The 55,754-nt window shown below is 68.8% G+C and carries 55 protein-coding genes (1 of these 55 running past the window's edge); 36 read left to right on the plus strand and 19 right to left on the minus strand.

Annotation, left to right across the window (positions count from 1 at the left end):
* The 4 genes from FE811_RS28685 to FE811_RS28175 form a co-directional block, all read right to left on the minus strand.
* Positions 1-147, minus strand: a 147-nt coding sequence (locus tag FE811_RS28685) for a DUF6634 family protein (protein WP_370362664.1), incomplete at its 3' end; no start/stop codon positions are given.
* A gap of 95 nt (positions 148-242) precedes the next feature.
* Positions 243-1,355 carry an AAA family ATPase gene (locus FE811_RS06035; protein WP_116221008.1) on the minus strand — a complete coding sequence of 371 codons (1,113 nt, stop codon included), beginning with the start codon at positions 1,353-1,355 and terminating at the stop codon, positions 243-245.
* 91 nt (positions 1,356-1,446) lie between these two features.
* A complete protein-coding gene (gene tnpB, locus FE811_RS06040) occupies positions 1,447-1,584 on the minus strand; it encodes an IS66 family insertion sequence element accessory protein TnpB (RefSeq protein WP_116221693.1) in 138 nt (45 codons plus the stop codon).
* A gap of 36 nt (positions 1,585-1,620) precedes the next feature.
* Positions 1,621-2,187, minus strand: a complete 567-nt coding sequence (locus FE811_RS28175; RefSeq protein ID WP_255469679.1) for a DUF6634 family protein — start codon at positions 2,185-2,187, stop codon at positions 1,621-1,623.
* A 567-nt stretch (positions 2,188-2,754) separates the two neighbouring features.
* Here FE811_RS28175 and FE811_RS06050 point away from each other — a divergent pair.
* From FE811_RS06050 to FE811_RS06070, 6 genes are all read left to right on the plus strand, one after another.
* Complete coding sequence (locus FE811_RS06050) at positions 2,755-3,306, plus strand: thioredoxin family protein (RefSeq protein ID WP_036754006.1); 552 nt, start codon at positions 2,755-2,757, stop codon at positions 3,304-3,306.
* Positions 3,307-3,990, plus strand: coding sequence for a phosphoglycolate phosphatase (gene gph, locus FE811_RS06055; RefSeq protein ID WP_116221009.1), 684 nt, complete (start codon positions 3,307-3,309; stop codon positions 3,988-3,990). It abuts the gene before it with no gap.
* A 112-nt stretch (positions 3,991-4,102) separates the two neighbouring features.
* Positions 4,103-4,531, plus strand: coding sequence for a TIGR01244 family sulfur transferase (locus FE811_RS06060; protein WP_036754001.1), 429 nt, complete (start codon positions 4,103-4,105; stop codon positions 4,529-4,531).
* Positions 4,532-4,573: 42 nt separating this feature from the next.
* Entirely contained in the window at positions 4,574-4,708 is a 135-nt protein-coding gene (locus FE811_RS28180; RefSeq protein WP_255469680.1) for a hypothetical protein, read from the plus strand.
* Positions 4,709-4,785: 77 nt separating this feature from the next.
* The gene (gene typA / locus FE811_RS06065) at positions 4,786-6,606 is read left to right on the plus strand and encodes a translational GTPase TypA (protein ID WP_116221010.1); all 1,821 of its coding nucleotides are present in this window, start codon (positions 4,786-4,788) and stop codon (positions 6,604-6,606) included.
* An 84-nt stretch (positions 6,607-6,690) separates the two neighbouring features.
* Positions 6,691-7,338: a TetR/AcrR family transcriptional regulator gene (locus FE811_RS06070; RefSeq protein ID WP_036754071.1), complete on the plus strand. Its 648-nt coding sequence runs from the start codon at positions 6,691-6,693 to the stop codon at positions 7,336-7,338.
* Between the two features lie 17 nt (positions 7,339-7,355).
* Here FE811_RS06070 and FE811_RS06075 read toward each other — a convergent pair whose 3' ends face one another.
* Complete coding sequence (locus FE811_RS06075; RefSeq protein WP_024844753.1) at positions 7,356-7,679, minus strand: 2Fe-2S iron-sulfur cluster-binding protein; 324 nt, start codon at positions 7,677-7,679, stop codon at positions 7,356-7,358.
* A gap of 113 nt (positions 7,680-7,792) precedes the next feature.
* Complete coding sequence (xseA, locus tag FE811_RS06080) at positions 7,793-9,352, minus strand: exodeoxyribonuclease VII large subunit (protein ID WP_072460890.1); 1,560 nt, start codon at positions 9,350-9,352, stop codon at positions 7,793-7,795.
* Positions 9,353-9,462: 110 nt separating this feature from the next.
* On the opposite strand from xseA, the gene purD reads away from it, so the two are divergent.
* On the plus strand, positions 9,463-10,725 hold the full coding sequence (gene purD, locus FE811_RS06085; RefSeq protein ID WP_072460689.1) for a phosphoribosylamine--glycine ligase: 1,263 nt from the start codon (positions 9,463-9,465) through the stop codon (positions 10,723-10,725).
* Between the two features lie 338 nt (positions 10,726-11,063).
* Positions 11,064-12,626, plus strand: coding sequence for a 2-isopropylmalate synthase (locus tag FE811_RS06090; protein WP_116221011.1), 1,563 nt, complete (start codon positions 11,064-11,066; stop codon positions 12,624-12,626).
* Positions 12,627-12,650: 24 nt separating this feature from the next.
* On the opposite strand, the gene FE811_RS06095 is transcribed toward FE811_RS06090, so the two are convergent.
* Positions 12,651-13,490 (minus strand): putative rhamnosyl transferase, encoded by an 840-nt coding sequence (locus FE811_RS06095; RefSeq protein ID WP_116221012.1) that lies wholly within the window; start codon positions 13,488-13,490, stop codon positions 12,651-12,653.
* A gap of 256 nt (positions 13,491-13,746) precedes the next feature.
* Here FE811_RS06095 and FE811_RS06100 point away from each other — a divergent pair, with 256 nt between their 5' ends.
* The 9 genes from FE811_RS06100 (at position 13,747) to FE811_RS06140 (ending at position 23,571) form a co-directional block, all read left to right on the plus strand.
* Positions 13,747-14,781, plus strand: a complete 1,035-nt coding sequence (locus FE811_RS06100) for a rod shape-determining protein (RefSeq protein ID WP_036753983.1) — start codon at positions 13,747-13,749, stop codon at positions 14,779-14,781.
* Between the two features lie 13 nt (positions 14,782-14,794).
* Complete coding sequence (gene mreC, locus FE811_RS06105) at positions 14,795-15,739, plus strand: rod shape-determining protein MreC (RefSeq protein ID WP_036753980.1); 945 nt, start codon at positions 14,795-14,797, stop codon at positions 15,737-15,739.
* Positions 15,732-16,262, plus strand: a complete 531-nt coding sequence (locus tag FE811_RS06110; RefSeq protein ID WP_114535424.1) for a rod shape-determining protein MreD — start codon at positions 15,732-15,734, stop codon at positions 16,260-16,262. Before mreC ends, FE811_RS06110 begins: the two co-directional genes overlap by 8 nt.
* A 3-nt stretch (positions 16,263-16,265) precedes the next feature.
* Entirely contained in the window at positions 16,266-18,209 is a 1,944-nt protein-coding gene (gene mrdA, locus FE811_RS06115; RefSeq protein ID WP_116221013.1) for a penicillin-binding protein 2, read from the plus strand.
* Between the two features lie 3 nt (positions 18,210-18,212).
* Positions 18,213-19,355: a rod shape-determining protein RodA gene (rodA, locus tag FE811_RS06120; RefSeq protein ID WP_036753972.1), complete on the plus strand. Its 1,143-nt coding sequence runs from the start codon at positions 18,213-18,215 to the stop codon at positions 19,353-19,355.
* On the plus strand, positions 19,333-20,277 hold the full coding sequence (locus FE811_RS06125; protein WP_255469681.1) for a glyoxylate/hydroxypyruvate reductase A: 945 nt from the start codon (positions 19,333-19,335) through the stop codon (positions 20,275-20,277). The genes rodA and FE811_RS06125 overlap by 23 nt, the downstream gene beginning before the upstream one ends.
* 119 nt (positions 20,278-20,396) lie before the next feature.
* Positions 20,397-21,818 carry a mannose-1-phosphate guanylyltransferase/mannose-6-phosphate isomerase gene (locus tag FE811_RS06130; RefSeq protein ID WP_114535426.1) on the plus strand — a complete coding sequence of 474 codons (1,422 nt, stop codon included), beginning with the start codon at positions 20,397-20,399 and terminating at the stop codon, positions 21,816-21,818.
* Between the two features lie 78 nt (positions 21,819-21,896).
* On the plus strand, positions 21,897-22,913 hold the full coding sequence (locus FE811_RS06135) for an ABC transporter substrate-binding protein (RefSeq protein ID WP_244294946.1): 1,017 nt from the start codon (positions 21,897-21,899) through the stop codon (positions 22,911-22,913).
* Positions 22,914-22,962: 49 nt separating this feature from the next.
* A complete protein-coding gene (locus tag FE811_RS06140; RefSeq protein WP_036753965.1) occupies positions 22,963-23,571 on the plus strand; it encodes a YitT family protein in 609 nt (202 codons plus the stop codon).
* A gap of 171 nt (positions 23,572-23,742) precedes the next feature.
* On the opposite strand, the gene FE811_RS06145 is transcribed toward FE811_RS06140, so the two are convergent.
* Positions 23,743-24,087 carry an arsenate reductase family protein gene (locus FE811_RS06145; protein ID WP_072460891.1) on the minus strand — a complete coding sequence of 115 codons (345 nt, stop codon included), beginning with the start codon at positions 24,085-24,087 and terminating at the stop codon, positions 23,743-23,745.
* Positions 24,088-24,170: 83 nt separating this feature from the next.
* Positions 24,171-25,466, minus strand: coding sequence for a DUF3422 family protein (locus FE811_RS06150; protein WP_072460698.1), 1,296 nt, complete (start codon positions 25,464-25,466; stop codon positions 24,171-24,173).
* A 181-nt stretch (positions 25,467-25,647) separates the two neighbouring features.
* Here FE811_RS06150 and FE811_RS06155 point away from each other — a divergent pair, with 181 nt between their 5' ends.
* Entirely contained in the window at positions 25,648-26,157 is a 510-nt protein-coding gene (locus FE811_RS06155; RefSeq protein WP_036754065.1) for a murein L,D-transpeptidase family protein, read from the plus strand.
* Positions 26,158-26,787: 630 nt separating this feature from the next.
* Positions 26,788-27,057, plus strand: a complete 270-nt coding sequence (locus tag FE811_RS06160; protein ID WP_036753958.1) for a hypothetical protein — start codon at positions 26,788-26,790, stop codon at positions 27,055-27,057.
* 39 nt (positions 27,058-27,096) lie between these two features.
* On the opposite strand, the gene FE811_RS06165 is transcribed toward FE811_RS06160, so the two are convergent.
* Genes FE811_RS06165 through gmk form a run of 3 tightly spaced genes read right to left on the minus strand, consistent with a single transcriptional unit; the run spans position 27,097 to position 29,302 of the window.
* A complete protein-coding gene (locus FE811_RS06165) occupies positions 27,097-28,149 on the minus strand; it encodes an ATP-binding protein (RefSeq protein ID WP_036753955.1) in 1,053 nt (350 codons plus the stop codon).
* Positions 28,146-28,673, minus strand: a complete 528-nt coding sequence (locus FE811_RS06170; protein WP_116221016.1) for a gamma carbonic anhydrase family protein — start codon at positions 28,671-28,673, stop codon at positions 28,146-28,148. The genes FE811_RS06165 and FE811_RS06170 overlap by 4 nt, the downstream gene beginning before the upstream one ends.
* Positions 28,670-29,302: a guanylate kinase gene (gmk, locus tag FE811_RS06175; protein WP_116221017.1), complete on the minus strand. Its 633-nt coding sequence runs from the start codon at positions 29,300-29,302 to the stop codon at positions 28,670-28,672. The genes FE811_RS06170 and gmk overlap by 4 nt, the downstream gene beginning before the upstream one ends.
* A gap of 185 nt (positions 29,303-29,487) precedes the next feature.
* On the opposite strand from gmk, the gene FE811_RS06180 reads away from it, so the two are divergent.
* Positions 29,488-30,264, plus strand: coding sequence for a PAS domain-containing protein (locus FE811_RS06180; protein WP_116221018.1), 777 nt, complete (start codon positions 29,488-29,490; stop codon positions 30,262-30,264).
* Positions 30,265-30,518: 254 nt separating this feature from the next.
* Here FE811_RS06180 and FE811_RS06185 read toward each other — a convergent pair whose 3' ends face one another.
* The gene (locus FE811_RS06185; RefSeq protein WP_036754062.1) at positions 30,519-31,928 is read right to left on the minus strand and encodes a class II 3-deoxy-7-phosphoheptulonate synthase; all 1,410 of its coding nucleotides are present in this window, start codon (positions 31,926-31,928) and stop codon (positions 30,519-30,521) included.
* A gap of 118 nt (positions 31,929-32,046) precedes the next feature.
* Between FE811_RS06185 and FE811_RS06190 the strand changes: the two genes are divergently transcribed.
* From FE811_RS06190 to FE811_RS06215, 6 genes are all read left to right on the plus strand, one after another.
* Positions 32,047-33,048 (plus strand): GlxA family transcriptional regulator, encoded by a 1,002-nt coding sequence (locus FE811_RS06190; protein ID WP_114535432.1) that lies wholly within the window; start codon positions 32,047-32,049, stop codon positions 33,046-33,048.
* A gap of 123 nt (positions 33,049-33,171) precedes the next feature.
* Entirely contained in the window at positions 33,172-34,356 is a 1,185-nt protein-coding gene (locus FE811_RS06195; RefSeq protein WP_036753941.1) for an ABC transporter substrate-binding protein, read from the plus strand.
* A 104-nt stretch (positions 34,357-34,460) separates the two neighbouring features.
* Entirely contained in the window at positions 34,461-35,339 is an 879-nt protein-coding gene (locus FE811_RS06200) for an ABC transporter ATP-binding protein (RefSeq protein WP_036753939.1), read from the plus strand.
* Complete coding sequence (locus FE811_RS06205) at positions 35,339-36,049, plus strand: ABC transporter ATP-binding protein (RefSeq protein WP_036753937.1); 711 nt, start codon at positions 35,339-35,341, stop codon at positions 36,047-36,049. Before FE811_RS06200 ends, FE811_RS06205 begins: the two co-directional genes overlap by 1 nt.
* Before the next feature lie 2 nt (positions 36,050-36,051).
* The gene (locus tag FE811_RS06210; protein ID WP_036753934.1) at positions 36,052-37,053 is read left to right on the plus strand and encodes a branched-chain amino acid ABC transporter permease; all 1,002 of its coding nucleotides are present in this window, start codon (positions 36,052-36,054) and stop codon (positions 37,051-37,053) included.
* A gap of 15 nt (positions 37,054-37,068) precedes the next feature.
* Entirely contained in the window at positions 37,069-38,409 is a 1,341-nt protein-coding gene (locus FE811_RS06215) for a branched-chain amino acid ABC transporter permease (protein WP_072460703.1), read from the plus strand.
* Positions 38,410-38,490: 81 nt separating this feature from the next.
* On the opposite strand, the gene purN is transcribed toward FE811_RS06215, so the two are convergent.
* Positions 38,491-39,087 carry a phosphoribosylglycinamide formyltransferase gene (purN, locus tag FE811_RS06220; protein ID WP_036753929.1) on the minus strand — a complete coding sequence of 199 codons (597 nt, stop codon included), beginning with the start codon at positions 39,085-39,087 and terminating at the stop codon, positions 38,491-38,493.
* A complete protein-coding gene (gene purM, locus FE811_RS06225; protein WP_116221019.1) occupies positions 39,084-40,133 on the minus strand; it encodes a phosphoribosylformylglycinamidine cyclo-ligase in 1,050 nt (349 codons plus the stop codon). The genes purN and purM overlap by 4 nt, the downstream gene beginning before the upstream one ends.
* Before the next feature lie 210 nt (positions 40,134-40,343).
* Between purM and FE811_RS06230 the strand changes: the two genes are divergently transcribed.
* Positions 40,344-41,915 (plus strand): SARP family transcriptional regulator, encoded by a 1,572-nt coding sequence (locus FE811_RS06230; RefSeq protein ID WP_240540446.1) that lies wholly within the window; start codon positions 40,344-40,346, stop codon positions 41,913-41,915.
* Between the two features lie 11 nt (positions 41,916-41,926).
* On the opposite strand, the gene FE811_RS06235 is transcribed toward FE811_RS06230, so the two are convergent.
* The 3 genes from FE811_RS06235 to bhcR all read right to left on the minus strand — a co-directional run bounded on the left by FE811_RS06235 (position 41,927) and on the right by bhcR (position 45,435).
* A complete protein-coding gene (locus tag FE811_RS06235) occupies positions 41,927-42,643 on the minus strand; it encodes a pentapeptide repeat-containing protein (RefSeq protein ID WP_036753920.1) in 717 nt (238 codons plus the stop codon).
* An 88-nt stretch (positions 42,644-42,731) separates the two neighbouring features.
* Complete coding sequence (locus FE811_RS06240; protein WP_181180830.1) at positions 42,732-44,297, minus strand: DUF6345 domain-containing protein; 1,566 nt, start codon at positions 44,295-44,297, stop codon at positions 42,732-42,734.
* 298 nt (positions 44,298-44,595) lie between these two features.
* Positions 44,596-45,435, minus strand: coding sequence for an HTH-type transcriptional regulator BhcR (bhcR, locus tag FE811_RS06245; protein ID WP_116221020.1), 840 nt, complete (start codon positions 45,433-45,435; stop codon positions 44,596-44,598).
* A 184-nt stretch (positions 45,436-45,619) separates the two neighbouring features.
* Here bhcR and bhcA point away from each other — a divergent pair, with 184 nt between their 5' ends.
* From bhcA to FE811_RS06290, 9 genes are all read left to right on the plus strand, one after another.
* Positions 45,620-46,810: an L-aspartate--glyoxylate aminotransferase BhcA gene (bhcA, locus tag FE811_RS06250; protein ID WP_036753911.1), complete on the plus strand. Its 1,191-nt coding sequence runs from the start codon at positions 45,620-45,622 to the stop codon at positions 46,808-46,810.
* Positions 46,810-47,772 (plus strand): beta-hydroxyaspartate dehydratase BhcB, encoded by a 963-nt coding sequence (gene bhcB, locus FE811_RS06255; RefSeq protein WP_116221695.1) that lies wholly within the window; start codon positions 46,810-46,812, stop codon positions 47,770-47,772. The genes bhcA and bhcB overlap by 1 nt, the downstream gene beginning before the upstream one ends.
* 21 nt (positions 47,773-47,793) lie before the next feature.
* Positions 47,794-48,957: a 3-hydroxy-D-aspartate aldolase BhcC gene (gene bhcC / locus FE811_RS06260; RefSeq protein WP_116221021.1), complete on the plus strand. Its 1,164-nt coding sequence runs from the start codon at positions 47,794-47,796 to the stop codon at positions 48,955-48,957.
* A complete protein-coding gene (bhcD, locus tag FE811_RS06265) occupies positions 48,957-49,919 on the plus strand; it encodes an iminosuccinate reductase BhcD (protein ID WP_116221022.1) in 963 nt (320 codons plus the stop codon). The genes bhcC and bhcD overlap by 1 nt, the downstream gene beginning before the upstream one ends.
* A 39-nt stretch (positions 49,920-49,958) precedes the next feature.
* Positions 49,959-51,440 (plus strand): nucleobase:cation symporter-2 family protein, encoded by a 1,482-nt coding sequence (locus FE811_RS06270; RefSeq protein ID WP_036753900.1) that lies wholly within the window; start codon positions 49,959-49,961, stop codon positions 51,438-51,440.
* Complete coding sequence (locus tag FE811_RS06275; protein ID WP_116221023.1) at positions 51,440-52,783, plus strand: 8-oxoguanine deaminase; 1,344 nt, start codon at positions 51,440-51,442, stop codon at positions 52,781-52,783. Before FE811_RS06270 ends, FE811_RS06275 begins: the two co-directional genes overlap by 1 nt.
* Before the next feature lie 17 nt (positions 52,784-52,800).
* Positions 52,801-53,151 carry a hydroxyisourate hydrolase gene (gene uraH, locus FE811_RS06280; protein WP_036753894.1) on the plus strand — a complete coding sequence of 117 codons (351 nt, stop codon included), beginning with the start codon at positions 52,801-52,803 and terminating at the stop codon, positions 53,149-53,151.
* 204 nt (positions 53,152-53,355) lie between these two features.
* The gene (locus FE811_RS06285) at positions 53,356-54,603 is read left to right on the plus strand and encodes a urate hydroxylase PuuD (protein WP_116221024.1); all 1,248 of its coding nucleotides are present in this window, start codon (positions 53,356-53,358) and stop codon (positions 54,601-54,603) included.
* 64 nt (positions 54,604-54,667) lie between these two features.
* A complete protein-coding gene (locus tag FE811_RS06290) occupies positions 54,668-55,366 on the plus strand; it encodes a class I SAM-dependent methyltransferase (RefSeq protein WP_116221025.1) in 699 nt (232 codons plus the stop codon).
* Positions 55,367-55,369: 3 nt separating this feature from the next.
* Here FE811_RS06290 and FE811_RS06295 read toward each other — a convergent pair whose 3' ends face one another.
* On the minus strand, positions 55,370-55,754 hold the end of the coding sequence (locus FE811_RS06295; RefSeq protein WP_116221026.1) for a LysR family transcriptional regulator. It continues 512 nt past the right edge of the window; 385 of the gene's 897 nt are visible here — the last part of the coding sequence; its start codon lies beyond the right edge, outside the window; the stop codon is at positions 55,370-55,372.

The following is a 55,754-nucleotide window of genomic DNA, read 5'->3' on the forward strand; positions in this document are numbered from 1 at the left end:
CACATGCCCGCCGGGCGAAATCGCCGCTTTCCAGTCGGACAGGACCGGGGCGGTTGCGATATCTTCTTCGGTCGGCCCGGCCTCGGCGGCGGTAATGGCGCGCAGCACCTTGTCGAACCATTCACGGTCGCTGGGTGAGAGCTTCATGATGATGTCTCCGTTTCGATGGCATGAGGAGGGCGGCTGGGGCGATGCCGCAGGCGCGTTGGATTCAGGGAGGTCAGAAAAAGGGAATGGCCGGCTCAGTGGAGCGTCGGTCCCTGCTCCAGATCGGCGGCGCGTTGCAGCATCCGGGTGGCGATCCGCAGGCTGGGGTGATGCTGTTGCAGGGAGGGATGGGAGAGGACCTCGCAGATCGCTTCAACAGCCGTCTCGGAAAGTGCGCGTTTCTTGCCCTCGCGGCGAACGAATGCGACCAGTTCCGCAAGGGTGAGATGACGCAGCCGGATCGGCGGGCAGCGGCTGAGAAGCGGCTCCGGCAGCAACCGGTAATCATTCGAGGTCAGCACCCAGATCACCCAGCTCATGTCGAACTTCACCTGGTAATAGGGGCAGCTCCAGCGCGTCGCGGTCAGCGGCTCCAGCAGCGGCAAAAGCGCCTCGGCCAGGCCGAAGGCCTGGCCCTTCATGGACACCGCCACGCCTGCCTTTTCCACCTCGTCCACAATCATGACCGGGTTGGCGATGCGGCTTTGCAGAATGGTTTCGATCAGGCGCCCCGGGCAGGACCCGCCCCAGCCACGCTGCGAACCGACGATGCCGAAGCTGGCATTCTCGCCGGTGGCCTCGATCACGGAAGTTGGCGCAGATAGCAACTCGCCAAGACGGCGCGCAAAAAAACTCTTGCTGATCCCGGGCGGGCCTTGAAGCAGAAGGGGCGGCACGCGGAGCCCGGGACAACCCTCGCGCACCGAGCGGCGCGCAGCGTGCCAGACCACCTCGGTGGCCGGGGCCATCCAGGGCATGTCCTTGTGCAAGGCTGCGGCCAATTCGTCGGCGTGATGCTCGTTCCGGATGGAGATCAGCCGGGCGCCGTCCTTCAACACCTCCAGCCGCTCGCGATCATCGGACTTCAGATGTTCGAGACCGGAGGCCGCCTTGCGGCATTCCAGGATCCGCTTGACCCGGCGCTGGATGCGCGCCGCATCATCGGCGCTGATCCCGATGATATCCATCGGATCGACGTCTGCCCTGTCGCAGGCGGCGTCGTCCTCGTCGGGTGGGGCCAGAAACTCTGGGGGAAGCCGCTTGCAGCGCAGCTTGCGTAGATGCTTCTTGAAGCGGGTGTCGAGCTCGATGCGGCCTTCGCTTGCGCTGAAGAAGCGGGCCTCGATGAAGGGGGTGGTTCTGGACATGGGAATACTCCGGGCATGAGGGGGCTGTCGGCCGGGGCAAGCCCGGCCGGGGAAGACGTGTTGGGGGGTGTAGGTCAGGCGCCGGTGAAGATCAGGCCGCGCAGATTCGCTTCGGCCAGGTGAACTGCCCGCCGTTCAGGCGCTTCATGGTCAGGACCAGGCCGGCGCCGTCCCAGACCAGCAGCGGCCACCAGCACGTCCATGACCTTGCGGAAACCGATCGGCTCAGATGCCAGGAAAATGCGAAAGCTGCCGGTGGGGGAGCTCATTGCGCGGCCCTCAAGCGGGTAGGGGGTGGCCGGCAGGCATGCATCAGGCGAACAGTCCGAGCAAATTCCGAAAGCAGGCTTTCCAGCATCCTCGGGTCGATGGGCATATGGCCTGCGGCCTCGATCATGCGTATCTGGCGCGCGATGCCGTTCAAATGCGAGGGTGCCAGTGCCTGTTGCTGGGCGAAGGAAAGACCCAGACGGATCAAGCCCTGCAAGCTGCGGGCCCAGCGGTCAGATCGGTCAATCACCAGCAGTCGCGGTGTCAACACAGGGCGGCGCCCGAGGCGGGGATCATCCATCAGCACTCCCCAAAGCGCAGGAAACCCTTGCATGGAAAGGCAGGGCTGCCAGGCCTCAAGGACGATCGCCTGTGCGAGATCGTTGGGGCAGGGCGGGTCTGCGCCAAGCAAGGCGAGAATGCGCCCGAAATGCGTCTCGACGGTCGATGCGCGGGCTGCTGTGAGCTTTGAGTGGCCGTGAGGGGATGGCGGCAACTGCTCGGCAGTCGGAGCGAGTGAGTTGATAGAAGGGGACAGCATCTTCAGCGGACCTTTCAGCATAACCTGCCGTTCAGGGAACAAAGATTCTCCGACGCAGCAGCGACAACATTGTAGCTGGCCAGCCAGTGCTCCGAGGCTATCGCTGGTCAGTGCCTGAGATGTTGCTGAAATGTTCCCACTGCGTCAATCGGGCCGAACGAGTATCGCGGTGGCCTCGGCCTCTGGTTGGAAGGGGAAGACGAGAAAGTCGCGCATGACTGCAAGCGATTGAAATATCTCAACATCGATCAAGACGACGATCCAATGGCACACATATGGCCGACCGATGGTCGCCGAAACGGCCATAATGGCTTCTTTTTGCCCGCCGATTCAAAAACCATGGCTGGTCGCGATTCAAAATAGAATCCACCCCTTCTACATGAGCTTCACGGATAATCCGTCTTATGTAAGTAAAATCAGCCTAGAACCCAACCGCACAAGCCCATGCGACCTGCGACCTATTGGCCAGGTCCGGCGCAGGCACTTCCTTTCCGCTTTTCCGCATCATAGTCTGCCAGACGAATCCACCGCAAATTTCCACAGCCACCGCCCGCAAGACCCAGCGGCGGTCACGAGCAAGGAGAGCCCATGGCCGTTCGTCCTCCGGTTTGCGATTTCGGTGCCAGGGCGCCGGACTTCACCCTGCCTGATCCCGATGGGCGCATGTTCTCGTTCGGCGACATCGCCGGGCCGCGCGGCACGCTGGTCATGTTCATCTGCAACCATTGCCCCTATGTGCAGGCCGTCATCGACCGCATCCGGCGCGACGCCGCCGAATTGCAGCAGCTGGGCGTGGGCGTCGTGGCGATCTCGGCCAACGACGTCGGCGAATATCCCCAGGACGGGCCCGAGCAGATGAAGGCCGAGGCCCGGAAACACGGCTTCACCTTTCCTTATCTCTATGACGAAAGCCAGGATGTCGCGCGCGCCTATGGCGCCGAATGCACGCCGGATTTCTTCGGCTACAATGCCGCGGGCGAATTGCAGTATCGCGGCAGGCTGGACGCCTCGGGCCGCAATCCGGCACCGCCGGACGCCCCGCGCGAACTGTTCGCGGCCATGGCGCAGATCGCCGAAACCGGGCAGGGCCCGCGCGAACAGGTGGCCTCGATGGGTTGCTCGATCAAATGGAAGGCTTGAATGAACATCTGCTTTGCCCCCTGCCCCGTGGTTTTCGACCTTGACGGCACGCTGATCGACAGCGTGCCCGACATCCATGCCTGCGTGAACGCGGTCTTGCGCCTGCATGGCGTGGCGCCCCTGACGCTGGACCAGGTGCGCGGCTTCGTCGGCGGCGGCGTCGACCTGCTGTGGCGGCGCGTCATCGGCACCACCGCGCTGCCGGTCGAGGCGCATCGCGACCTCGTCGCCTCGTTCATGACCCGCTATCACGACGCGACCGGCCTGACCCGGCTTTATCCCAATGTCGCCGAGGCGCTGGGGATCCTGGCCGATCGCGGCTATCCCCTGGGGCTTTGCACCAACAAGCCGCTGGGGCCGACGCGGGCGATCCTGGACCATTTCGGCATCACGCAGCTGTTCGGCGCCGTGGTGGGCGGCGATTCCCTGCCCCAGCGCAAGCCCGATCCGGCGCCCTTGCGCGCGGCCTTCGCCGGGCTGGGCGCCGACCCCGACAGGCTGCGCGGGGTCTATGTCGGCGACAGCGAATTCGACGAGGAATGCGCCAGCAACACCGGCGTGCCCTTCCTGCTGTTCACCCGCGGCTATCGCAAGACCCCGGTCGAGCAGATGACGCATCACGGCACCTTCGACGATTTCGCCCACCTGCCGCTGCTGGTCGAAGAGACGTCCGCGGTCGGCTAGGCGCGGTCGGCTAGGCCCGTCCGGCGCCATGGCGCTTGACAGAACGGCAAAACGCAAGGAACCGTCGCCACATGCCGCCGTCGCGGCCCGACCGCAGCCAAGGGAACCCTGCATGGACCTTCGACAACTGACCCCCGACCTGGCCGTCGCGGCCCAGATCCGCCCCGAGGATCTGCCGGCCCTGGCCGAGGCCGGCTTTCGCGTGCTGATCAACAACCGCCCCGACGAAGAGGTCGGCCCGGACGAGGATCACGAGGCGATGCGCGCGGCGGCCGAGGCGGCGGGGATGGAATATCACTTCAACCCCTTCACCCCCGGCCAGATCACGCCGCAGATGATCTCGGCCCAGGCCGAGGCCCTGGCCACGCCCGGACCCAAGCTGGCCTATTGCCGGTCCGGCAACCGCTCGACCGTGCTCTGGGCGCTGGCCCGCGCCGGGCAGGAGCCGGTTGCCGACCTGCTCGATACCGCCGCTCGGGCCGGCTACGACCTTTCGGGTATCCGGCCGCTCATCGAATCACTGGCCCCGCCGGATGCGTGATTGCCGTCGGGCTGGAACCTTGGCCGCCGCGGCGGGTTTCCCATGCGACAGCCAGCGATCGGGCGGATCTCCCGCCCGGCCGGCCCAGGGGAGGAATCCGTCATGAACTCGATCATCTATCTCGTCGGCCTTGTCGTCGTGGTGCTGTTCATCCTCGGGCTCCTGGGCCTGCGCTGACATCGGGCCTGCGATTGGCGCTGGCCTTTCGCGCCCCTCTGCGTTACCGGGGGCGCAAATTCTGAAAAAGGCCCCCTATGGACATCCGCAATATCGCGATCATCGCCCATGTCGACCATGGCAAGACGACCCTGGTCGATCAGCTTCTGAAGCAATCGGGCAGTTTCCGCGAAAACCAGGCCGTGGCCGAGCGGGTGATGGACAGCAACGACATCGAGCGCGAGCGCGGCATCACCATCCTGGCCAAGGCGACCTCGGTCGAGTGGAAGGGCACCCGCATCAATATCGTGGACACGCCCGGCCACGCCGATTTTGGCGGCGAGGTCGAGCGCATCCTGTCGATGGTCGATGGCGTCTGCCTGCTGGTCGATGCCGCCGAGGGCCCGATGCCGCAGACCAAGTTCGTGACCTCCAAGGCGCTCGCCCTGGGGCTGCGGCCCATCGTGGTGCTGAACAAGGTGGACAAGCCCGCCGCCGACCCGGACAAGGCGCTGGACGAGGTGTTCGACCTGTTCGCGAACCTGGGCGCCAGCGACGAACAGCTTGATTTCCCCCATCTTTACGCCTCGGGCATCGGCGGCTGGGCCGACGAGACGCTGGAAGGGCCGCGCAATGACATGTCGGCGCTGTTCGACCTGGTGCTGCGCCATGTCGAGGCGCCCAAGCAGATCGCGCGCCAGGACGAGCCCTTCCAGATGCTGGCGACCACGCTGGGCGCCGACCCGTTCATCGGCCGCATCCTGACCGGCCGGGTCGAGGCCGGCCGCGCCAAGGCCGGCGACACGATCAAGGCGCTGTCGCGCGACGGCGAGCGCATCGAGCAGTTCCGCATCTCGAAGGTGCTGGCCTTCCGCGGCCTGAACCAGCAGCCCATCGACGAGGCGGTGGCGGGCGACATCGTCACCATCGCCGGCATGTCCAAGGCGACCGTGGCCGATACGCTCTGCGCGCCCGAGGTGGAGACCCCCCTGCCCGCCCAGCCCATCGACCCGCCGACGATCAGCGTCACCTTCGGCATCAACGACAGCCCGCTGGCGGGCCGCGACGGCAACAAGGTGCAGTCGCGGGTGATTCGCGAACGGCTGATGAAAGAGGCCGAGACCAATGTCGCCATCAAGGTCGAGGACACGCCGGGCGGCGACGCCTTCGTCGTCTCGGGCCGCGGCGAATTGCAGATGGGCGTGCTGATCGAGAACATGCGCCGCGAGGGGTTCGAGCTGTCGATCTCGCGCCCGCGCGTGATCTTCCGCGACGAGGACGGCGTCCGGCTGGAGCCGATCGAGGAAGCCATCATCGACGTCGACGACGAATACACCGGCGCGGTCATCGACAAGCTGACCGGCGCCCGCAAGGGCGACCTGGTCGAGATGAAGCCCGCAGGCCATGGCAAGACCCGCATCGTCGCGCATGTGCCCTCGCGCGGGCTGATCGGCTATCAGGGCGAGTTCATGACCGACACCCGCGGCAACGGCGTGCTGAACCGCATCTTCCACAGCTGGGCGCCCTACAAGGGCCCGATCCAGGGCCGCCGCCAGGGCGTGCTGATTTCCATGGAGGACGGGGTTTCCGTCGCCTATGCGCTGTGGAACCTGGAAGAGCGCGGCAAGATGTTCATCGGCGCGCAGGAACAGGTCTACCAGGGCATGATCATCGGCGAGCATTCGCGCGACAACGACCTGGAAGTGAACCCGCTCAAGGGCAAGAAGCTGACCAACGTGCGCGCCTCGGGCACGGACGAGGCGGTGCGGCTGACGCCCCCGGTGCGCATGTCGCTGGAAGAGGCCATCGCCTATATCGACAATGACGAGCTGGTCGAGGTCACGCCGAAAAGCATCCGCCTGCGCAAGCGTCACCTGGACCCGCACGAACGCAAGCGCCAGTCCCGCGCCGAGGGTTGAGCTTCTTTCCGCCGCTTGGGATTACAGGCTTTCGCGGCGGAAAAACTCTGCTAGATTTGAGACGAATTGTTTCAGGAGCGGCTGATGGAAGGCCGGGGCAATATCTATCAAAGCTTGATCTTCGCCGCCCAGCAGCATCTGGAGGAAACCGGTCAGCTTCCCGTGGATCTCGCCGAGCTTGCCCCGCGCACCGAGGCGAGCGAGGACGAGATCCGCAGCATGTTCAGTTCGACCGAGGAACTGCATGAGGGGCTGATCTATCACGCCGTCACCCTGCTCAACGATGCGCTGCGCGAGGGCGTGATCCAGGCCAATACCAGCGACCCGATCGAACAGATGCATTCGATCGCCCACAGCTATCTGGGCTGGGCCGAGGCCAATCCGACGCTGTTCCGGCTTCTGGTCGATGGGCTTTGCGGTCCGATCAAGCCCGACAGCGCCTTGCATCGCTACACCAGCTCGATGCGCGACCTCTATCACCGCAAGCTGTCCGAGGCGCAGCGGCTGGGCATCCTGTCCCCCGATACCGACATCGAGATCTCGACCATGATGCTGCATTGCCTGGTCAAGGGCGGCAACATGATGTTCGTGACCCGCAGCACCGATCCCTGGTTCGACGGCGACGGCCGCTCGACGCGCGAACTTGCCGAACGGATCTTCACCGAGTTCATGGGCAACCTGGTCCGGGCCAATGCGCCCGCATCCGCACCCGCCGCCAGCGAAAAGGCCTGAGCGGCGGGCCGGTCCGCTCAGATCTGGCGTTCGGGCAGGTTCACCACCAGACCGTCCAGTTCCGGCGTCACCTTGATCTGGCAGGTCAGGCGCGAGCGCACCGGATCGGGCTGCCAGGCGAAGTCCAGCATGTCCTCTTCCATCGGATCCCTGGGCGGCAGGCGGTCCACCCATTCCGGCGCCACATAGACATGGCAGGTCGAACAGGCGCAGGCGCCGCCGCAATCCGCGTCGATGCCGGGCACGCCGTTGTCGCGCGCGCCCTCCATCACGGTCATGCCGGGTTTGACGTCGATTTCGTGGACGGTGCCGTTGTGCTCGATGTAAGTGATCTTGGCCATGGGTGCCTTCCTTGCGCTTCATGCCGCAGATAGGTCATCGCGCCGCCAGAGAAAAGCCCCGCCCGCGCGGCGGTTCCCCGCACCCGCCCGCCCCTGTCCTCGGACAGGGCCGCCTAGAAAAGCGATTTCTGCCCCTTGGGTTCGGGCGGCTTGCGGGCGGGCTTTGCCGGGGGCGCGTCGGGGCGCGCCGCCAGCCGGCCGTCCAGGAACTCGATCTCGAAGCGCGGGGTCTGCGCCGCCTCGGCCGCCTGGGTCAACAGGCCCGAGGGGCCATGCACGACGGCGAATCCGCGGCGCAGGGTCTCGCGATAGCCCAGCGTCTGGCGCAGGCGATCCAGCCGCTCCAGCGCCTCGCGGCGGGGCGGCAGCATGCGCGCGGCGGCAGCGGCAAGCCTTGCGGCCAGCCGGTCCAGCATGTCGCGGTCGCGCCGGGTCTGGCGCGCGGCATCGGCCAGCATCCGCGCGCGGGCACGCTCCAGCCGGCTGCCCAGCTCGGCCAGGCGCTCGGCCCGGCTCCGGCCAAGCCGCGCAAGGCAAAGCGGCAGCCGCTGCCCCTGCGCCTGCAACGCCTCGCGCCGGCTGCGCAGCATGGTGCGCAGCGCCGACAGCGACAGCGGCAGGGCGTTCAGCCGGTCGCGGCGGGCACGCACGAAACCGCGCAGCGCCGGCTCCAGCCGCTCGGCGAACAGGTCGAAGCGTTGCCGCGCCGGATCGGTCAGCGCCTGCGGCCGGCCAAGCGCGCGGCCCAGGTCGGTCAGCCGCTGGCGCTGGCGCTGGTTGCGGGCTTGGGCCGCGCGCATCATCCGGGCCCGGATCTCGGCCAGCCGGGCGGCCAGTTCGGCGCGCACCGGCACCGCCATCTCGGCCGCGGCGGTGGGCGTCGGCGCCCGGCGGTCCGAGGCGAAGTCGATCAGCGTGGTGTCGGTCTCGTGCCCCACGGCCGAGATCAGCGGGATCTCGCTGGCGGCGGCGGCACGGACCACCGCCTCCTCGTTGAAGCCCCACAGGTCTTCCAGGCTGCCGCCGCCGCGCGCGACGATGATCAGGTCGGGGCGCGGGATCGCCCCGCCCTGGGGCAGCGCGTTGAAGCCCTGGATCGCGGCCGTGACCTGCGGCGCGCAGCCCTCGCCCTGGACGGCTACCGGCCAGATCAGCACCCGCGTCGGGAAGCGGTCGCGGAGCCGGTGCAGGATGTCGCGGATCACTGCGCCCGAGGGCGAAGTGACGACGCCGATCACCCGCGGCAGATAGGGCAGCGGGCGCTTGCGCGATTCGTCGAACAGCCCCTCGGCCGCCAGCGCCTTGCGGCGCTTCTCCAGCATCATCATCAGCGCGCCGGCGCCGGCAGGCTCGATCTCCTCGACGATGAGCTGGTATTTCGACTGGCCGGGGAAGGTGGTCAGCCGGCCGGTGGCGATGACCTCGATCCCCTCCTCGGGGCGGGTGGAGAGCCGCGCGGCCTGCCCCTTCCAGGTCACGGCGGCGATCACCGCGCGGTCGTCCTTGAGGTCGAAATAGACATGCCCCGACGAGGGACGCGAGACGCGGCCGATCTCGCCGCGCACGCGGACGCGGCCGAACTCGCCCTCGAGCACGCGCTTCACCGCGCCCGAGATCTCGGAGACGGTGAATTCGTGGATATTGCTGGGGGCTGCGTCTTCGAAGAGTTCCATGTCCCCGGTTGTGGCGCGGGCCGCGGGCAGGATCAAGGGGCTTGGGGTATTGATCCGGCGCGGGCCAGTTCCTAGAAGGCGCGGGACCATTCGCAAAGGGGCCTTTCCGCATGAACATCCTGATCCTCGGCAGCGGCGGGCGCGAACATGCGCTGGCCTGGGCGATCCGGCAGAATCCGAAATGCGACCGGCTGTTCGTGGCGCCGGGCAATGCCGGGATGGAGCCGCTGGCGCGGCTGGCCGAGCTGGACATCCTGTCCGGCCCCGCCGTGATCGGCTTTTGCGAGGAAAACGCCATCGACCTGGTGGTGATCGGCCCCGAGGCGCCGCTGGCGGCCGGTGTCGCCGACGAATTGCGCGCGGCCGGCATCCTGGTCTTTGGCCCGTCCAGGGCGGCGGCGATGCTGGAGGCCTCGAAAAGCTTCACCAAGGAGGTCTGCGACGCCTGCGGCGCGCCGACCGCCGCCTGGGCGCGCTTCGACGCGGCCGAGCCTGCGCGCGCCTATATCCGCGAGAAAGGCGCGCCCATCGTCGTCAAGGCCGACGGGCTGGCCGCGGGCAAGGGCGTGACCGTGGCCATGACCGAGGACGAAGCCGTCGCCGCCGTCGACGACGCCTTCGGCGGCGCCTTCGGCGCGGCCGGGGCCGAGGTGGTGATCGAGGAGTTCATGGCCGGCGAGGAGGCAAGCTTCTTCGTCCTCTGCGACGGGACGGACTGCCTGCCCATCGGCACCGCCCAGGACCACAAGCGCGCCTTCGACGGCGATGCCGGGCCGAACACCGGCGGCATGGGCGCCTATTCCCCCGCCCCGGTGCTGACCCAAGACATCCAGGACCAGGTGATGGCCGAGATCGTGCGCCCCACCGTGGCCGAGATGGCGCGGCGCGGCACGCCCTTCCAGGGCGTGCTTTACGCCGGGCTGATGATCGAGGACGGCCGGGCGCGGCTGGTGGAATACAATGTCCGCTTCGGCGACCCGGAGTGCCAGGTGCTGATGATGCGGCTGGGCGCGCAGGCGCTGGACCTGATCCTGGCCTGCGCCGAGGGCCGGCTGGGCACCATGGCGGTCAGCTGGGCCGACGACCACGCCCTGACCGTGGTGCTGGCCGCCAGGGGCTATCCCGGCAGCTATGAGAAGGGCAGCGTGATCCGCGGGCTGGATGCGCTGGCCGAGGACAGTTTCCGCATGGTCTTCCATGCCGGGACCGCGCGGAGTGACGGGCAGATCGTCGCTACCGGCGGCCGGGTGCTGGCCGCGACCGGGCGCGGCGCGACGCTGGCCGAGGCGCACGCCCGCGCCTATGCGCTTGTCGACGGCATCGACTGGCCAGAGGGCTTCTGCCGGCGCGACATCGGCTGGCGCGCGCTTTGAGCCGCCGCGCCAGCGGCACGGGGTGCATGGGTATTTGAAGAACGAAGAAGTTCGGGGGCGGTGCGGGGCGGCAGCGCCCCCCGAGGGTTTCGAGTCGGGAAAATGCCGGGGGCGTGTTTTTTGCCTTTCCAAGCCGGCGGGGCGGGTCTTATAGTCCGCGCCATGACTCGGATGCAGCAGATCATTGCCACGGCCCCGCACGCGCATGACCGCGCGCGCATCGCCGTGAACCGCCGCGGTCTCCTTCTTCTTACGCTGCGCTGAGCGGGTCTTCCGGGCCGCCGCTCAGTCAGGTTCGTGCCCGGTCTCCCGTGAGCACATGAAGAAGGATTCCCGAAATGACCGATCCGAACCGCGTATTGATCTTTGACACCACCCTGCGCGACGGCGAGCAATCGCCCGGCGCCACCATGAGCCATACCGAAAAGCTGGACATCGCCGAGATGCTGGACGAGATGGGCGTCGACATCATCGAGGCCGGTTTCCCCATCGCCTCGGAGGGCGATTTCGCTGCCGTTTCCGAAATCGCCAAGCGCGCGAAGAACGCGGTGATCTGCGGCCTGGCGCGGGCGCAGATCCCCGACATCGACCGCTGCTGGGAGGCGGTGAAGCACGCCAGGCACCCGCGCATCCACACCTTCATCGGCACCTCGCCCCTGCATCGCGCCATCCCGAACCTGAACATGGACCAGATGGCCGAGCGCATCCACGACACCGTGACCCATGCCCGCAACCTGTGCGACAACGTGCAATGGTCGGCCATGGACGCGACCCGGACCGAGCACGACTACCTGTGCCGGGTGGTCGAGATCGCCATCAGATGCGGCGCCACCACCATCAACATCCCCGATACCGTCGGCTATACCGCGCCGCGCGAATCCGCCGCGCTGATCCGCATGCTGCTGGAGCGGGTGCCGGGCGCGGACGGCGTCGTCTTCGCCACCCATTGCCACAACGACCTGGGCATGGCGACCGCGAACTCGCTGGCCGCGGTCGAGGCGGGCGCGCGCCAGGTCGAATGCACCATCAACGGTTTGGGCGAGCGCGCCGGCAACACCGCGCTGGAAGAGGTGGTGATGGCGCTGAAGGTGCGCCACGACATCATGCCCTATACCACCGGCATCGACACCACCCGGATCATGGGCTTGTCGCGTCGGGTGTCGCAGGCCTCGGGCTTCCTGGTGCAGCCGAACAAGGCGGTGGTGGGCAAGAACGCCTTCCTGCACGAATCCGGCATCCACCAGGACGGGGTGCTGAAGAACGTCGAGACCTTCGAGATCATGAAGCCCGCCGACATCGGCCTGAACGAGGCCAATATCGCCATGGGCAAGCATTCCGGCCGCGCGGCGCTGCGCGCCAAGCTGAAGGACCTGGGCTATGAGCTGGGCGACAACCAGTTGAAGGACGTCTTCGTCCGCTTCAAGGCCCTGGCCGACCGCAAGAAGGAGGTCTACGACGACGACCTGGTCGCGCTGGTCCAGGATGCGGCGGCCAATACCGAGGACGACCACCTGCAAGTCAAGCACCTGCGCGTGGTCTGCGGCAGCGACGGGCAATCGGCCGACCTGGTCCTGCTGGTCGGCGGCGAGGAAAAGGCCGTCCATGCCACCGGCGACGGCCCGGTCGATGCCTGTTTCAACGCCGTCAAGTCGATCTGGCCGCACCGGGCGCATCTGCAGCTCTACCAGGTCCATGCCGTGACCGAGGGCACCGATGCCCAGGCCACCGTCAGCGTCCGCATGGAGGAAGAGGGGCGCATCGCCACCGGCCAGGCCTCGGACACCGACACCATCCTGGCCAGCGTCAAGGCCTATGTGGGCGCGCTGAACCGGCTGAAGGTGCGTCGCGACATGGTCGGCGAAGGCGCCGACGCCAAGCAGGTCAGCATGTATTCGCACTGACCGCCGCGGCAAGTCGGGGGGCGGTCAGGCCGCCCCCTTGCGTTCGACGAAACCCAGGTCGATGCCTTGCAGGAAGGGAAAATCCTCGGCCAGTTCGCGCTGGAACTCGGCCGGATCGAGCTGCTGGAACCATTTCGGGAACCTGGCGACGATGGTGGCGACGGAATCGCCCTCGTCCCAGCGGGTCTGGACGTAGCCCAGGCCCCCGACGTCGGTGAAGGCCGGGAAATGCTTGGGCAGCTGGAAATGGTTGTAGGCATAGATGCAGCGCCCCGGCCCGCGCATGCGCACCGCCGCCCCCGCGCCCAGGAAGGGCTGGTGCGCCCGCCAGTAGCTGATCGGCTCGCCCTGGTAGCTGCCCATGACCAGCCCCTGCGGATAGCTGATGGCAAAGGCCGGCAGGTCGGCAAAGCGCCGGGCGTGGCGGCGGATGCGGGCGACGTGATGGCGGCTGAAGGCGTCGTCGTCATCGACGCGGAACTGGATCACCGGCCGGCCCGCCGCCTCGGCCGCCTCGCGCAGGGGCTCGCGCAGCGCGTTCACCGTCTCGCGCTTGTCCGAGACGATCAGCCGGATCTGCGGCACGCCGGCGCACAGGTCGCGCAGCCGCTCCAGCCAGGGGCGCGGCATCTCGGGCGAGGTCAGCAGCCAGAAGCGGAAATCCCCCTCGGTCTGGGCCTTGACCGAGGGCAGGCACAGCGTCTCGAAGGCGGCGAAGCGACGCTCCAGGCGCTCGGGCGCATAAAGCAGGGCGCCGCGCTGCGCCAGAAGCTCGGGCGCGCCGGCCCCCTGCCCCGCGGTCCCGGCCCAGTCGCACCGGCCCAGGAAGGAAAAGCGGCAGATCCCCACGATAACATCCTGCAAACCCTGCCCTTTCCTCGTGACCCGACCGGCGGCAGCCTAGCAGCCCGCGCCGCCCGGTCAAGCGTGCGCGGCGCCTGCCCGCGAAACATCGGCGCGACCGGGCGGCGCATCATTTTCCGGTTTCCCCGAGCCGAGGCTCGGCCTATATGTCCAGCACCTTCGGCGGGGCGACTCGCCGGGGCAATCGGGCAATGGCCGCGCGAAAAAGGGCGGCAGGAATGCCGTCTTGGCAGGGACGGCGGAAGGGGTAGTTCACATGGCCTTTGGCGGGTTGTTTTCCACCGATATCGCGATCGACCTGGGGACCGCGAATACGCTGATCTACGTCAAGGGCAAGGGCATCATCCTGAACGAGCCTTCGGTCGTCGCCTATCACGTCAAGGACGGCAAGAAGCAGGTGCTGGCGGTGGGCGAGGACGCCAAGCTGATGCTGGGCCGCACGCCGGGCAGCATCGAGGCGATCCGGCCGATGCGCGAGGGCGTCATCGCCGATTTCGACAGCGCCGAGGAAATGATCAAGCATTTCATCAAGAAGGTGTTCCGGCGCACCACCTTCTCGAAGCCCAAGGTCATCATCTGCGTGCCCCATGGCGCCACCCCGGTCGAGAAACGCGCCATCCGCCAGTCGGTGCTTTCGGCCGGCGCACGCCGCGCCGGGCTGATTGCCGAGCCGATCGCGGCCGCCATCGGCGCCGGCATGCCCATCACCGAGCCGACCGGCAGCATGGTCGTCGACATCGGCGGCGGCACCACCGAGGTCGCGGTTCTGTCCCTGGGCGACGTGGTCTATGCGCGCTCGGTCCGCATCGGCGGCGACCGGATGGACGATGCGCTGATCAACTATCTGCGCCGCAACCACAACCTGCTGATCGGCGAATCGACGGCCGAGCGCATCAAGACCCAGATCGGCACCGCGCGCATGCCCGACGACGGGCGCGGCGCCGCGATCATGGTGCGCGGCCGCGACCTGCTGAACGGCATCCCGAAAGAGATGGAGATCACCCAGGCCATGGTCGCCGAGGCGCTGTCCGAGCCGGTGCAGCAGATCTGCGAATCGGTGATGGTGGCGCTGGAGGCGACGCCGCCGGACCTGGCCGCCGACATCGTGGACCGCGGCGTCATGCTGACCGGCGGCGGTGCCATGCTGGGCGAGCTGGACCTGGCGCTGCGCGAGCAGACCGGGCTGATGATCAGCCTGGCCGACCAGCCGATGAGCTGCGTGGCGCTGGGCACCGGCAAGGCGCTGGAGTTCGAAAAGCAACTGCGCCACGTGATCGACTACGACAGCTGAGCGGGTTCGGCCCATGGCGCGCAAGGGCCCTGATTACGCGGCTCCGGTCCGCCGCATCCTGGTTTCGCTGCTGGTGCTGGTGCTGCTGGCGGTGTTCCTGTTCTGGCAGATCGACAGCCCGCGCGCCGAGCGGATGCGGGCGGCCTTCATCGACCGCTTCGTGCCCAGCTTCGACTGGGTGATGGCGCCGGTGACGAAGCTGTCGCGCATGGTCTCGGGCTTCCAGTCCTATGCCCGGCTCTACGAGCAGAACCAGGAATTGCGCCGCGAATTGCAGAAGATGGCGGCCTGGAAAGAGGCGGCGGTGCAGCTGGAACAGGAAAACGCCAAGCTGCTGGCGCAGAACAACGTCAGGATCGACCCGGCCCTGACCTCGGTCTCGGGCGTGGTGCTGACCGACAGCGGCACGGCCTTTCGCCAGTCGGTGCTGCTGAACGTGGGCGCGCGCGACGGCATCCTGGACGGCTGGGCGACGATGGACGGGTTGGGGCTCGTGGGGCGCATCTCGGGCGTGGGGCAGACCACCAGCCGGGTCATGCTGCTGACCGATCCCTCCAGCCGCATCCCGGTGACGATCCTGCCCTCGGGCCAGCACGCGCTGCTGACCGGGGACAATACCGCCCTGCCGGCGCTGGATTTCATCGAAAGCCCGGAAAACCTGCGCCCCGGCGACCGGGTGGTCAGCTCGGGCGACGGGGGCGTGTTCCCGCCGGGCCTGCCGGTGGGCCAGGTGGCGCTGGCCAGCGACGGCCGGCTGCGGGTGCGGCTGGCCGCGGATTACGGCCGGCTGGAGTTCCTGCGCGTGCTGCGCAGCCACCCGGCCGAGCAGCTTTCCGATACCGGGCTGCTGATCCCGCCGCCGGCGGCGGATTTCATCGGCCCGCCCCTGCCGCCGCTGGCCGACATGCAGGCGGCCGGCGAGGATTCAGGGGCCCAAGCCGGGGCCGGGGATGATTGATCCCGCCCGCCGGCGCCGGTTCCTGGGGCAGGCGCTGTTCGTGGCGCTGTTCCTGGCGATCCTGTTCTGGCGGCTTCTGCCGCTGGCGCCGGGCCGCATCGGCTGGCCGGGGCCGGACCTGGCGCTGTGCCTGGTGCTGGTCTGGGTGCTGCGCCGCCCCGAACAGGTGCCGGTCGCGACCATCGCCGCCCTGTTCCTGATCGAGGACATCCTGCTGATGCGCCCCATCGGCCTGGGCGCCGCCCTGGCCGTCATCGTGACCGAGGCCGCAAGAAAGCGCGAGCCGCATTGGCGCGAACTGCCTTTCATGGTTGAATGGCTGCGGGTCGCGACGCTTCTGGCGCTGATGATGGTGGCGAACCGCATATTGCTGGCGGTGTTCTTCCTGCCCCTTCCTCCGTTCGGGCAGGTGATCTTGCAATTCATCGCCACGGTCGCCGCCTATCCGCTGGTCGCGGGCCTTGCCGGCTGGGCGCTTGGCCTGCCGCGCGGCCGCGCCGAACGAGACACGAGGCATCGCTGAGCCATGCGCAAGTCGGAACGCGAAATCGTCGAAAGCAGCCGGCTCATCACCCGCCGGGTGCTGATGCTGGGGGTGATCCAGGCGGCGGTGGTGTCGGTCTTGGGGCTGAAGCTGCGCTCGATGCAGGTCGAACATGCCGACGAATACCGCATGCTGTCGGACGGCAACTCGATCAAGATCCGCTTGCTGCCGCCGGCGCGCGGGCTGATCCTTGACCGCAACGGCACCATCATCGCCGGCAACGAACAGAACTACCGCGTCACCCTGACCCGCGAGGAGGCGGGCAACGTCTCGGCCGTGATCGCGCGGCTGCGCCACATCATCCCGATGAGCGACCGCCAGGCCGCCGAGATCCTGGCAGAGATCCACAAGCGCAGCGCCGTGACCCCGGTGCTGGTCGCCGACCGGCTGACCTGGGACGAGTTTTCCTCGATCGCGCTCAACGCCCCCGCCCTGCCCGGCGTGACGCCCGAGGCGGGGCTGTCGCGCAGCTATCCGCGGGCGGGCGATTTCGCGCATGTGCTGGGCTATGTCGGCCCGGTCTCGGACTACGACCTGTCCAAGATCGAGGATCCCGACCCGGTGCTGCGCCTGCCCGAGTTCCAGCTGGGCAAGGTCGGCATGGAATCCAAGCTGGAAGAGGCGCTGCGCGGCAAGGCCGGCTCGCGCCGGGTCGAGGTGAACAGCGCCGGGCGCGAGATGCGCGAGCTGTCGCGGCAAGAGGGGCAGCAGGGCGCCACGGTGCAGACCACGCTGGACGCCGGGTTGCAGAATTTCTCCACCCAGCGGCTGGGCAGCGAAAGCGCCGCCGCGGTGGTGATCGACGTGACCAACGGCGACATCCTGGCGATCTCCTCCTCGCCGGTGTTCGACCCGAACAAGTTCGTGCGCGGCATCTCGGGGCCGGATTACCGCGCGCTGATGGAACACGACCACCGCCCGCTGGCCGACAAGACGGTGCAGGGCGTCTATCCGCCCGGCTCGACCTTCAAGATGGTGACGCTGCTGGCCGGGCTCGAGGCCGGGGTCATCAACGCCGGCTCGCGCTTCTATTGCCCCGGCTATACCCAGGTCGCCGGGCGCCGCTTCCATTGCTGGAGCCGGGGCGGCCACGGCATGGTCGATGCGCTGCGCAGCCTCGAGCATTCCTGCGACGTCTATTACTACGAGCTGGCGCAGCGCGTCGGCATCGACCGCATCGCCGCCATGGCGCGCAAGCTGGGCATCGGCGTGCGCCACGAGCTGCCGATGTCCGCCATCGCCGAGGGCATCGCCCCGGATCGCGCCTGGAAGAAGGCGCGCTACGACCAGGAATGGCAGGTGGGCGATTCGCTCAACGCCTCGATCGGCCAGGGCTATGTGCTGGCCTCGCCGCTGCAGCTGGCGGTGATGACGGCGCGGGTGGCGACGGGGCGCGCGGTCGCGCCGCGCCTGGTGCGCGCCATCGACGGCCAGGCCGAGCCGGTACCGGAATGGCCGGAACTGGACATCAACCCGCTGAACCTGCGCACGGCGCGGGCGGGGATGGATGCGGTGATGAACGCGCCCCGCGGCACCGCGCGCCGCTCGCGCATCCTGGCGCCGGAATGGCAGATGGCCGGCAAGACCGGCACCAGCCAGGTGCGCAACATCACCGCCGCCGAACGCGCCCGCGGCGTGATCTCGAACGAGCAGTTGCCCTGGAACCGGCGCGACCATGCGCTGTTCGTCTGCTTCGCGCCCTATGACATGCCGCGCTATGCGGTCTCGGTCGTGGTCGAGCATGGCGGCGGCGGCGGCGCGGTCGCGGCCCCCATCGCCCGCGACATCCTGCTTTATGCGCTGGCGGACGGCCTGCCGCCGCTTTCGGCCTATCCCGAGGCCGAGCGCGCCAAGGTGCAGGAGATGTGGTCGCGCATGAACCTGACCCCCTCGGCCCGCAAGGGCGAGGGCCGCGCAAGGGCCTGAGCCATGAGCTATCTCGACTATCACGTCGCGCAGGTGCCGACGGGCTGGCGCAAGATCCTGTATCTGAACTGGCCGCTGGTCTTCCTGGTCACGGCGGTCAGCTGCATCGGCTTCCTGATGCTCTATTCCGTCTCGGGCGGCGACATCGACAAATGGGCCGGCCCGCAGATGGAGCGCTTCGCCGTCGGCATGGTGCTGATGTTCGCGCTGGCCTTCGTGCCGATCTGGTTCTGGCGCTCGATCTCGGTCGCGTCCTACGTGATCTGCGTCGGCCTTCTGGTGCTGGTCGAGGTGATGGGCCATGTCGGCATGGGCGCGCAGCGCTGGCTGGTGCTGGGACCGATCCGCATCCAGCCGTCCGAGCTGACCAAGGTCGCCTTCGTGCTGACGCTGGCGGCCTATTACGACTGGCTGCCGGTGGAAAAGGTCTCGCGCCCGTTCTGGGTGCTGGTGCCGGTGGTGCTGATCCTGCTGCCGACGGCGCTGGTGCTGATGCAGCCCGACCTGGGCACCTCGATCATGCTGATCGCGGGGGGCGGCATCGTGATGTTCGCGGCCGGCGTCAGCCTGTGGTATTTCGCCGCCGTCATCGCCATCGTCGTCGCCGGCATCACTGCGGTCATGGAAAGCCGCGGCACCGACTGGCAATTGCTGCACGACTACCAGTTCCGCCGCATCGACACCTTCCTCGACCCCGGCTCGGACCCTTTGGGCGCGGGCTACAACATCGCCCAGGCGCAGATCGCGCTGGGATCGGGCGGCTGGTCGGGGCGCGGCTTCATGCAGGGCACGCAGTCGCGGCTGAACTTCCTGCCCGAGAAGCACACCGACTTCATCTTCACCTCGCTGGCCGAGGAATTCGGCTTCGTCGGCGCGGGATCGCTGCTGATCCTCTATGTGCTGATCCTGGGGTTCTGCATGTATTCGGCGCTGACCAACCGCGACCGCTTCGCCAGCCTGCTGACCATCGGCATCGCCGGGACGTTCTTCCTTTACTTTTCCATCAACATGGCGACGGTGATGGGCATGTTGCCGGCCAAGGGCTCGCCCCTGCCGCTGGTCAGTTACGGAGGAACCTCGCTGATGATCCTGCTGATGGCCTTCGGCATCGTGCAATCGGCCCATGTCCATCGGCCTAGGGGCTGACGGGATGCGGGTGCTGTTCGCCGCCCCCGCGCGGCTGTGGGATGCCTGGTCCCCCGCCCTGCGCGCGGCCTGCCCCGAGATGGAGCTGTGCCGGCAGGGCGATCCCGCGGGCTTCGACGCGCTGATCTATGCGCCCGGCTACCCCGAGGACGGCAGGGTGCTGGACTTCACCCCCTTCACCCGCGCCCGCATGATCCAAAGCCTCTGGGCCGGGGTCGAGCGCATCGTGACCAACCCCACGCTGACCCAGCCGCTCTGCCGCATGGTCGATCCGGGACTGGCGCAGGGCATGGTGGAATATTGCACCGGCTGGGCGCTGCGGGCGCATCTGGGCATGGATCGCTTTGCCCAGGACGGCGTCTGGCGCAACCAGCTGACCCCACCCCTGGCGCAGCGGCGCGGCGTGACCGTGCTGGGCATGGGCGAGCTGGGCCGGGCGGTGGCCTTGGCGCTGGCGGGCCTGGGCTTTCGCGTCGCCGGCTGGTCGCAATCGGGCCGTCCGGTGCCGGGGATCGAGGTGCTGGCGGGCGACGCCCTGCCCCAGGCCCTGAACCGGGCCGAGATCCTGGTCTGCCTGTTGCCCGACACGGCCGGGACGCGCAATCTGCTGGACGCCGCGCGGCTGGCCCTGCTGCCGCCGGGCGCCACGATCATCAACGCCGGCCGCGGCAGCCTGATCGACGAGGCGGCCTTGCTGGCGGCGCTGGATCAGGGCCTGGGCCATGCGGCGCTGGACGTGTTCCGGCAGGAGCCGCTGCCGCCCGAGCACCCGTTCTGGACGCATCCGCAGGTGACGGTGACGCCGCATGTCTCGGCCGAGACCCGGCCCGAGAGCGCCGCCCATGTCGTGGCCGAGAACCTGCGCCGCGCCATGCGGGGTGCGCCGCTTTTGCATCTGGTGGACCGGGCGCGCGGCTATTGACCGGCCGTTTCCGGGCATCACCCCCCGGAATCCTGCCGTTTTGCGCAACTTGCACGCGAAAGGAACCCGGCGGATAACGGGACGGATGGTAACGGCCCCAGGCCGATGGAGCGATTTTCATGACGATCACCCCTGTTCTGCTGGCCGGCGGCTCCGGCACCCGTCTCTGGCCCGTCTCGCGCAAGAGCTTCCCCAAGCAATTCGCCCCGCTGGTGGGCGAGGAAAGCCTGTTCCAGGCCTCGGCCCGCCGCCTGTCGGGACCGCGCTACGCCGCGCCGCTGGTGATGACGAACGCGGATTTCCGCTTCATCGTCGCCGAACAGCTGGACCAGATCGGCATTGCCCCCGCGGCCATCCTGATCGAGCCCGCCGGCCGCAACACCGCCCCGGCGATCCTGGCCGCCGCGCTGGCCGCCGCCGAAAAGGATGCCGATGCGCTGCTGCTGGTCGCGCCCTCGGATCACGTCGTCCCCGATACCGAGGCTTTCGGCCGCGCCGTGGACCTGGGCCTCGCGGCTGCGCAGGCCGGCCGCATCGTCACCTTCGGCATCACCCCCAGCCGGCCCGAGACCGGCTATGGCTACATGGAGGCCGAGGGCGAGGGCGAAGGCCCGCTGGTGCTGAAGCGCTTCGTCGAAAAGCCCGACGCGGAGAACGCGGCGCGCATGATCGCGCAGGGCAATTTCCTGTGGAACGCCGGCATCTTCCTTTTCGCCGCCCGCACCATGATCGAGGCTTTCAAGACCCATGCGCCCGACTATCTTGTCCCCGTCCAGGCGGCGCTGACCGAGGCGCGGCTGGACCTGGGCTTCCTGCGGCTTGCGCCCGAGCCCTGGGACCGGCTGCCCGACCTGTCGGTGGATTATGCGGTGCTGGAAAAGGCCCGGAACCTGTCGGTGGTGCGCTATTCCGGCCATTGGTCGGACCTTGGCGGCTGGGACGCGGTCTGGCGCGAGATCCAGGACGGCGAGCCGGCCGAGCGCGGCGCCGTCACCGACACCCGCTCGACCGCGATCGACTGCGACAACGTGCTGCTGCGCTCGCAGGACGAGGGGATCGAGGTGGTGGGCATCGGGTTGCGCGACGTGATGGTCGTGGCCACCGACGATGCCGTTCTGGTCGCCGGCATGGACCGCGCGCAAGAGGTGCGCGAGGCGGTCGGCGCGCTGAAGGCCAAGGGCGCGCGCCAGGCCGAACATTTCCTGCGCGACCACCGCCCCTGGGGCTGGTTCGAGACGCTGGCGCTGGCCGACCGCTTCCAGGTCAAGCGCATCGTGGTCAATCCCGGCGCGGCGCTGTCGCTGCAATCGCATTTCCACCGCTCGGAACATTGGATCGTGGTTTCCGGCACCGCGCGGGTGACGGTGGACGAAACCGTGACGCTGCTGACGGAAAACCAGTCGATCTATGTGCCGCTGGGCGCCGTCCACCGCCTGGAAAACCCCGGCAAGGTGGCGATGGTGCTGATCGAGGTGCAGACCGGCGCCTATCTGGGCGAGGACGACATCGTGCGCTACGAGGATGTCTATTCCCGCGGCTGACCCCGCTCGCGGCATCGTGGGGCGCGCCGGCTTGCAGGGCCGGGGCCGGCCGTCTAACCATGGCCGGCGATGAGACGGATGACGAAACCCCTGTTTCCGGCCGCGGCCCTGGTCCTGGCCTTGATCTCGGCCCTGGTCCTTGCCGCGCCGACCGCGCGGGCCGAGGCACTGGCGGTGCAACTGCGCGGCCGGGCGCCGGCCGAATCCGCCGGCTTCCTGGTCGCCCAGGCGCGCGGCTATTACGCCGAGGAAGGGCTGACCGTGCGGCTGCTGCCCGCGGACGAGGCGGCCCCGCCCTTCGAGACGCTGGCGCGGGGCGAGGCCGACCTGGCGGTGGCCTGGATGCCCATTGCGCTGGTCGCCCGCGAAAACGGCCTGCCCGTGGTCAATATCGCCCAGGTCTTTGCCCGCCCGGCGCTGCGGCTGACCTGCCTGCGCGAGACGGGGGTGACGGGTGCCGCCGATCTGCGCGGCAAGACCATCGGCAGCTGGTTCGGCGGCACGGAATATCCGCTGCAAGCCTGGCTGAACCGGCTGGGGCTGGTGGCCGATGGCAGCCTGTCCGGCGTCACCCTGCTGGCGCAATGGCCGGGGGCCGAGATGCTGCGCCAGAAACAGGCCGCCTGCATCAGCACGCTCAGCCACGACCCGGCGACGGGCGAGGGGCTGGTCGAACTCGACCCGCAGGAGCAAGGCGCCGCGGTGCTGGAGGACGGGCTCTATGTCCTGCCCGGCACCCTTGCCGGGCCCGAGGCCGAGGCGCGGCTGGCCCGGTTCCTGCGCGCCAGCATGAAAGGCTGGCGCGAGGCAGTCGCCGCACCCGAGGACAGCGCCCGGCTGATCCTTGGCCCCGACCCCGATCCGGGCGCCTTGCAGCGGCAGGCGGGAATGCTGCGCGGCATCGCCGGGCTGCTGTCGGCCACCGGCGCGCTGGACGAGGCCGACTATCGCCGCACGGTCGAGACCCTGCGCAGCGGCGGCGACCGCGCGGTGCTGCGCCGCGACCCGCAGGGCGCCTTCACCGCCGCCGTCAGCGACCGCGCCGCGCCACCCGCAGCCGCCGCCCCAGACCGCGACGCCGCGCCGCTGCGCTGATCGCGATGCCCCCTTGCCGGTCCCGCCGGGCGCGGGCAAGAGAGGGCGCATGAGCGACGACACCCCTTCCCCACGCCACAGCCCCATCGAAGATGCCCAGGGCCTGGCCTATGGCAGTTTCATGGCCGCGGTCGGCGTGCTGCTGCTGACGCATCTGGGCTTCGTCACCGGCCAGACGGCGGGGCTGGCGATCCTGATCTCCTATGCGACGGGCTGGGGCTTCGCGCCGGTCTTCTTCGTGGTGAACCTGCCGTTCTACTGGCTGGGTTATCGCCGGCTGGGGCTGGGCTTCATGCTGAAATCCTTCATCGCCGTGGCGGCGATGTCGACGCTGGTCGCCATCCTGCCGGCGGGGCTGCAATTCGGCCATGTCCACCCGGCGGTCGGGGCGCTGCTGGTGGGTTTCCTGACCGGCTCGGCGCTGCTGGCGCTGTTCCGGCACGGCGCCTCGCTGGGCGGGGTGGGCATCGTCGCGCTGTATCTGCAGGATGCCACCGGCTTTCGCGCCGGCTGGACGCAGCTGATCTTCGACGCCTGCCTCTTTGCCTGCGCGCTGATGCTGCGCGACTGGCAGCTGGTCGCCTGGTCATTCCTGGGCGCGCTGGTGCTGAACCTGGTGATCGCGATCAACCACCGCCGCGACCGCTATGTCGTCTAGCAGGCTGCTGAAAAAGTCCTTGCGACAGGACGGCGCGGGCGGCGAACCGGGAAATCCGCCTCAAATTTTCCAAAAACACCCCATTTTCGGGCCGATATCAGCTGGCTCCAGAACGATTTCCGCTGCGTCGCCCTCTCAAGATCCTTTTTCAGCAGCCTGCTAGGGGGCGGCTCAGGCCGCCACCCCCAGCGCGCGCTTGACATTCGCGGTCCAGCCCAGCAACCGCTGGCCGCCCTCGACGATCGCCGGCCGCTTCATCAGCGAAGGCTTGGCCGAAAGCATCTGCAGGGGCGTGCCCGCGCGTTCCTCATCGGACATGCCGCGCCAGGTCAGGCTGGCCCGGTTGACCAGCTTCTCGCCGAAATCGGCGATCATGCGCTGCCATTCGTCGCCATCCAGCGGCGCCTTGGAGACGTCGCGGAACTCCACCTGCCAGCCCGCCGCCTGCAACTCGGCCTGCGCCTTCTGGCAGGTCGAGCAATGGGCGAGGCCATACATCTGAAGCCGCCCCGCCATCACGAACGGCCCTGGGCAAGCGGGTGGGAAAGGAAAGGTGCCTGGGTCATGCGTTCTTCGCTCCTTCTTGGGGGTTGGACGGGCTAGTGGCCGGCGTCATGCAGCCGGGCGCGGATGCGCCGCATCCCCAGCCAGACGCCCAGCACGGCGACGGGGGTCAGGGCCGCGACCAGCACCGCCTTGTCGATATGCAGCGCCTGGGCCAGCGGGTAAAGCGCATAACCCAGCAGGCCCACCGCGTAATAGCTGATCGCCACCACCGACAGCCCCTCGACCGTGTGCTGCAGCCGCAATTGCAGGTCGGCGCGCCGGTCCATGCGCTGCATCAGCTCCTGGTTCTGGGCGCTGCGCTGGACATCGACGCGGGTGCGCAGCAATTCGCCCGCGCGTTCGCTGCGATCCAGCATCGCCGAAAGCCGCTTCTCGGCCGATTTCGCGGTGCGCATGGCGGGCAGATAGCGGCGGGCCATGAACTCGGTCAGCATCTGCCCGCCCATGAAGCGGGTCTCGCGCAGCGAGGCGACGCGGTCCATGACGATGGCCTCATAGGCCGCATTGGCGCCGAAGCGGAAGGCATGCTGGGTCGCGGCGCTTTCCAGCCGGGTCGAGACCGACAGCAGATCCTGCAGCACCGCATCGGCGGGGCGGGCATCGTCGCTCATGCCCTGGACGATGTCGCTGAGCTGCGGGTCCAGCGCATTCAGCTGCCGGGTCAGGTCGCGGGCGCGGCCCAGGCCCAGCATGGACATGGCGCGATAGGTCTCGAGGTCCAGAAGCCGCTGGACGATGCGGCCGATCCGGCCGGGCTGGGTGTCGGGCCGGACGAAAAGCGCAAAGCGCATCCAGCCGGCCGGGTCGATGCGGAAATCGCCGGCGACCACCGCCGCCTCCTCCAGCACCCAGACCGAGGCCATGCTATCGGCCGCGAACCATTCCGACAGCCGCGGCAGGATCTCGGCCGGGTCATCGGGCAGGAAATCGACCTGGATCATCGCTGCGGCGATTCGCTTGCCCGGCGCCTGGTGCTGCCAGTCCTCGGGAAAGATCGCCCCGGCCGAAGGATCGAAGGGCCGCGGCGGCAGCCCCGGCGCAAAGGCGGCATAGGTGACGAACTCGGTATGGCTTTCCCAGCGCAGCTGGTGGCGGCCAAGCTGCGCCGTGTAATGGCCCGCGCTGGTGTCGGGTCGCGGCGCGCCGTGGCGGGCGCAAAGCTGCGCCAGATGCGCGACATCCCTGCCCCGGTCGCGGTTGGCGGCGTCGCGCGGCTCCTTGATCGCCAGATAGACCGCCGTGCAGGGCGCCTTGAGCCGCGGCGAGGGCCGGGCATGCAATTCGTTCACCAGGGCATAGCGCTGGGGGTGTTCGTCTTCGTCGTTCATGGCCGCATGATTAGCCGCAGGCGCATTTCCCGCAACAGGAAAACCCAGCGATTCCGCGGCGCTGGCAAATCTGCCACGGCAAGCCGCGCCGCATCAGGATTTCGTGAACCCCCGCCGCATTGCCGGGCAGGCCGCAGCGGGGCAAAATGGGGCAAAACACCGGATCCGGGGGCGGGACATGATGACGGGCTGGCTGGGACGTATCGTCGCATTGGTGCTTGTGCTTGGGCTGGCGGCCTGCGGCCCCAGCAAGTTCAAGACCTATTCCGGCCCGCCCGTGACCCAGGTCGTGGTCAACAAGGGCGCGCGGCAGATGCTGCTTTTGAACGGCAACACGGTGCTGAAGGCCTATCGCATCGGGCTGGGCAACGAGCCCCTTGGCCACAAGCAGTTCGAGGGCGACGGCCGCACGCCCGAGGGGCTTTACTACATCGACCGCCGCAACCCCGACAGCCGCTATCACCTGTCCATCGGCATCTCCTATCCCAACCCGCACGACTCGGTGCAGGCGGCCGAACTGGGCCGCAGCGCCGGCAGCGACATCTTCATCCACGGCCAGGGCCCCGAGGGCCGCGTCCTTTCCCGGCAGAAGCTGGACTGGACCGCCGGCTGCATCGCCGTCACCGATGCCGAGGTCGAGGACGTCTATGCCATGGTCCGCGACGGCACGCCGATCCTGATCACGCCCTGACCGGCCGCCGCGGGGGCGATTCGGCCTATCGGGGCGGCCATGCCGATTCCTGGAGGCCGTGGCCTCGCTGCCTGATCTCGGCCAGGGCCCGAGGGTTGTCCCCTTTACAGGCAAAAGCTGGACTGGCCTGCCCGCTGCATTGCCGTCACCGATGCCAAGGTCGAGGACGTCTATCATGACGCGACGCAACGCCGATCCTGGCTGCGCCCTGGCCGGCCGCTACGGGGCGGCCGTGCCGATTCCTGGAGACCGTGGCCTCGCTGCTTGATCTCGGCCAGGGCCCGAAGGTTGTCCCCTTTACAGGCAAAAGCTGGACCGGACCGCCCGCTGCAGCGCCGTCACCGATGCCAAGGTCGAGGACGTCTATCGTGACGTGACGGAACGCCGATCCTGGCTGCGCCCTGACCGGCCGCTGCAGGGGGCGATTCTGCCTATCGGGACGGTTGCGCCGGTTTCTCGGGATGGGCGTTTCGCCGCGTAATCCGGCCTCTTTCGGCCGGGGGTCGAGCGGGGTGGCCGCCATACGCGCAGAGCTTGTATGGCAGACCTGTTCAAAAGGGCATATACTCATCGGCGGCGCCAAGGATTAACAATTTACATTAAAATGTTAACTCCAAGTTCCATCCCTTCATGTACCTGCCCCCCATCATCCATGACGCGCTGATCGATTCAGCCGAGACCGAGGGTTATGTGCCCGGCGCCATCGAAAGCGTCATGCGCTTCGGCCCGCATTCCCGCTGGTGTGCGGGGGTGATCGCCGCCTGTTCGACCAAGCGCTCGCAGGCCCTGGCCACGCGCTGCGCGCTGCTGATCCCGCGCAAGGGCAAGCGCACGCTCAAGCTGGCGGTGCATCCCTCGCTGCCGGCCGATGTGATAAAGTCGATGCTGAACGCGATCTGAACGCGATCTGATCCGGCAGCCGGCAGGGCCGCGCCGGCTTCAGATGCGGCCGATCTGCTCGGGCAGGATGACGGTGAAGCGGCTGCCCTGCCCGCGTTCGCTTTCGATGCGCAGCCGGCCGCGATGCCGGTTCACGATATGCTTGACGATGGCCAGGCCCAGCCCGGTGCCGCCCTGCTCGCGCGAGCGATGGGTATCGACGCGATAGAAGCGCTCGGTCAGGCGCGGCAGGTGCTGGGGATCGATCCCCTCGCCCTGGTCGGCGACGCAGACCGACCAGGCCGGGCCGCGCAGCACCGGCTCATGCGCCAGCCGCTCCAGCGTCACCGTGGCCACCCCGCCGGCGCCGCCGTATTTCACCGCATTCTCGATCAGGTTGTGAAACACCTGCACCAGCTGGTCGGCGTCGCCCGGCACCGGCACCTTGCCGGCCGGCGCCTGCAACTCCAGCCGCACCCCGGCAGCCGTGGCCGCGGGCGCCAGCGTCGCCACCACGCTGCGCAAGAGCCCGGCCAGGTCCAGGTTCTGCGCCGGGCGGCGGCGCTCGTCCTGCTCGACCCGGCTCAGCGACAGAAGGTCGGCGACCAGCCGGTTCATCCGCCCCGCCTCACGCTCCATGATGTCGAGGAAACGGTCGCGCGCGGCCGGATCGTTGCGGGCCGGGCCGCGCAAGGTCTCGATGAAGCCCATCAGCGCCGTCAGCGGCGTGCGCAGCTCGTGGCTGACATTGGCGACGAAATCGCGGCGCATCTGCTCGGTCTCCTCGTCGCGCGAGCGGTCCTCGATCGCCACCGCCGCGCCGACCAGCCCCGGCGCCCGCAGGGCCGTGACCGTCACCTCGCAGAACACCCGCCGGTCGGCCGCGCCCAGGGTGACGGCCAGCCGCGCCCGCTCCTGCCCGGCCAGCACGGCATCCAGCGCGGCATTCACCTCGGGGTGGCGCAGCACGGTGACAAAGGGCCGCCCGCCCGGCACCGCGCCCAAAAGCGCCTCGGCCGCCTCGTTCGCGCCGATGATGCGCGCATGGCCGTCCACCGCCAGCATGGCCACCGGCACGCCGCGCAGCAGCGCGTGCAGCCGCTCTTCGATCATCCGCGGGCGACCTGCGCCAGCCCCTGGCGGAAGCGGGCGGCGTTGCGGTGATAGCCCTCGGCCGATTTCAGCAGCCGCTCGCGCGCCGCCTCGTCCAGCTCGCGCACCACCTTGCCCGGCGCGCCCATGACCAGAGAGCCGGGCGGGATCACCTTGTTCTCGGCGATGAGCGCCCCGGCGCCGATCAGCGAACCGGCGCCGATCAGCGCCCCGTTCAGGATGATCGCGCCCATGCCGATCAGCGCCCCGTCCTCGATGGTGCAGCCGTGCAGGATGGCGCGGTGGCCGATGGTGCAATTCGCACCGATGCTCAGCGGATAGCCGATGTCGGTATGGCAGACCGTCAGGTCCTGCACGTTCGAGTTGCGGCCGACGCGGATCTCTTCGTTGTCGCCGCGCAGCACGGCGCCGAACCAGACGCTGGCACCCGGCTCCAGCACGATCCGGCCCATCAGCTGCGCATCCGGCGCCACCCAGGCGTCGTCGGCGATTTGCGGCGCGATGCCGTCCAGTTCCCAGATCATGCGCTTTCCTCCTCCATGAGCGCGCGGACGAAGGGGCCCAGCCCCACCTGCCGGGCGCGGCGCATCCGTTCGGCCCGCAGGATCGTCTTCAGCGCCTCGGCGCTGCGGTCCAGGTCGTCGTTGACGACGACATAGTCGTATTCCGCCCAATGGCTGATCTCGTCGCGGCTCTTGCGCATGCGGGCGGCGATGACCTCGGGCGCGTCCTGCTGGCGCCCGACCAGCCGCCGCTCCAGTTCGCGCAGGCTGGGCGGCAGCACGAAGATCGAGATGACATGCCCGCCCAGCGACGAGGCGCGGATCTGCTGGCCGCCCTGCCAATCCACGTCGAACAGCGTGTCGCGCCCGGCGCGCATCGCCTCTTCGACCGGGCCGCGGGGGGTGCCGTAGAAATTGCCGAAGACCTCAGCATGTTCCAACATCTCGCCGGCGCCGACCATGGCGCGGAACTGCTCGGGGCTGCGGAAATAGTAGTGCTCGCCCTCGACCTCGCCGGGGCGCGGCTTGCGGGTCGTGGCCGAGACCGAAAAGCGCAGGCCGGGATCCCAGTCCATCAGCCGCCGTGCCAGCGTCGATTTCCCCGCCCCCGAGGGCGACGACAGGATCACCAGAAGTCCGCTGCGCTCCATGCTTCTCCGCCTTGTTCCCCGCGTTCCAGCGCCGCCTGAATGACCCCGCCCGCCAGCGGGGTCAAGCCCCGCGCGGGGGCGCAGGTTTTTAACCACCGGCAAAGAAATCGCTCGGCAGCCGGGGGCGAAGGGGCTAGATTTGCGGCAGGGGTTGGTTTCACGGGTGGCAGGGTAAGGCCGGACGAATGTCGAACGACCACGGACAGGACGGGGATTCCCCGCACGGGGCCGATTCGCCTCGGGGCCAGCCCGGCAAGCTGCTGCACCTGGCCGATTACGAACCCGTCCAGGTCGAGCGCACCCTGGGCGAATTGCGCGGCTATTGGGAAGGGCTGCGCCATGGCCGCGCCATTCCCGACCGCGCCGATGTCGAGCCGCGCGGCATCCGCCGGTCGCTGGACTATGCCTTCATCCTGGAACGCATCGCGCCGGGTGCAGCCCGGTTTCGCCTGGCCGGGCGCCATCTCATCGACCTGATGGGGATGGAGGTGCGGGGCATGCCGCTTTGCGCCCTTCTGAACACCAGTTCGCGCGGCCGGCTGTCGGACGTGCTGGAAAGCGTGTTCCGCGCGCCCCAGATCGCCGAGATCGCGCTGGCCTCTCCCGCCGGCTACGGCCGTCCGGCACTGGAGGGGCGGATGCTGCTCCTGCCGCTGCGCTCGGACCTGGGGGACGTGACGCGGGCGCTTGGCTGCCTGGTCGCCGAGGGCCGGATCGGCGAGGCGCCGCGCCGCTTCGACCTGCTTTCGGACATTGTCTCGCCGGTCATTCCCGGCGCCAGGGTGCTGGAGCCCTCGCCCTCGCGGCAGGGCTTTGCCGAGCCACCGCAGCGCTGGAAGGGCGCGCCGCCGGCCGATGCCGCCGCGCCCCTGCCCCGCGACGCCAACCCCGAGGAACGCCGCGCGCGGTTCCACCTGATCCGCAATGACAAGCCGCCAAAACCGCCCGGCTCCCGTCCCTGATCGCGGAACGGGCCTCTGTCGGCGCCCATGGACCGGTGCGCCGCCTGATAATGCCGCCGCATCCTGCCCGCGATGCCAGGCCCGAGGAGCGCCGGGCGCGGTTCCGCCTGGCCCGCAACGACAGGACGCCAAAGCCGCCCGGCACTCGCCCTGATCTCGGAACCGGCCTCTGCCGGCGCGCATGGACTGGCGCGCATGAAAAAGGGCGGCAGAGCCAAGGCCCGCCGCCCTTGTCATTTCCCGTCGCGCCGGGTTCAGCCGGCCTTGGCCTGCCGGCTTGCGCCGTTGACGCGGCGGCTGCGCAGCTCTTCGGCCACCAGGAAGGCCAGTTCCAGTGACTGGCTGGCGTTCAGCCGCGGATCGCAGGCGGTGTGATAGCGGTTCGACAGATCCTCGTCCGTGACCGCGCGCACGCCGCCGATGCATTCGGTGACGTCCTGCCCGGTCATCTCGAAATGCACGCCGCCGGGGATGGTGCCTTCGGCGCGATGGACGGCGAAGAACTCGCGCACCTCGCGCAGCACCGAATCGAAGGGACGGGTCTTGTAGCCCGAGGCCGACTTGATGGTGTTGCCGTGCATCGGGTCGCAGGACCAGACGACATTCGCCCCCTCTTCGCGCACCGCCTTGATCAGCCGCGGCAGGTGGTCGCCGACCGAGCCGGCGCCGAAGCGGGCGATCAGCGTCAGCCGGCCCGGCTCGTTTTCCGGGTTCAGCCGGGCGATCAGCGCCTTGAGGTCGCCCTCGCTGATCGAGGGGCCGCATTTCAGCCCGATCGGGTTCTGCACGCCGCGGCAGAACTCGACATGCGCGCCGTCGACCTGGCGGGTGCGGTCGCCGATCCAGATCATGTGCCCCGAGCCCGCGACCGGCAGGCCGGTGGTCGAATCGATCCGCGCCAGCGCCTCTTCGTATTCCAGCAGCAGGGCCTCGTGGCTGGTGTAGAAATCCACCGTCCCCAGCCCATGCGCGGTTTCCGAGGTCACGCCCGCCGCCGCCATGAAGGCCATGGCGTCGCTGATCCGGTCGGCGATGTCGCGATAGCGCGCCGCCTCCTCGCCGCCGGTGAAGTCGCTGATCCAGCTTTGCACCCGGTGGATGTCGGCATAGCCGCCGGTCGAGAAGGCGCGCAGCAGGTTCAGCGAGGCCGCGGCCTGGGTATAGGCCGCCAGCATGCGCTGCGGGTCGGGGATGCGCGCCTCGGCGGTGAAGTCGAATCCGTTGATGATGTCGCCGCGATAGCTGGGCAGCTCCTGCTCGCCGATCTTCTCCATCGGGGCCGAGCGCGGCTTGGCGAACTGGCCCGCCATCCGGCCGACCTTGACCACCGGCAGCTGCGCGCCCCAGGTCAGCACGACGGCCATCTGCAGCATGACCTTGAAGGTGTCGCGGATGTTGTCGGCCGAGAATTCGGCAAAGCTTTCGGCGCAGTCGCCGCCCTGCAGCAGGAAGGCGCGGCCCGCCGCGACCTCGCCCAGCGAGGCTCTCAGCCGGCGCGCCTCGCCGGCAAAGACCAGCGGTGGGTATTTGGCCAGCAGCGCCTCGACGGCGGCGACGGCGTCCTGGTCGGGATAGTCGGGCATCTGGACGCGCGGATAGGCGCGCCAGCCACGCTTGTCCCATGCCTGTGCCGGGGTCGCGGAACTGGAATTCGTCGGTGCCATGATCCTATCCTTCATGCAAGCGGTGCCTGCCATATAGAGGGTGCAGGACCAAAGGAAAAGCCTTGCACGCGCCGCGATTGCCTGCTGATCTGCCGCGAATTCCTGACGCGCGACCGACATGCCAGACCACGATCCAGCAGTCCCCCCCGCTCCGGGGCCGAATCCGGCCCCCGCGCTGCGCTATGTGTTTTTGTTGCTGGACCGCTTCACCATGGTCTCATTCGCCGCCGCGATCGAGCCCCTGCGGCTGGCCAACCGGCTTTCCGGGCGCGAGCTTTACGAATGGCGGCTGATCGGCGAACAGGGCGAGACCGCGCTTTGCTCGAACGGCGCGCGCATCCTGCTGGACGGCCCGCTGGCCGAGACCCGGCGCGGCGACACGGTGCTGGTCTGCGGCGGGCTGGACGTGGCGCGGGCGGCCACGCGGCCGGTGCTGGCCTGGCTGCGGCGCGAGGCCCGGCGCGGCACCCGCATCGGCGCGCTTTGCACCGGCGCCTGGGTGCTGGCCGAGGCCGGGCTGCTGGACGGCCGCCGCGCCACCATCCACTGGGAAAACCAGGACGGCTTTGCCGAGAAATTCCCCGATGTCACCCTGATCCGCACCGTCTTCGTCGAGGACGGCAACCGGCTGACCGCCGCCGGCGGCACCGCCGCCATCGACCTGATGCTGCGCCAGATCGCCCGCGACCACGGCGCGGAACTGGCCAGCCGCGTGGCCGACCAGATGATCCACACCGCCATCCGCTCGGAAGAGGACCAGCAGCGCCTGTCCAGCCCCGGCCGGATCGGCGCGCACCATCCCCGGCTGGCGCAGGTTCTGGCCCGGATGGAGGCCAATATCGAGGATCCGGTCAGCCCGGCGCGGCTGGCCGCCGAGGCGGGCCTGTCGCCGCGCCAGCTGGAACGGCTGTTCGCCCGCCACCTGGGCCGCTCGCCCAAGCGCTATTACATGGAGCTGCGGCTGGAACGGGCGCGCCACCTGCTGCTGCAGACCCCGATGAGCGTGATGGAGATCGCCCTGGCCTGCGGCTTCGCCTCGGCCGTGCATTTCTCGAAATGCTATCGCGCGACCTATGGTTGCACGCCCTATCGCGAACGCGGCGCGGCCGGGGCGCATTAGCGGAACTTCCGCTGCGGCAAGTGCCCGATCGCGCGCCTTCCGCGGTCGCCAACACGCTTTTCTTTTCATTCGCGCGCTTATAACCTGTCAGACAGGACAATGTTCCACTCAGGGAGACGACTGATGAAAAAGCTTCTTCTGGCCAGCGCCGCCGGAGCCTTGCTTGCCGGTGCCGCCGGCGCCGAGGAAATCAAGATGGGCATTTCGCTGGGCCTGACCGGCCCCTTGGAATCGATCTCGCCGGCAATGCAGAAAGGCGCGGAACTGGCGATGAAGGAGGTCTCGGACAGCGGCAAGCTGCTGGACGGCTCGACCGTGACCCCGGTGGTCGCGGACAACACCTGCATCGACGCGGCCGCCTCGGTTGCCGCCGTCACCCGGCTGGTGACCGCCGAAGGCGTCAAGGGCGTCATGGGCGGCATGTGTTCGGGCGAAACCATCGCCTCGCTCGAACAGGTCGGCGTGCCGCAGGGCGTGGTGATGATCTCGCCCTCGGCGACCTCGCCCGCGCTTTCGACCATCGACGACAAGGGCTTCTTCTTCCGCACCTCGCCCTCGGACGCGCGCCAGGGCGAAGTCATGGCCGACATCGTGCTGGAACGCGGCATCAACAGCGTCGCGGTGACCTATACCAACAACGACTACGGCAAGGGCCTGGCCGACAGCTTCGCCGACGCCTACAAGGCCAAGGGCGGCACCGTCACCGTGGTTTCGGCCCATGACGACGGCAAGGCCGACTATTCGGCCGAGGTCGCGGCGCTTGCGGCCGCGGGCGGCGATGCGCTGGTCGTGGCGGGCTATGCCGACCAGGGCGGCTCGGGCGTCATCCAGGGCTCGCTCGACACCGGCGCCTTCGAGGTCTTCGTGCTGCCCGACGGCATGGTCAACAACGTGCTGGTCGAGAAGTTCGGCACCCAGCTGGAAAACTCGTTCGGCCAGAACCCCTCGGCCGAGGGCGAGGGGCATGACAAGTTCGACGCGCTCGCCAAGGAAGCCGGCTTCGACGGTACCTCGGCCTATGCCGGCGAATCCTACGACGCCGCCGCGCTGATGCTGCTGGCCATGCAGGCCGCCAAGTCCTCGGACCCCACGGTCTACAAGGACAAGGTGATGGAAGTCGCCAACGAGCCCGGCGAAAAGATCTATCCGGGCGAGCTGGCCAAGGGGCTGGAGCTGCTCGCGGCGGGCCAGGACATCGACTATGTCGGCGCCACCTCGGTCGAGCTGATCGAGCCGGGCGAAAGCGCCGGCGTCTATCGCGAGGTCGATTTCAAGGGCGGCAAGCTGAACGTCATAGGCTATCGCTAAGGCCCGCAGGTCGCGGAAAGGGTCCGGTCTCCGGGCCCTTTTCACAATCAAGAACAATCCCGTAAGGGAAATTCTTCATGCAACGCATGAAGCTGGGGAGCACTATGATCCAGGTCCACGACCTGCACAAGCATTTCGGAGGCTTCCGCGCCGTCGATGGTGCCAGCCTGACGATCGAGACGGGCTCGATCACCGGATTGATCGGCCCGAACGGCGCCGGGAAATCCACGCTTTTCAACGTCATCGCCGGCGTTCTGAAACCGACGGCCGGCCGCGTGACCATGGCCGGCGAGGACATCACCGGCCTGCCGCCGCACGAGCTGTTCCACAAGGGGCTGTTGCGCACCTTCCAGCTGGCGCACGAGTTTTCCTCGATGACGGTGCGCGAGAACCTGATGATGGTGCCCGGCGGGCAATGCGGCGAGACGCTGCTGAACACCTGGCTCCGCCGCGGCCGCATCCGCGAGGAGGAGCGCGCGCTTCGCAAGAAGGCCGACGAAGTGCTTGAGTTCCTGACCATTTCCCATGTCGCCGACGAAAAGGCCGGCAACCTGTCCGGCGGGCAGAAGAAGCTGCTGGAACTGGGCCGCACCATGATGGTGGATGCGAAGATCGTCTTTCTGGACGAGGTCGGCGCCGGGGTGAACCGCACGCTGCTGGGTACCATCGGCGATGCCATCGTGCGGCTGAACAAGGAGCGCGGCTATACCTTCTGCGTGATCGAGCATGACATGGATTTCATCGGCCGGCTTTGCGACCCGGTGATCGTCATGGCGGCGGGCAAGGTTCTGGCCCAGGGCTCTGCCGACAGCATCATGAAGAACGAGGCGGTGATCGAGGCCTATCTGGGCACCGGCCTGAAGAACAAGGTCGCGGCCGAGGTGGCCGAGGAAGCCGCCTTCGGCGAAAGCCACGGCGCCCAGCCCGGCCTGGGGGCCGAGGCCGGCCGCGGCGGCGACGGCAAGCCAGCGGGAGAGCTGTGATGGCAGAGCCCTATCTTTCCGCCACCGACATGCGCGGCGGCTATGGCAAGGCCGACATCCTGAACGGCTGCACCCTGACGGTCGAACGTGGCCAGATCGCCGTGATCGTCGGCCCGAACGGCGCCGGCAAGTCGACGGCGATGAAGGCCGTCTTCGGCATGCTGGCCCTGCGCGAGGGCAAGGTCGCGCTGGCCGGCGAGGACATCACCCGGCTGACCCCGCAGGAGCGGGTGCGCAAGGGCATGGGCTTCGTGCCGCAGACCCACAACATCTTCCCGACCATGACGGTCGAGGAAAACCTGGAGATGGGCGCCTTCATCCGCGAGGACGATTACCGCGACACCATGGCCCAGGTCTATGAGCTGTTCCCGGCGGTGGCCGACAAGCGCAGGCAGAACGCCGGCGAATTGTCGGGCGGCCAGCGCCAGCAGGTCGCCGTCGGCCGGGCGCTGATGACCCGGCCCAGCCTGCTGATGCTGGACGAGCCGACCGCTGGCGTCAGCCCCATCGTCATGGACGAGCTGTTCGACCGCATCATCGAGGTCGCCCGCACCGGCATCTCGATCCTGATGGTGGAACAGAACGCCCGCCAGGCGCTGGAGATCGCCGACATCGGCTATGTGCTGGTGCAGGGCGCCAACCGTTACACCGACAGCGGGCAGGCGTTGCTGGCCGATCCCGAGGTCCGCCGCACCTTCCTGGGGGGCTGAAGATGGACATGCTGAACGCCCTCGTGGCCATCCTGAACTTCGTGGTGATCCCCGCCGCCTCCTATGGCGCGCAGCTGGCGCTTGGGGCGCTGGGGGTGACGCTGATCTACGGCATCCTACGCTTTTCCAACTTCGCCCATGGCGACACCATGGCCTTCGGCGCCGCGCTGGTGATCCTGATCACCTGGGGGCTGCAGGCCATCGGCATCGGCCTGGGCCCGCTGCCCACGGCGCTGCTGGCCCTGCCCTTCGGCATCGCGCTGACCGCGGTCTTCATCCTGGGCACCGACCGCGTGGTCTATCGCTTCTATCGCAGCAAGCGCTCGGCCCCGATCATCCTGGTCATGGCCTCGGTCGGGGTCATGTTCATCATGAACGGGCTGACGCGGCTGATCATCGGCGTCGACGAGATCCGCTTCGACGACGGCGCGCGCTTCCTGGTCAGCGTGCAGCAGTTCCGCGCCTGGACCGGGCTGTCCGAGGGGCTGTCGCTGCGCGTCAGCCAGGCGCTGACGCTGGTGGTGACGGCGCTGGCCTGCTGGGCGCTGTTCCGCTTCCTGAACCGCTCGCGCGCCGGCAAGGCGATGCGGGCCTATTCCGACAACGAGGACCTGGCGCTGCTGTCGGGCATCGACCCCGAGCGGGTGGTGCGCCTGACCTGGCTGATCGCCACCGCGCTGGCGGTGACGGCGGGCACGCTTTACGGGCTGGACAAGTCCTTCAAGGTCTTCAACTATTTCCAGATCCTGCTGCCGATCTTTGCCGCCGCCATCGTCGGCGGCCTCGGCAATCCGCTGGGCGCGGTGGCGGGCGGCTTCATCGTCGCCTTCTCCGAGGTGGCCGTGACCTATCCCTGGCGCAAGATCGCGACCTACCTGGGATTCGAGCCCCAGGGGCTGCTGCAGCTTCTGTCCACCGAATACAAGTTCGCGGTCAGCTTCGTGATCCTGATCGTGGTCCTGCTGTTCCGGCCGACCGGCCTGTTCCGCGGCAAATCCGTCTGAGGAGGGCGTTTATCCATGTCGAATACACGTCAAGCCGAAGCGGTCAGCCCCTGGCGCGCGCCGGTGCTGTTCCTGATCCTGGCCGCGCTGTTCCTGGCCGAGGGCAGCTTTCGCAACGCGCTGTTCTCGGGCAGCTGGAACACGGCGCTGGCCATCCTGAACATGGGGCTGATCTCGGCCGTCATGGCCCTGGGCGTCAACATGCAATGGGGCTATGCCGGGCTGTTCAACGCCGGCGTCGTGGGCTTCCTGGCGCTTGGCGGGCTGGCGCCGGTGCTGGTCTCGACCGCGCCGGTGCAGGGCGCCTGGGCCGCCGGCGGGCCGCGGCTGATCCTGGCGCTTCTGGTTGGGCTCGGCACGCTGGTGCTGGCGGCGCAGGTTTGGCGGCGCATCTCCGGGGCCTGGCGCGTCCCGGCGCTGGTCGCGGTGCTGGTGGCGGGCTTCGTGGCCTATCGCTGGCTGTTCGATCCGGCGGTGATGGCGATCGAGGCGAACAATTCCGCCCGCGCCGGCAATATCGGCGGGCTGGGCTGGCCGGTGCTGCTGTCCTGGCCGGTGGGGGCGCTGTTTGCCGCCGCGGCCGCCTGGGGCGTCGGCAAGGTGGCGCTGGGGCTGCGCTCGGACTACCTGGCCATCGCCACGCTGGGCATCGGCGAGATCATCGTCGCGGTGATGCGCAACGAGGAATGGCTGTCGCGCGGGGTCAAGAACGTCTCGGGCATCCCGCGCCCGGTGCCCTATGAGCTGGACCTGCAGGGCAATGCCGATTTCGTGGCCCGCGCCGCCGAATGGGGGATGAGCCCGGCCGTCGCCTCGGGCGTCTGGGTCAAGCTGCTTTACGCGGGCCTGTTCGGGGCGGTGCTGCTGGCGCTGATCCTGCTGGCGGAACTGGCGCTGAAATCGCCCTGGGGCCGGATGATGCGCGCGATCCGCGACAACGAGACCGCCGCCGAGGCCATGGGCAAGGACGTGACCCGCCGGCATCTGCAGATCTTCGTCATCGGCAGCGCAGTGATCGGCCTGGCCGGCGCGATGATGGTCACGCTGGACGGGCTTTTGTCGCCCAACAGCTTCAATCCGCTGCGCTATACCTTCCTGATCTGGGTGATGGTGATCGTCGGCGGCTCGGGCAACAACTGGGGCGCGGCGCTGGGGGCGATCCTGGTCTGGTTCCTGTGGATCAAGGCCGAGGTCTGGGGCCCCGAGCTGATGCGGCTGGTCACCGGGCCGCTGCCCGCGGGCGCATTGCGCGACCACCTGCTGGGCAGCGCGCCGCATATGCGCTTCATCGCGCTGGGGGTGGTGCTGCTGCTGGTGCTGCGCTTTGCGCCACGGGGGCTGGTGCCGGAGAAGTGATGGGAGGACGTCACGGGGGCTTTGCCCCCGCACCCCCAGGGTATTTGGAAAACGGAGAAAGGTGCGGGTCTGCGCCTTTTCTCACGCTGCGGTGAGGGTGATCGGCGTCCGGTCGCCCTGGGCGAAGCGACGCAGCACCGCGGGGTAGAGCCGGTGTTCCTGGACCAGGACGCGGGCGGCCAGCGTCTCGGCCGTGTCGCCGGGCAGGACCGGCACCCGCGCCTGGCCGAGGATCGGGCCGGCGTCGAGTTCGGGCGTGACCAGGTGGACGGTGGCCCCGGCCTCGGCATCGCCGGCCTCGATGGCGCGGCCATGGGTGTGCAGGCCGGGATATTTCGGCAGGAGCGAGGGGTGGATGTTCAGCATCCGGCCCTGGAAGCGCTGCACGAAATCCGGGGTCAGGATGCGCATGAAGCCGGCCAGGCAGAGGATGTCCGGTTCCGCCGCCAGCAGCGGTTCCAGCAGCGCCGCCTCGAAACCGGCGCGGTCGCCGGGATAGGCGCGGTGGTCCACCGCGAAGCTCGGCACGCCCAGGGCCTGCGCCCTGGCCAGCCCCGCCGCCTGCGGGTCGTTCGAGCCGACGATCACCGGGCGGGCCGGGTGGCTGCCGGTCATCGATTCGACCAGCTGGACCATGTTCGAGCCGCCGCCCGAGATCAGGATGGCGACGCGTTTCACCGCAGCCGGCCGGAGTAGCGCACGCCCGCGCCGGGGCGGACATGGCCCAGGCGGACCACCGTTTCGCCCTGCGCCTTCAGCAGCGCCTCGAGTTCGGCGGCACGCTCGGCGGCCACGGCCAGGATCATGCCGATGCCGCAGTTGAAGGTCTTGAGCATCTCGGCATCAGCGATGTCGCCGGCCCCGGCCAGCCAGTCGAAGACCGGCGGCAGGCTGAAGCTGTCGAGGTCCACCTCGGCCCCGAGGCCCTGGGGCAGGACGCGCGGCAGGTTCTCGGTGATGCCGCCGCCGGTGATATGGGCCGCCGCATGCACGCCACCGGCGCGGATCGCCGCCAGAAGCGGGCGCACGTAGAGCCGCGTCGGCACCAGCAGCGCCTGGCCCAGCGTGCCCGCGGCAAAGGGCGCGGGCGCCGACCAGTCGAGCCCGGCGTGGTCGGCCACCCGGCGCACCAGCGAGAAGCCGTTGGAATGCACCCCGTCCGAGGCGAGGCCCAGCAGCACGTCGCCATCCGCGACGCCCGCCGGCAGGGCCGTGCCCCGCTCCATCGCGCCGACGGCGAAGCCCGCGAGGTCGAAATCGCCGCGCGCATACATGCCCGGCATCTCGGCCGTCTCGCCGCCGATCAGCGCGCAGCCGGACCGGCGGCAGCCCTCGGCGATGCCGTTGATGACCCGCGCCGCCTCATCGACCGACAGCTTGCCGGTGGCGAAATAATCCAGGAAGAACAGCGGCTCGGCACCCTGGCAGACCAGGTCGTTCACGCACATCGCCACCAGGTCGATGCCCAGCCCGTCAAGCTCGCCCGTGTCGATGCCGATGCGCAGCTTGGTGCCGACGCCGTCGGTCGCGGCCACCAGAACCGGGTCGTCATAGCCGGCCGCGCGCGGGTCGAAGAGCGCGCCGAAACCGCCCAGCCCTTCCATCACGCCGGGGCGGCGGGTGGCGGCGGCGGCGGGCTTGATCCGCTCGACCAGCGCATTGCCCGCGTCGATATCCACTCCGGCCTCGGCATAGGACAGGCCGCTCTTGCGCTGCTCGGTCATCTTCGGGATCCCCTTTGCTTTGACGCCCCGATAGCGCAGGCGGGCCGCGCAGGCAATGTGCCCGCTGCGACCGGGCGCGGATTTGGCCCCGGCGCCCCTGCCGCGATCCGGCGCGGCGGCTGTTGTCGGCCCCCGCCGCCGGGCATTAAGATCAATATGCGACCATAACGAAGCCATGCGGCGAATCAAATGCCTGCCACGCTGAGTCTGATGGGATCCGTGCGCCTGCGCGGCGCCGGCGGGGCGGATCTCACCCCCCGCAGCCAGAAGGCTCGTGGCGCGCTGGCATTGCTGGGCACGGCGCCGGACCTGCGGCTCAGCCGCGCCCGGCTGCAAGACCTGCTGTGGAGCGAGCGGGGCCGGCAGCGCGGTTCCGACAGCCTGCGGCAGATGCTGCGCGAGCTGCGCGCCGCGCTGGGTGCCGAAAAGGGCATCCTGCTGACCGGCGTGGGCTGGGTGGGGCTGGACGCCGAGCGGCTGCGCATCGACCTGACCCCGGTCTATGACGCCGGCGGCGCGCCGATCGAGTTCGCCGCCGACATCGACGTGCCCGACCCCGAGTTCGAGACCTGGTTGCGCGACATGCGCCTGCGGCTGACGCCGGATTGCGACGGTCCCAGCATCCTGCAACGGCCCCTGCCGCCCCCGCCCCTGCCCGAGCCCTGGTGCGCGGGCGAGCCCGCCCCCGGCGATTACGTCGTGGCCTTGCAGCCGGTCGAAAGCAACGACGCCCGCGCCCATGTCATCGGCGAGATGATCCTGAACGAGGCCGCCGCCCGCGCCTGCGAGATGATCCCGGCGGTGCTGGCCGACCGGCACTCGGCCGGGGCGCCGCAGGCCGGCATCCAGATCGGCGCCATCTGCTATGCGGCGGGGACCGACTGCTCGCTGATGGTGGTGATGCGCGACCTGGCCACCGGCGCGCGCGGCTGGACGCGGCGCTTCACCATCCGCGCCGCCGACGAGACCGCGACCATGCGCCATGCGGTGGCGCAGATCGCGGTGGCGCTGCTTGACCGGGCGCGGCGGACCGCGCCGCCGGCGCAGGGGCTGACCTTCCCGGTCTGGGACGTGTTCAGCTATTCCCGCGACCGGCTGGAATCGGCCGACCGCATCCTTGCCGCGATGCCGCGGGAACGGCAGAGCGGCGTGGCGCTGGCGCTGCGCTCCTATCTGCGCAACACGCTGATCAGCGAGCGGCTGACCGAGGATCCGGCGCGCTGCTCGGACGAGGCCGAGGCCTTTGCGCGGCAGGCGCGCGACCTGGCGCCCGCCAACCCCTCGGTGCTGGCGGTGGCCTCGCTTTCCGCCTCGTGGCGGCGGGATGCGGTAGGGGCGCTGGAGCTGGCGCAGGCCGCCTGCCGCAACGATCCCGACAACGAGCTGGCCTGCCATGCGCTGTCCCAGGCGCTGACCGATGTCGGCCGCGACCTCGAGGCGCTGGAGGCGACCGAGCGCGGCGCCCGCGGCGCCCTGGCCGAGCTGGGCCCGGCCTCGTGGCTGATGCGCCGCGCCGTGGTGCAGCTGCGGCTGGGCCGGCTGGGCGATGCCGAGAACTCGGCCGCGGCCGCCTTTGCCTTCGCCCCGGACAACCGGCCCTCGCTGCGTTTCCTGGCGGCGCTGCGCTATCATCGCGGCGACGTGGCCGGCGCCGCCGACGCCCTGCGCCACCTGCGCCGGATCGAGCCGGATTTCTCGCTCGAGCTGATGGCCGAACCGGATTATCCGGTCGCGCCGCTGCGCATGGCCCGGCTGATGGGGATCACCCGCTCGGGGCTTTGAGGCCGCCGCGGTCAGGGCGAGACCAGCACCTCCAGCACGATGGGCGCCCCGCCCCGGCCCGGCTCCAGCACCAGCCGGGCGCGGCCGGGGGCGACGGCGACAAAGGCCAGGACAAGGGGCGGGCCGGCATCCAGCCGGGGCAGTTCGGGGCCGGCAAGGATCGGTGCGCCCTGCAGCCGGGCCAGGCGGGGGTCGCGGGCCGCGGCCTCGGACAGGCTGTTCAGATGCACCTCCAGCCGGTCGCCGCAGCGCAGGGCCACGGGGCCCGAGATGTGGTCCTCGTGCAGCACGCAGGTCATGGGCCGGTGCCGCGGCGGATAGCGCAGCGGCGGCGCGCCCGTCGCCATCGCCCGCTGCATGCTGTCGAGCCAGGCGCCGCGCAGCCGCGCGGCCGTCAGGTCCGCCCGGTCCAGCCGCGCGCCGGTCAGGTCGGCGCGCTCCAGCACCGCACCGCGCAGGTCGGCATCGGACAGGTCCGCCAGCCCCAGGCTGGCCCGCGACAGGTTGGCGTTGCGAAACCGCGCCCGCGGCGCGCGGGCCGACCACAGGCTTGCATCCGACAGCTGCGCGTCGGTCAGGTCGGCCTCGGTCAGGTCGGCATAGGACAGGTCGGCACCCACCAGCGTCATGCCCGACAGGTCCAGCCCGGCCAGGTCGGACCCGGCCAGGTGCAGACGGCCCATCGTCGCGATGCGCCGGACGATCTCGGCGCGGGTGTATTCCGCCATGCTCCCTCTCTCGGACAGTCCTCGCCAAGAGTGTGCGGCCAGTCAAGTGCCCGGAGGCGGCTGCCTCCGCCTCCGGGCTACCGGATCGTCAGTCACCCAGGTCAGACTGGATCCAGTAACGCTTGCGAAAGCCGCGCACGCATTCGATCTCGATGCCCTGGCGGGCGACGAGACGGGCGGTGTTGCTGCGGATTCCGTATCCTATTTCCGTGGTGCCCGGCAGGGTGCGCAGGCTCAGCGGCGCCGCGCCGCGCGCGGCCAGGTCGCGCATCAGCCGCGCCGAATGCTGCGCCAGGATGCGGGTGATCGACTGCGGCTCGGGCTCGGGCAGGCCCTCGGGCCGCACGGGCGGCGGCGGGTCGTCGGGCAGGCCGTGGCGATGGGCGCGCACCGGCATCCGCTCGGCCACCCGGCGCAGGGTCGATTCGATGCGCAGCACGGTGCCGTCCGGCCGCATCGCCAGCCGCAGCGTCCCGGCATCCGGGGTCAGCACCGGGATGCCGTCGATCGCCTGGCGGAATTGCACGATGATCTCGTCCAGGCTTTCCGCCGGGGGCTCGTCCAGCCGGCGCAGGCTGGCCGTCGCCGAAAGCGCCAGCGAGACGCGGTCGAAGACCAGCTCGATCCCCGCCGGCAGAAAGCCGTATGACCGCAGCACGGACCGGGCGCGGCTGACCAGGGCGCGGCGTGGCGGCATCTCGCGCAGGCCGCGACCCGGCGCGGCGGGCTCCAGCTCCAGCAGGATGTGCCCGTCCGGCCGGCGCTGAAAGCGCAGCGCCCCCTGGCCCACCGAAAGCGCGCCCTGCGCATCGAGGGCGGCCAGCGCCGGGTCCAGCCCCAGCCGCGACAGCACCGAGCGGGCCAGGGCGCGATCCTCGGACACCGGGACCAGCCGCACGGCGCCGAACTCGGCCGGGGGCTCGGTCAGCGCCGCCTCGCGCTGGTAAAGCGCCTGGGGCGCGTGCCAGCGCCAGGCCCAGCATTGCGCCGCGACGCGCTGCGCCGCAAAGCGCCGCTCGCCGAACAGCATGGCCAGCGCCGCATCGCGGTCGGGCGCGCAGGCGCAGGCGACCGGGCTTTGGTCGGGGGCCACGTCCCAGGCCCCGTCCAGCCAGGCCTGGGCAAAGGGCTTGCCCATCTGCCAGTGGCGCCAGAAATTCGCGCCATAGCGGCCGGAATCCCAGCAGATCGAATCGAAGCCGAACAGCATCCGCAGCCCGGCATTGGCCCGCGCCCAACTGTAAAGCGGGCTGAAGCCTCGCCCGACGCGCAGCGACTGGCTGGTGGACCAGAACAGATAGCGCAGGCCGTCGGTGCCAAGCCGCATCCGTTCGGCGGTCAGGCAGGCGTCCGTCCCGGTCCAGAGCGCCCCCATCGGCAGGTGGAACACCCCGTCGTCGCCCATCCGGCCATGGCCGGCGTGATAGAACACCCGCACCGAATCCATGTCCCGGCCCGGCGCATGTTCCATCGCCTGCCGGTCGTAGATCCAGGACTTCACCGCCGCGTCCCGGCGCCAGAAATCCGGCGTGGCGAAGCGGTCCACCGCATCCAGAAACCCGCCCGCATCGCGATGGGCGGCATGCAGCGCACCGGCGGCGCGATAGGTCTCGACGCTGCAGGCGCCGTAAAGCCGGCTGGCGGGGCCGGGCATGTCCGCGGCTTCCGCAGGATCCGCCGCCGCCTCCGTTTCCCAACCCGGCCGGGGGTGCAATTGCTGCATCCCATCGAATCCGGGACCGGATCGGGAAACGAAATCTTCCATGCCGAAGCTCCTTGCAGGACACGCGCCGGATCCTTCGGACCCGGCAGGCGGACGCGGTCACAGGTTGCGTCGAAGCTAGGCCGGGCGGCGTGAACTGAACGTGAATCGACGCTTAATGCACAAATGGCCGGGAAATCCCCGCATCCGCCCGGAAAGCAAAGGTCCGGTCCGGGCGCAATTAGACGAATCAGCGCCCCTCGCCCACCCCCGCATGCGGCGCCATGCCCAGGGAAAGCTCGCGCGCGGCCTCGATCACCGCCTCGGACATGGCCTCGAGCCGCGCGTCCGACATGCGCAGGCTCGGCCCCGAGACCGAGATCCCCGCCGCCGCCTCGCCGGCCAAGTCGAAGATCGGCGCGGCGATGCAACGCATGCCGGGCGTGCGCTCTTCGTTGTCCAGGGCATAGCCGCGGGCGCGGATGCGGGCCAGATCGTCCAGGAGCGCCTGGGGGTCGGTCAGCGTCATCTCGGTGAACCGCTCCAGCCGCATCTCGCGGATCATCCGCTTCAGGTCCGCCGGCCGGGCATGGGCCAGAAGCGCCTTGCCGATCCCCGAGGCATGCAGCGCCGAGCGCGTGCCGGGCGGAAAGAAGGCGCGGATCGTCTCATGCGTCTCGGCCTGGCTCAGGAACAGCACGGCATCGCCGTTCAGGATGCCCAGGTTCGCCGTCTCGCCCGTCACCTCCATCAGCCGGCGCAGCAGCGGCCGCGCCCGCTCGACCAGGCCCGAGCGGCGCATGAAGGCCGAGCCGTGGCGAAAGGCCGTCGGCCCGACATGCCAGGCCTGGGTCTGGCTGTCGCTTTCCGCCACGCCGCGCGCCGCCAGCGTCACCAGCACCCGATGCACGGTCGAGGGCGCCATCTCCAGGCGCTGCGCGATCTCGGTCAGCGTCAGCCCGCTGGAGACCGCGATCAGGTCGAGGATGTCGAGCGCCCGGTCCAGCGCCCGGATGCCGCCCGAATCCTCGGCGCCCAGGCCGCCGGCGCGGCCCCTGGGACGGCCCCTTTTGCGGATCTGAACCGACATTCAATTTTTCCTTTCGACAACTTTTTCATTTTCTTGAAAATCACGGCTTGGCTTTGGAAAAGACCAACCGGCTGATTCCACGTCACTTTAGGCCATTTTTCCGCGATTGCGAAATATTTTTCAGAAAAATTGCATCAATGGACAGCAAAACGTAGCTTGGTCCACAAGCGCAGGAGGAATTGCCATGACCAGTCAGAACCCGATCTTCATCCCCGGCCCCACCAACATCCCCGAGGAGATGCGCAAGGCCGTGGACATGCCCACCATCGACCACCGCTCGCCGGTGTTCGGCCGGATGCTGCATCCGGCGCTGGAGGGGGTGAAGAAAGTCCTCAAGACCACGCAGGCGCAGGTGTTCCTGTTCCCCTCGACCGGCACCGGCGGCTGGGAAACCGCGATCACCAACACGCTGTCGCCCGGCGACAAGGTGCTGGCGGCCCGCAACGGCATGTTCAGCCACCGCTGGATCGACATGTGCCAGCGCCACGGGCTGGACGTGACCTTCGTCGAGACCCCCTGGGGCGAGGGCATCCCCGCCGACCGTTTCGAAGAGATCCTGGCCGCCGACAAGGGCCACGAGATCCGCGTCGTGCTGGCCACGCATAACGAGACCGCGACCGGGGTGAAATCCGACATCGCCGCCGTCCGCCGCGCGCTGGACGCCGCCAAGCACCCGGCCATGCTGTTCGTCGACGGCGTTTCCTCGATCGGCTCGATGGATTTCCGCATGGACGAATGGGGCGTCGACATCGCCGTCACCGGCTCGCAAAAAGGCTTCATGCTGCCGCCGGGGCTGGCCATCGTCGGCTTCTCGCCCAAGGCCATGGCGGCGGTCGAAAGCGCGCGCCTGCCGCGCACCTTCTTCGACATCCGCGACATGGCGACCGGCTATGCCCGCAACGGCTATCCCTACACGCCGCCGGTCGGCCTGATCAACGGGCTGAACGCCAGCTGCGAGCGCATCCTGGCCGAGGGGCTGGAGAACGTCTTTGCCCGCCACCACCGCATCGCCGGCGGCGTGCGCGCCGCGGTCGAGGCCTGGGGGCTGAAGCTCTGCGCCGCCCGCCCCGAGCTTTATTCCGACAGCGTCAGCGCCATCCGCGTCCCCGAGGGCTTCGACGCCAACCTGATCGTCAGCCATGCGCTGGAGACCTATGACATGGCCTTCGGCACCGGCCTGGGCCAGGTCGCCGGCAAGGTGTTCCGCATCGGCCACCTGGGCAGCCTGACCGACGCCATGGCGCTGTCCGGCATCGCCACGGCCGAGATGGTGATGGCCGACCTCGGCCTGCCGATCAAGCTGGGCTCGGGCGTCGCTGCCGCGCAGGAACATTACCGCCAGACCACCGCCGCCGCGCAGAAGAAAGCCGCGTGATGAAGGACAGCGAGATGTATATCCCGACCTACGAGGACATGCTGGCCGCGCATGAGCGGATCAAGCCGCATATCCGCCGCACGCCGATCCGCACGTCGGACTATCTGAACGAGCTTGCCGGCGCGCAGCTGTTCTTCAAATGCGAAAACTTCCAGGAGCCGGGGGCCTTCAAGGTCCGCGGCGCCACCAATGCGGTCTTTGGCCTTGACGAGGCGCAGGCGGCCAGGGGCGTCGCCACGCATAGCTCGGGCAACCATGCCTCGTGCCTGAGCTACGCCGCGATGCTGCGGGGCATCCCCTGCAACGTGGTCATGCCGCGCACCGCGCCGCAGGCCAAGAAGGACACGGTGCGCCGCTATGGCGGCAAGATCACCGAATGCGAGCCCTCGACCTCGTCGCGGGAAGAGACCTTCGCCAAGGTGCAGGCCGAGACCGGCGGCGATTTCGTCCACCCCTATAACGACCCGCGGGTGATCGCGGGCCAGGGCACCTGCGCCAAGGAGCTCATGGAGCAGACCGACGGGCTCGACGCCCTGGTGGCCCCCATCGGCGGCGGCGGCATGATCTCGGGCACCTGCCTGACGCTGTCGACGCTGGCGCCCGAGGTGAAGGTGATCGCGGCCGAGCCCGAGCAGGCCGACGACGCCTATCGCAGCTTCAAGGCCGGCTACATCATCGCCGACGACGCGCCCAAGACCGTCGCCGACGGCCTGCTGGTGCCGCTCAAGGATCTGACCTGGCATTTCGTCAAGAACCACGTCCACGAGATCTATACCGCCTCGGACGCCGAGATCGTGGACGCGATGAAGCTGATCTGGAAGCACCTGCGCATCGTGATGGAGCCCTCCAGCGCCGTGCCGCTGGCCACCATCCTGAAGAACCCGGATGCCTTTGCCGGCAAGCGCGTCGGCGTCATTGTCACCGGCGGCAATGTCGATCTCGACAAGCTGCCCTGGAACTGAACCCGAATTGAGGAGAGCCCCATGAACGCGAAAACGGATTTCGCCGGCTACGAGGTCGGCTATGACATCCCCGCCCTGCCGGGCATGGACGAGGCCGAGATCCAGACGCCCTGCCTGATCCTCGACCTGGACGCGCTGGAGCGCAACATCAGGAAGATGGGCGACTATGCCAAGGCGCATGGCATGCGCCACCGCAGCCACGGCAAGATGCACAAGTCGGTGGACGTGCAGAAGCTGCAGGAGTCGCTGGGCGGCTCGGTCGGCGTCTGCTGCCAGAAGGTCAGCGAGGCCGAGGTCTTTGCCCGCGGCGGCATCGGGGACGTGCTGGTCACGAACGAGGTGCGCGAGCCGGCCAAGATCGACCGGCTGGCCCGGCTGCCCAAGACCGGCGCGACGGTGACGGTCTGCGTCGACGACGTGTCCAACATCGCCGACCTGTCGGCGGCGGCGCAAAAGCACGGCACCGAACTGGGCATCTTCGTGGAAATCGACTGCGGCGCCGGGCGCTGCGGCGTGACCACCAAGGAAGCCGTGGTCGAGATCGCCAAGGCCGCCGCCGCCGCCCCGAACCTGGTCTTCAGGGGCATCCAGGCCTATCAGGGCGCCATGCAGCACATGGACAGCTACGAGGACCGCAAGGCCAAGCTGGACGCCGCCATCGCCCAGGTCAAGGAAGCCGTCGCCGCGCTGGAAGCCGAGGGCTTGCCCCCCGAATTCGTCTCGGGCGGCGGCACGGGTTCCTATTATTTCGAAAGCAATTCGGGCGTTTACAACGAATTGCAATGCGGCAGCTACGCCTTCATGGATGCCGATTACGGCCGCATCCACGATGCCGAGGGCAAGCGCATCGACCAGGGCGAATGGGAGAACGCGCTGTTCATCCTGACCTCGGTCATGAGCCATGCCAAGCCGCACCTGGCGGTGGTCGATGCCGGGCTCAAGGCGCAGTCGGTCGATAGCGGCCTGCCCTTCGTCTATGGCCGCGACGACGTGAAATACATCAAGTGCAGCGACGAGCATGGCGTGGTCGAGGACAAGGACGGCGTGCTGAAAGTCAACGACAAGCTGCGGCTGGTGCCCGGCCATTGCGACCCGACCTGCAACGTCCACGACTGGTATGTCGGCGTTCGGAACGGCAAGGTCGAGACGGTCTGGCCGGTTTCGGCGCGCGGAAAGGGCTACTGATGCTCGTCGTCGCCGAAAAGGAAATCGCGGGTCTGATGACCCCCGAAGCGGCCTTCGAGGCCATCGAGGCGATCTTCGCCTCGATGGCCCGTCGCAAGGCCTATAACTTCCCGGTGGTGCGCGAGGCCATCGGCCACGAGGATGCGCTTTACGGCTTCAAGGGCGGCTTCGACGCCTCGGCGCTGGTGCTGGGGCTGAAGGCCGGTGGCTACTGGCCGAACAACCAGAAGCACAACCTGATCAACCACCAGTCCACCGTCTTCCTGTTCGACCCGGACACCGGCCGGGCGACTGCCGCGGTGGGCGGCAACCTGCTGACGGCGCTGCGCACCGCGGCGGCCTCGGCGGTGTCGATCAAGTATCTGGCGCCCAAGGGGGCCAAGGTGCTGGGCATGATCGGCGCCGGCCACCAGTCCGCCTTCCAGATGCGGGCGGCGGCTGCCGTGCATCCGTTCGAGAAGGTCATCGGCTGGAACCCGCATCCCGAGATGCTGTCGCGCCTTGCCGATACCGCCGCCGAACTGGGCCTGCCCTTCGAGGCGGTCGAGCTGGACCGGCTGGGCGCTGATGCCGACGTGATCATCTCGATCACCTCGTCATTCTCGCCCCTGCTGATGGACCAGCATGTGAAGGGCCCAACGCATATCGCCGCCATGGGCACCGATACGAAAGGCAAGCAGGAGCTGGACCCGGCGCTGGTCGCGCGCGCCCGGATCTTCACCGACGAGGTCGCGCAGTCGGTCAGCATCGGCGAATGCCAGCATGCCATCGCATCGGGCCTGATCCGCGAGGATCAGATCGGCGAACTCGGCGCCGTGGTCGCGGGCGACCATCCGGGACGCGGCGACGCCGAGGTGACGCTGTTCGACGGCACCGGCGTCGGGCTGCAGGATCTGGCGGTTGCGCAGAAAGTCCTTGAAATCGCAAAGGAAAAGGGACTGGCGCAAGAAGTCGAGATCTAAAGAGACATAACGTCCTGAAACTAGGGAGGTATAGGACGAATGCAAGCAATCGACACCAGCCCCGGCTTTGATCCGGTCGAGGAGCGCATCGTCGCGCCTCGGCTGCTCGCCCTGGGCTTCCAGCATGTTCTGGTCATGTATGCCGGCGCCATCGCGGTGCCGCTGATCGTCGGCCGCGCCCTGCAGCTTTCGCCGCAGGACGTGGCCTTCCTGATTTCCGCCGACCTCTTCGTCTGCGGCATCGTCACCATCATCCAGTCCTTCGGCGCCACGCAATGGTTCGGCATCCGCCTGCCGGTGATGATGGGCGTGACCTTCGCCGCCGTCGGGCCGATGGTCGCCATCGCCTCGTCCAATCCGGGGCAGGAGGGGGCGCGGATGATGTTCGGCGCCATCATGGCCGCCGGGCTCATCTCGATCTTCTTCGCGCCGCTGGTCAGCCGGCTGTTGCGCTTTTTCCCCAGCGTCGTCACCGGCACGGTGATCCTGGTGATCGGCGTCAGCCTGATGCCGGTGGGCATCAACTGGATCTTCGGCCTGCCGGTCGGCCCGACCGCGCCGCAACTGGTCGATCCCGCCGCCCAGGCCTGGCTGGAGGCCGCCCGCGCCGCCGGCGACGTCCCCGACAGCGTCAAGCTGATGCCGACCGTCGCCAATCCCGAATATGCCTCGCTGCCGCGCATCCTGATCGGCATCACCGTGCTGGCCGCGATCCTGCTGATCGCCCGCTACGCCCGCGGCTTCGTCGCCAATATCGCGGTGCTCCTGGGCATCGTCATCGGCGGGCTGCTGGCCGCCGCGCTCGGCATGATGCATTTCGAGGGCATCGCCGAGGCAGCCTGGTTCGCCCCGATCAAGCCCCTGCATTTCGGCATGCCGATCTTCGACCCGGTGATGATCCTGACCATGCTGCTGGTCATGTTCGTGACCATGATCGAATCGACCGGCATGTTCCTGGCGCTTTCCGACATCTGCGGCCGCCGCATGACGCCCAAGGCGCTTTCGGCCGGGCTGCGCGTCGACGGCCTGGGCACCGCGATCGGCGGGCTCTTCAACACCTTCCCCTATACCTCCTTCAGCCAGAACGTCGGGCTGGTGGGCGTGACCGGCGTGCGCTCGCGCTTCGTCTGCGTGGCGGGCGGCGCGATCATGATCGTGCTGGGCCTGATCCCCAAGATGGGCGCGCTGGTCGAATCGCTGCCGACCACGGTGCTGGGCGGCGCGGGGCTGGTGATGTTCGGCATGGTCGCCGCGACCGGCATCCGCATCCTCTCGACGGTGGATTTCAAGGGCAACAAGCACAACCTGTTCATCGTCGCCGTCTCGCTGGGGCTGGGCATGGTCCCGATGATCGCGCCCGACTTCAACCAGTGGCTGCCGCATTCCATGCACACGCTGATCCACTCCGGCATCCTTCTGGCCGCCGTGGCCGCGGTGCTGCTGAACTGGTTCTTCAACGGCGCGCCGCACACCAGCGACGAGGAAATCGCCGCCGCCGCCCACGCAGCCGAGGCGCATTGATGACGAAACGCCTGCTCATCAGGGGCGCCGAAGTGGTCGTGACCATGGACGGCGCCCGGCGCGAGATCGCCGGCGGGGACGTGCTGGTCGAGGGCGGGGTGATCTCCGCCGTCGACCCCGGCCTCTCGGCCGAAGGCGCCGAGGTGGTCGAGGCGCGGGGCTGCGTCGTCACCCCCGGCCTCGTCAACACCCATCACCACCTGTTCCAGACCCTGACCCGCGCCGTGCCCGCGGCCCAGGACGCGGCGCTGTTCGGCTGGCTCAGGACGCTTTATCCGATCTGGGGCCGCATGGGTCCCGAGGACATCCGCCTGTCGACCCGGATCGGCCTTGCCGAACTGGCGCTCTCGGGCTGCACCTGCTCCTCGGACCATCTCTACCTGTTCCCGAACGGCGCCCGGCTCGACGACAGCATCGAGGCGGCGGCCGAGATCGGCATCCGCTTCACCGCCACCCGCGGCGCCATGTCGATCGGCGAGTCCAAGGGCGGCCTGCCCCCCGACGCCCTGGTCGAGGACGAGGCCGCGATCCTCAAGGACAGCGAGCGCCTGGTCGCCGCCTTCCACGACCCCAGGCCCGGCGCCATGGTGCAGGTCGGCCTCGCCCCCTGCTCGCCCTTCTCGGTCAGCCGGGAACTGATGCGCGACGCGGCGATCCTCGCCCGCGACAAGGGCGTGCGGCTGCACACCCACCTGGCCGAAAACGACGAGGATATCGCCTATTCTCTGGAAAACTTCGGCATGCTGCCCGGCGATTACGCCGAAAGCCTGGGCTGGACCGGCGAGGATGTCTGGCACGCGCATTGCGTGAAACTTTCGGACAAGGAAATCGACCTCTTCGCCCGCAGCGGCACCGGGGTCGCGCATTGCCCCTGCTCGAACGCGCGCCTCGCCTCGGGCATCGCCCCGGTGCGGCGGATGCGCGACGCCGGCGTGCCGGTGGGCCTGGGCGTCGACGGCTCGGCCAGCAACGATTGCAGCCATCTGGGCCTCGAGGCGCGCCAGGCCATGCTGGTCGCCCGCCTCAAGGACGGCCCCGCCGCCATGGGCGCGCGCGAGGCGCTGGAGATCGCCACGCTCGGCGGCGCGCGCGTGCTGGGCCGCAGCGACATCGGCGCGCTGGAACCCGGCAAGCGCGCCGACCTGGTGCTCTGGGACGTCTCGGAACTGCCCGCCGCCGGCCAATGGGATCCGGTGGCGGCGCTGGTCTTCTGCGCGCCGATCCGCCCGCGCGCGGTCTATGTGGAAGGCCGCGCCGTGGTGCAGGATCACCACCTGCTGACCGCAGACACGAATCGCCTGAACGAACAGGCCCGCGCCGCCATCGCCCGGCTCGCCGATTGACTAAGGAAAGGAAGACAATGCCCGGCTATCTGACCACCCATGTGCTCGACACCGCCAACGGCACGCCCGCGCAAGGCATGCGGATCGAGCTTTACCGCCTCGACCCCGAGCGCCGGCTGATCGCCCAGACCGTCACCAACCACGACGGCCGCACCGACAAGCACATCCTGCCCGAGGCGGAGTTCCAGACCGGCGAATACGAACTGGTCTTCCATGTCGGCGCCTGGCTCGACGCCCAGGGACACCAGGCGGCCAAGCCCCGCTTCCTCGACCAGGTGCCCCTGCGCTTCGGCATGTCCGAACAGGACCATTACCACGTGCCGCTGCTGATCTCGCCCTACGGCTTTTCGACCTATCGCGGCAGCTGAGCCCCCAGGCTTTCTCCGTTTTCCAAATACCCTGGGGGTGAAAGGCCCGGCACGGGCCTGAGGGGGCAAAGCCCCCTCTTTTTCATTTCCGCAGCACCCCGCGAAAGATTTTCAACGCATCGTTAAGACAGCAAGGGGAAATGCGTGAATACTCGCAACCCCGCGAAGCGGCTAGTCTTTCCCCAGCTAGACAGGAGACAAAGTATGTCCGATTTCGCCGTCATCTGGGATTGGCTCGCCTTTGCCATCCGCTGGACGCATGTCGTCACCGCCATCTGCTGGATCGGCTCGTCCTTCTATTTCGTCGCCCTCGACCTCGGGCTGCGCAAGGTGCCGGGCCTGCCCCCCGGCGCGCATGGCGAGGAATGGCAGGTCCATGGCGGCGGCTTCTACCACATCCAGAAATACCTGGTCGCGCCCGAGCGCATGCCCGAGCATCTGATCTGGTTCAAATGGGAAAGCTACATGACCTGGATCTCGGGGGCGGCGCTCCTGATGGTCACCTATTGGGTCGGCTCCGAGCTGTTCCTGATCGACCCCGCCAAGATGGAGCTGGCGCCCTGGCAGGCGATCCTGATCTCGGCCGGCTCGCTCTCGATCGGCTGGCTGATCTATACCAACCTGTGCAAGTCCAAGCTGGGCGAGACCCCGACCCTGCTGATGCTGATCCTCTTCGCGCTGCTGATGGTCATGGGCTGGGCCTACAACCAGGTCTTCACCGGCCGCGCGGTCATGCTGCACCTGGGCGCCTTCACCGCCACGATCATGACGGCGAACGTGTTCTTCATCATCATGCCGAACCAGCGCATCGTCGTCGCCGACCTCAAGGCCGGGCGTCCCGCCGATCCGAAATACGGCAAGATCGCCAAGCTGCGCTCGACGCATAACAACTACCTGACGCTGCCGGTCGTCTTCCTGATGCTGTCGAACCACTATCCGCTGGCCTTCGCCACCGAATACAACTGGGTGATCGCCGGGCTGATCTTCCTGATGGGCGTGACCATCCGGCATTTCTTCAACACCATGCACGCCGGCGGCGGCATGAAGTGGTGGACCTGGGCCGCGACCACGATCCTGTTCATCATCGTCATGTGGCTCTCGACCGCGCCCATGTTCCGCCAGACGCTCGAGGAGGCCGAGGCCCGCGTCCTGACCCCCTCGCAACAGGCGATGCTCGACGCGCCGGGCTGGGACGACGCCTATAACGCGGTCATGGGCCGCTGCTCGATGTGCCATGCCAGGGAGCCCTCGTACGAGGGCATCCACACCGCGCCCAAGGGCGTGCTGCTGGAAACCCCCGACGACATCACCCGCGCCGCGCGCGAGATCTTCATCCAGGCCGGCGTGACCGATGCCATGCCGCCCGCCAATGTCAGCTTCATGGAGCCGCAGGAACGCCAGGCGATCATCGACTGGTATCGCGGCCTGCCCAAGACCTTCGCCTGGAACTGACCTGTTTGCCTCTGCCCGCCGGATCGGCTAGCTGCACCGTTCGGCAGCATCGAGGGAGGCAGGCATGGACCGCGGGAATGGCTGGGACGATTCCGCCGAGGCCTGGATCGCCGACATGGGCGAGGAAGGCGATTTCTCGCGCCGCCACGTGCTCGACGCCCCGATGCTGGCCCGCATCCGCGGCCGCGGCTTTCGCAACGCCCTGGATGTCGGCTGCGGCGAGGGGCGTTTCTGCCGGATGCTTGCCGCCGAAGGCATCGCCGCGACCGGCATCGATCCCACGCCGAAGCTGATCGAGGCCGCGCGCAGCCGCGACGACAAGGGCCGCTACGTGCAGGCCCGCGCCGAGGCCCTGCCCTTGCCCGATGCCGGCTTCGACCTGGTGGTCAGCTACCTGACGCTCATCGACATCGACGACATCCGCGCCGCCATCGCCGAGATGGGGCGCGTCCTGCGTCCCGGCGGCAGCCTGCTTGTCGCCAACCTGAACTCATTCAGCACGGCGGGCGGCTGGAACGGCGATCCCGGCACGGGCTACCTGATCGACAACTACCTGGACGAGCGCGCGGAATGGGTCAGCTGGCGCGGCATCCTGATCCGCAACTGGCATCGCCCCTTCCATGCCTACATGCAGGCGCTGCTGGCGCAGGGGCTGCGGCTGGTGCATTTCGACGAGCCCGCCCCGCAGGGCGGCGATCCCGAGCGCGTCGCGCGCTATCGCCGCGCGCCCTATCTGCACCTCATGGAATGGGTGCGGGACTAGGGCTCAGGCAAACACCCCCCGCACCTCGCGCGCGATGAAATCGGCGAACAGCCGCACCTTGGGATCCTGCAGGCGGCGATGCGGCGTCAGCACGCCGAATTGCGAGGGGATCGGCGGATGGTCCGGCAGCACCTCGACCAGCCGCCCGGCGGCCAGATGCTCGGCCACCTCGTAGCGGGGACGGTTGACGATGCCCCTGCCCGCCAGCGCCCAGCCGCTCAGCACGTCGCCGTCGTCGGCGTCGAACTTGCCGTTCACCAGCAGCTTCTGCGGCCCCTCGGGGCTTTCCAGCACCCAGTAGTATTCCGGGCTCCTCGGATAGCGCAGCAGCAGGCAATTATGCGCGGCCAGATCCTCGGGGCGCTGGGGATGGCCGTGCTGCTCCAGA

Origin of the sequence: Paracoccus sp. FO-3 (genome assembly GCF_006386455.1) — a bacterium.
Taxonomy (GTDB): Bacteria; Pseudomonadota; Alphaproteobacteria; order Rhodobacterales; family Rhodobacteraceae; genus Paracoccus; species Paracoccus versutus.

Bases quoted from the DNA above. Each gene is read 5' to 3' on its own strand.
- FE811_RS06035 (WP_116221008.1), bottom strand. From the start codon at position 1,355: ATGTCCAGAACCACCCCCTTCATCGAGGCCCGCTTCTTCAGCGCAAGC.
- FE811_RS28175 (WP_255469679.1), bottom strand. From the start codon at position 2,187: ATGCTGAAAGGTCCGCTGAAGATGCTGTCCCCTTCTATCAACTCACTC.
- FE811_RS06050 (WP_036754006.1), top strand. From the start codon at position 2,755: ATGGCCGTTCGTCCTCCGGTTTGCGATTTCGGTGCCAGGGCGCCGGAC.
- gph (WP_116221009.1), top strand. From the start codon at position 3,307: ATGAACATCTGCTTTGCCCCCTGCCCCGTGGTTTTCGACCTTGACGGC.
- FE811_RS06060 (WP_036754001.1), top strand. From the start codon at position 4,103: ATGGACCTTCGACAACTGACCCCCGACCTGGCCGTCGCGGCCCAGATC.
- FE811_RS28180 (WP_255469680.1), top strand. From the start codon at position 4,574: ATGCGACAGCCAGCGATCGGGCGGATCTCCCGCCCGGCCGGCCCAGGG.
- typA (WP_116221010.1), top strand. From the start codon at position 4,786: ATGGACATCCGCAATATCGCGATCATCGCCCATGTCGACCATGGCAAG.
- FE811_RS06070 (WP_036754071.1), top strand. From the start codon at position 6,691: ATGGAAGGCCGGGGCAATATCTATCAAAGCTTGATCTTCGCCGCCCAG.
- FE811_RS06075 (WP_024844753.1), bottom strand. From the start codon at position 7,679: ATGGCCAAGATCACTTACATCGAGCACAACGGCACCGTCCACGAAATC.
- xseA (WP_072460890.1), bottom strand. From the start codon at position 9,352: ATGGAACTCTTCGAAGACGCAGCCCCCAGCAATATCCACGAATTCACC.
- purD (WP_072460689.1), top strand. From the start codon at position 9,463: ATGAACATCCTGATCCTCGGCAGCGGCGGGCGCGAACATGCGCTGGCC.
- FE811_RS06090 (WP_116221011.1), top strand. From the start codon at position 11,064: ATGACCGATCCGAACCGCGTATTGATCTTTGACACCACCCTGCGCGAC.
- FE811_RS06100 (WP_036753983.1), top strand. From the start codon at position 13,747: ATGGCCTTTGGCGGGTTGTTTTCCACCGATATCGCGATCGACCTGGGG.
- mreC (WP_036753980.1), top strand. From the start codon at position 14,795: ATGGCGCGCAAGGGCCCTGATTACGCGGCTCCGGTCCGCCGCATCCTG.
- FE811_RS06110 (WP_114535424.1), top strand. From the start codon at position 15,732: ATGATTGATCCCGCCCGCCGGCGCCGGTTCCTGGGGCAGGCGCTGTTC.
- mrdA (WP_116221013.1), top strand. From the start codon at position 16,266: ATGCGCAAGTCGGAACGCGAAATCGTCGAAAGCAGCCGGCTCATCACC.
- rodA (WP_036753972.1), top strand. From the start codon at position 18,213: ATGAGCTATCTCGACTATCACGTCGCGCAGGTGCCGACGGGCTGGCGC.
- FE811_RS06125 (WP_255469681.1), top strand. From the start codon at position 19,333: ATGTCCATCGGCCTAGGGGCTGACGGGATGCGGGTGCTGTTCGCCGCC.
- FE811_RS06130 (WP_114535426.1), top strand. From the start codon at position 20,397: ATGACGATCACCCCTGTTCTGCTGGCCGGCGGCTCCGGCACCCGTCTC.
- FE811_RS06135 (WP_244294946.1), top strand. From the start codon at position 21,897: ATGACGAAACCCCTGTTTCCGGCCGCGGCCCTGGTCCTGGCCTTGATC.
- FE811_RS06140 (WP_036753965.1), top strand. From the start codon at position 22,963: ATGAGCGACGACACCCCTTCCCCACGCCACAGCCCCATCGAAGATGCC.
- FE811_RS06145 (WP_072460891.1), bottom strand. From the start codon at position 24,087: ATGGCGGGGCGGCTTCAGATGTATGGCCTCGCCCATTGCTCGACCTGC.
- FE811_RS06150 (WP_072460698.1), bottom strand. From the start codon at position 25,466: ATGAACGACGAAGACGAACACCCCCAGCGCTATGCCCTGGTGAACGAA.
- FE811_RS06155 (WP_036754065.1), top strand. From the start codon at position 25,648: ATGACGGGCTGGCTGGGACGTATCGTCGCATTGGTGCTTGTGCTTGGG.
- FE811_RS06160 (WP_036753958.1), top strand. From the start codon at position 26,788: ATGTACCTGCCCCCCATCATCCATGACGCGCTGATCGATTCAGCCGAG.
- FE811_RS06165 (WP_036753955.1), bottom strand. From the start codon at position 28,149: ATGATCGAAGAGCGGCTGCACGCGCTGCTGCGCGGCGTGCCGGTGGCC.
- FE811_RS06170 (WP_116221016.1), bottom strand. From the start codon at position 28,673: ATGATCTGGGAACTGGACGGCATCGCGCCGCAAATCGCCGACGACGCC.
- gmk (WP_116221017.1), bottom strand. From the start codon at position 29,302: ATGGAGCGCAGCGGACTTCTGGTGATCCTGTCGTCGCCCTCGGGGGCG.
- FE811_RS06180 (WP_116221018.1), top strand. From the start codon at position 29,488: ATGTCGAACGACCACGGACAGGACGGGGATTCCCCGCACGGGGCCGAT.
- FE811_RS06185 (WP_036754062.1), bottom strand. From the start codon at position 31,928: ATGGCACCGACGAATTCCAGTTCCGCGACCCCGGCACAGGCATGGGAC.
- FE811_RS06190 (WP_114535432.1), top strand. From the start codon at position 32,047: ATGCCAGACCACGATCCAGCAGTCCCCCCCGCTCCGGGGCCGAATCCG.
- FE811_RS06195 (WP_036753941.1), top strand. From the start codon at position 33,172: ATGAAAAAGCTTCTTCTGGCCAGCGCCGCCGGAGCCTTGCTTGCCGGT.
- FE811_RS06200 (WP_036753939.1), top strand. From the start codon at position 34,461: ATGATCCAGGTCCACGACCTGCACAAGCATTTCGGAGGCTTCCGCGCC.
- FE811_RS06205 (WP_036753937.1), top strand. From the start codon at position 35,339: ATGGCAGAGCCCTATCTTTCCGCCACCGACATGCGCGGCGGCTATGGC.
- FE811_RS06210 (WP_036753934.1), top strand. From the start codon at position 36,052: ATGGACATGCTGAACGCCCTCGTGGCCATCCTGAACTTCGTGGTGATC.
- FE811_RS06215 (WP_072460703.1), top strand. From the start codon at position 37,069: ATGTCGAATACACGTCAAGCCGAAGCGGTCAGCCCCTGGCGCGCGCCG.
- purM (WP_116221019.1), bottom strand. From the start codon at position 40,133: ATGACCGAGCAGCGCAAGAGCGGCCTGTCCTATGCCGAGGCCGGAGTG.
- FE811_RS06230 (WP_240540446.1), top strand. From the start codon at position 40,344: ATGGGATCCGTGCGCCTGCGCGGCGCCGGCGGGGCGGATCTCACCCCC.
- FE811_RS06235 (WP_036753920.1), bottom strand. From the start codon at position 42,643: ATGGCGGAATACACCCGCGCCGAGATCGTCCGGCGCATCGCGACGATG.
- FE811_RS06240 (WP_181180830.1), bottom strand. From the start codon at position 44,297: ATGCCCGGCCCCGCCAGCCGGCTTTACGGCGCCTGCAGCGTCGAGACC.
- bhcR (WP_116221020.1), bottom strand. From the start codon at position 45,435: ATGTCGGTTCAGATCCGCAAAAGGGGCCGTCCCAGGGGCCGCGCCGGC.
- bhcA (WP_036753911.1), top strand. From the start codon at position 45,620: ATGACCAGTCAGAACCCGATCTTCATCCCCGGCCCCACCAACATCCCC.
- bhcB (WP_116221695.1), top strand. From the start codon at position 46,810: ATGAAGGACAGCGAGATGTATATCCCGACCTACGAGGACATGCTGGCC.
- bhcC (WP_116221021.1), top strand. From the start codon at position 47,794: ATGAACGCGAAAACGGATTTCGCCGGCTACGAGGTCGGCTATGACATC.
- bhcD (WP_116221022.1), top strand. From the start codon at position 48,957: ATGCTCGTCGTCGCCGAAAAGGAAATCGCGGGTCTGATGACCCCCGAA.
- FE811_RS06270 (WP_036753900.1), top strand. From the start codon at position 49,959: ATGCAAGCAATCGACACCAGCCCCGGCTTTGATCCGGTCGAGGAGCGC.
- FE811_RS06275 (WP_116221023.1), top strand. From the start codon at position 51,440: ATGACGAAACGCCTGCTCATCAGGGGCGCCGAAGTGGTCGTGACCATG.
- uraH (WP_036753894.1), top strand. From the start codon at position 52,801: ATGCCCGGCTATCTGACCACCCATGTGCTCGACACCGCCAACGGCACG.
- FE811_RS06285 (WP_116221024.1), top strand. From the start codon at position 53,356: ATGTCCGATTTCGCCGTCATCTGGGATTGGCTCGCCTTTGCCATCCGC.
- FE811_RS06290 (WP_116221025.1), top strand. From the start codon at position 54,668: ATGGACCGCGGGAATGGCTGGGACGATTCCGCCGAGGCCTGGATCGCC.